This is a genomic window from Marinomonas sp. SBI8L, assembly GCF_001624705.1.
GTDB lineage: Bacteria > Pseudomonadota > Gammaproteobacteria > Pseudomonadales > Marinomonadaceae > Marinomonas.
In genome coordinates, this window is sequence record NZ_JSEO01000002.1 from 346,028 (window position 1) to 403,698 (window position 57,671).

At 38.6% G+C, this 57,671-nt stretch carries 35 protein-coding genes and 2 pseudogenes (2 of these 37 running past the window's edge); 22 read left to right on the forward strand and 15 right to left on the reverse strand.

Going from position 1 to position 57,671, the window contains the following annotated elements:
• The 5 genes from OA91_RS03640 to modC all read left to right on the forward strand — a co-directional run.
• Nucleotides 1-1,171, forward strand: the 3' portion of a protein-coding gene (locus tag OA91_RS03640) for a hypothetical protein (RefSeq protein ID WP_063337197.1). It extends 533 nt beyond the left edge of the window; the window shows 1,171 of its 1,704 coding nt (coding positions 534-1,704); its start codon lies beyond the left edge, outside the window; the stop codon is at nucleotides 1,169-1,171.
• 46 nt (nucleotides 1,172-1,217) lie between these two features.
• Entirely contained in the window at nucleotides 1,218-1,901 is a 684-nt protein-coding gene (locus tag OA91_RS03645) for a polyphosphate polymerase domain-containing protein (protein ID WP_063337198.1), read from the forward strand.
• 162 nt (nucleotides 1,902-2,063) lie between these two features.
• Complete coding sequence (modA, locus tag OA91_RS03650; RefSeq protein ID WP_082827766.1) at nucleotides 2,064-2,852, forward strand: molybdate ABC transporter substrate-binding protein; 789 nt, start codon at nucleotides 2,064-2,066, stop codon at nucleotides 2,850-2,852.
• 23 nt (nucleotides 2,853-2,875) lie between these two features.
• Complete coding sequence (gene modB, locus OA91_RS03655; protein WP_082827767.1) at nucleotides 2,876-3,592, forward strand: molybdate ABC transporter permease subunit; 717 nt, start codon at nucleotides 2,876-2,878, stop codon at nucleotides 3,590-3,592.
• A 1-nt stretch (nucleotide 3,593) separates the two neighbouring features.
• Complete coding sequence (modC, locus tag OA91_RS03660) at nucleotides 3,594-4,748, forward strand: molybdenum ABC transporter ATP-binding protein (protein WP_063337199.1); 1,155 nt, start codon at nucleotides 3,594-3,596, stop codon at nucleotides 4,746-4,748.
• 86 nt (nucleotides 4,749-4,834) lie between these two features.
• Here modC and OA91_RS03665 read toward each other — a convergent pair whose 3' ends face one another.
• Nucleotides 4,835-7,987 (reverse strand): efflux RND transporter permease subunit, encoded by a 3,153-nt coding sequence (locus tag OA91_RS03665; protein ID WP_063337200.1) that lies wholly within the window; start codon nucleotides 7,985-7,987, stop codon nucleotides 4,835-4,837.
• An 8-nt stretch (nucleotides 7,988-7,995) separates the two neighbouring features.
• A complete protein-coding gene (locus OA91_RS03670; RefSeq protein ID WP_063337201.1) occupies nucleotides 7,996-9,105 on the reverse strand; it encodes an efflux RND transporter periplasmic adaptor subunit in 1,110 nt (369 codons plus the stop codon).
• A 318-nt stretch (nucleotides 9,106-9,423) separates the two neighbouring features.
• Between OA91_RS03670 and OA91_RS24830 the strand changes: the two are divergent.
• From OA91_RS24830 to OA91_RS03690, 6 genes and pseudogenes are all read left to right on the forward strand, one after another.
• A pseudogene (locus OA91_RS24830) lies at nucleotides 9,424-10,302 on the forward strand (ATP-binding cassette domain-containing protein); the annotation flags it as partial.
• Between the two features lie 141 nt (nucleotides 10,303-10,443).
• A pseudogene (locus OA91_RS24835) lies at nucleotides 10,444-10,758 on the forward strand (ATP-binding cassette domain-containing protein); the annotation flags it as partial.
• Nucleotides 10,759-10,860: 102 nt separating this feature from the next.
• Nucleotides 10,861-11,328, forward strand: a complete 468-nt coding sequence (locus OA91_RS24840; protein WP_442919121.1) for a hypothetical protein — start codon at nucleotides 10,861-10,863, stop codon at nucleotides 11,326-11,328.
• A gap of 3 nt (nucleotides 11,329-11,331) precedes the next feature.
• Nucleotides 11,332-11,931 (forward strand): DUF2760 domain-containing protein, encoded by a 600-nt coding sequence (locus tag OA91_RS03680; RefSeq protein WP_046017402.1) that lies wholly within the window; start codon nucleotides 11,332-11,334, stop codon nucleotides 11,929-11,931.
• A gap of 4 nt (nucleotides 11,932-11,935) precedes the next feature.
• Nucleotides 11,936-13,705 carry an Hsp70 family protein gene (locus OA91_RS03685; RefSeq protein ID WP_063337203.1) on the forward strand — a complete coding sequence of 590 codons (1,770 nt, stop codon included), beginning with the start codon at nucleotides 11,936-11,938 and terminating at the stop codon, nucleotides 13,703-13,705.
• Nucleotides 13,705-16,428: a hsp70 family protein gene (locus tag OA91_RS03690; protein ID WP_063337204.1), complete on the forward strand. Its 2,724-nt coding sequence runs from the start codon at nucleotides 13,705-13,707 to the stop codon at nucleotides 16,426-16,428. Before OA91_RS03685 ends, OA91_RS03690 begins: the two co-directional genes overlap by 1 nt.
• A 48-nt stretch (nucleotides 16,429-16,476) precedes the next feature.
• On the opposite strand, the gene OA91_RS03695 is transcribed toward OA91_RS03690, so the two are convergent.
• Nucleotides 16,477-16,968, reverse strand: coding sequence for a putative 4-hydroxy-4-methyl-2-oxoglutarate aldolase (locus OA91_RS03695; RefSeq protein WP_046017405.1), 492 nt, complete (start codon nucleotides 16,966-16,968; stop codon nucleotides 16,477-16,479).
• 109 nt (nucleotides 16,969-17,077) lie between these two features.
• Entirely contained in the window at nucleotides 17,078-17,614 is a 537-nt protein-coding gene (locus OA91_RS03700) for a hypothetical protein (RefSeq protein WP_063337205.1), read from the reverse strand.
• A 39-nt stretch (nucleotides 17,615-17,653) separates the two neighbouring features.
• Here OA91_RS03700 and OA91_RS03705 point away from each other — a divergent pair, with 39 nt between their 5' ends.
• Nucleotides 17,654-18,799, forward strand: a complete 1,146-nt coding sequence (locus tag OA91_RS03705) for a M14 family metallopeptidase (protein WP_082827769.1) — start codon at nucleotides 17,654-17,656, stop codon at nucleotides 18,797-18,799.
• Nucleotides 18,800-18,868: 69 nt separating this feature from the next.
• On the opposite strand, the gene trmJ is transcribed toward OA91_RS03705, so the two are convergent.
• The gene (gene trmJ, locus OA91_RS03710; protein ID WP_063337206.1) at nucleotides 18,869-19,612 is read right to left on the reverse strand and encodes a tRNA (cytosine(32)/uridine(32)-2'-O)-methyltransferase TrmJ; all 744 of its coding nucleotides are present in this window, start codon (nucleotides 19,610-19,612) and stop codon (nucleotides 18,869-18,871) included.
• Nucleotides 19,613-19,654: 42 nt separating this feature from the next.
• Nucleotides 19,655-20,947, reverse strand: coding sequence for a J domain-containing protein (locus tag OA91_RS03715; RefSeq protein WP_063337207.1), 1,293 nt, complete (start codon nucleotides 20,945-20,947; stop codon nucleotides 19,655-19,657).
• A 143-nt stretch (nucleotides 20,948-21,090) separates the two neighbouring features.
• Here OA91_RS03715 and moaC point away from each other — a divergent pair, with 143 nt between their 5' ends.
• From moaC to OA91_RS03730, 3 genes are read left to right on the forward strand one after another with little or no spacing between them, the layout of a single operon-like run.
• Nucleotides 21,091-21,573, forward strand: coding sequence for a cyclic pyranopterin monophosphate synthase MoaC (moaC, locus tag OA91_RS03720; RefSeq protein ID WP_046017409.1), 483 nt, complete (start codon nucleotides 21,091-21,093; stop codon nucleotides 21,571-21,573).
• A complete protein-coding gene (locus OA91_RS03725; RefSeq protein WP_046017410.1) occupies nucleotides 21,566-21,823 on the forward strand; it encodes a MoaD/ThiS family protein in 258 nt (85 codons plus the stop codon). The genes moaC and OA91_RS03725 overlap by 8 nt, the downstream gene beginning before the upstream one ends.
• The gene (locus OA91_RS03730; RefSeq protein WP_063337208.1) at nucleotides 21,824-22,291 is read left to right on the forward strand and encodes a molybdenum cofactor biosynthesis protein MoaE; all 468 of its coding nucleotides are present in this window, start codon (nucleotides 21,824-21,826) and stop codon (nucleotides 22,289-22,291) included.
• Nucleotides 22,292-22,327: 36 nt separating this feature from the next.
• On the opposite strand, the gene OA91_RS03735 is transcribed toward OA91_RS03730, so the two are convergent.
• Nucleotides 22,328-23,575, reverse strand: a complete 1,248-nt coding sequence (locus OA91_RS03735) for a tyrosine-type recombinase/integrase (RefSeq protein WP_046017412.1) — start codon at nucleotides 23,573-23,575, stop codon at nucleotides 22,328-22,330.
• 218 nt (nucleotides 23,576-23,793) lie between these two features.
• On the opposite strand from OA91_RS03735, the gene OA91_RS03740 reads away from it, so the two are divergent.
• On the forward strand, nucleotides 23,794-26,775 hold the full coding sequence (locus OA91_RS03740; protein WP_063337209.1) for an HD domain-containing phosphohydrolase: 2,982 nt from the start codon (nucleotides 23,794-23,796) through the stop codon (nucleotides 26,773-26,775).
• A 36-nt stretch (nucleotides 26,776-26,811) separates the two neighbouring features.
• Here OA91_RS03740 and OA91_RS03745 read toward each other — a convergent pair whose 3' ends face one another.
• Nucleotides 26,812-28,071, reverse strand: a complete 1,260-nt coding sequence (locus OA91_RS03745) for a hypothetical protein (protein ID WP_063337210.1) — start codon at nucleotides 28,069-28,071, stop codon at nucleotides 26,812-26,814.
• Nucleotides 28,072-28,225: 154 nt separating this feature from the next.
• Between OA91_RS03745 and OA91_RS03750 the strand changes: the two genes are divergently transcribed.
• Together OA91_RS03750 and OA91_RS03755 are read left to right on the forward strand one after the other, a co-directional pair.
• The gene (locus OA91_RS03750; RefSeq protein WP_063337211.1) at nucleotides 28,226-28,900 is read left to right on the forward strand and encodes a methylamine utilization protein; all 675 of its coding nucleotides are present in this window, start codon (nucleotides 28,226-28,228) and stop codon (nucleotides 28,898-28,900) included.
• 8 nt (nucleotides 28,901-28,908) lie between these two features.
• The gene (locus OA91_RS03755) at nucleotides 28,909-31,245 is read left to right on the forward strand and encodes a bifunctional diguanylate cyclase/phosphodiesterase (RefSeq protein WP_063337212.1); all 2,337 of its coding nucleotides are present in this window, start codon (nucleotides 28,909-28,911) and stop codon (nucleotides 31,243-31,245) included.
• Nucleotides 31,246-31,271: 26 nt separating this feature from the next.
• Here the strand turns inward: OA91_RS03755 and OA91_RS03760 are convergent, their stop codons facing one another.
• The 5 genes from OA91_RS03760 to OA91_RS03780 all read right to left on the reverse strand — a co-directional run bounded on the left by OA91_RS03760 (nucleotide 31,272) and on the right by OA91_RS03780 (nucleotide 36,995).
• The gene (locus tag OA91_RS03760) at nucleotides 31,272-31,781 is read right to left on the reverse strand and encodes a sugar O-acetyltransferase (RefSeq protein WP_063337213.1); all 510 of its coding nucleotides are present in this window, start codon (nucleotides 31,779-31,781) and stop codon (nucleotides 31,272-31,274) included.
• Between the two features lie 1,119 nt (nucleotides 31,782-32,900).
• The gene (locus tag OA91_RS03765; RefSeq protein ID WP_063337214.1) at nucleotides 32,901-33,695 is read right to left on the reverse strand and encodes a hypothetical protein; all 795 of its coding nucleotides are present in this window, start codon (nucleotides 33,693-33,695) and stop codon (nucleotides 32,901-32,903) included.
• A gap of 265 nt (nucleotides 33,696-33,960) precedes the next feature.
• Entirely contained in the window at nucleotides 33,961-34,941 is a 981-nt protein-coding gene (locus tag OA91_RS03770; RefSeq protein WP_046017904.1) for a TauD/TfdA family dioxygenase, read from the reverse strand.
• Between the two features lie 186 nt (nucleotides 34,942-35,127).
• Nucleotides 35,128-36,249, reverse strand: coding sequence for a Gfo/Idh/MocA family protein (locus tag OA91_RS03775; protein WP_063337215.1), 1,122 nt, complete (start codon nucleotides 36,247-36,249; stop codon nucleotides 35,128-35,130).
• Between the two features lie 26 nt (nucleotides 36,250-36,275).
• Nucleotides 36,276-36,995, reverse strand: a complete 720-nt coding sequence (locus tag OA91_RS03780) for a GntR family transcriptional regulator (protein WP_046017906.1) — start codon at nucleotides 36,993-36,995, stop codon at nucleotides 36,276-36,278.
• Between the two features lie 302 nt (nucleotides 36,996-37,297).
• On the opposite strand from OA91_RS03780, the gene OA91_RS03785 reads away from it, so the two are divergent.
• The 4 genes from OA91_RS03785 to OA91_RS03800 are packed head-to-tail and all read left to right on the forward strand — an operon-like array spanning nucleotide 37,298 to nucleotide 41,225.
• Nucleotides 37,298-38,200, forward strand: coding sequence for an aldo/keto reductase (locus OA91_RS03785; RefSeq protein ID WP_046017907.1), 903 nt, complete (start codon nucleotides 37,298-37,300; stop codon nucleotides 38,198-38,200).
• 34 nt (nucleotides 38,201-38,234) lie between these two features.
• Nucleotides 38,235-38,771 carry a TRAP transporter small permease gene (locus tag OA91_RS03790; RefSeq protein ID WP_046017908.1) on the forward strand — a complete coding sequence of 179 codons (537 nt, stop codon included), beginning with the start codon at nucleotides 38,235-38,237 and terminating at the stop codon, nucleotides 38,769-38,771.
• Nucleotides 38,772-38,816: 45 nt separating this feature from the next.
• Nucleotides 38,817-40,109, forward strand: coding sequence for a TRAP transporter large permease (locus tag OA91_RS03795; protein WP_046017909.1), 1,293 nt, complete (start codon nucleotides 38,817-38,819; stop codon nucleotides 40,107-40,109).
• A 45-nt stretch (nucleotides 40,110-40,154) separates the two neighbouring features.
• Nucleotides 40,155-41,225: a TRAP transporter substrate-binding protein gene (locus tag OA91_RS03800; RefSeq protein ID WP_063337216.1), complete on the forward strand. Its 1,071-nt coding sequence runs from the start codon at nucleotides 40,155-40,157 to the stop codon at nucleotides 41,223-41,225.
• A 61-nt stretch (nucleotides 41,226-41,286) separates the two neighbouring features.
• Here OA91_RS03800 and OA91_RS03805 read toward each other — a convergent pair whose 3' ends face one another.
• Together OA91_RS03805 and OA91_RS03810 are read right to left on the reverse strand one after the other, a co-directional pair.
• A complete protein-coding gene (locus OA91_RS03805; protein ID WP_063337217.1) occupies nucleotides 41,287-50,580 on the reverse strand; it encodes a non-ribosomal peptide synthetase in 9,294 nt (3,097 codons plus the stop codon).
• 30 nt (nucleotides 50,581-50,610) lie between these two features.
• Nucleotides 50,611-57,671 carry the 3' portion of a non-ribosomal peptide synthetase gene (locus OA91_RS03810; protein ID WP_063337218.1) on the reverse strand. 4,933 nt of this gene lie beyond the right edge of the window, so the window shows 7,061 of its 11,994 coding nt (coding positions 4,934-11,994); its start codon lies beyond the right edge, outside the window — the gene reads right to left on this strand; the stop codon is at nucleotides 50,611-50,613.

Below are 57,671 nucleotides of genomic sequence, written 5' to 3' on the forward strand. Positions count from 1 at the left end.
TTCACCACAAATGAACCCAGTTAAAGTTGTAGTAAACGGAGTTAATTGGGGCGTCATGTTAATGGAAGAAACTTTCGGCCAAGACTTATTAAGTTTTAATAATAGAAAGCATGGCTTAGTGGTGAGGTTAGATATATTAAAAGAAATGACTGATAGTCAGGGAGGTATCACGCGTACTTTTCAACCCAGAGCAATACAACGTACAAGTATCTTAAGAGACCCAGAATTAAACAAACACAGAATGGTTGCCTTATCGCTGATAAGTGATTTTTTTGAAGGAAAAAGGCTAGCCAGTGATGTATTTGATTATGAAAAGTTAGGTCAATATTTAGCAACAATTGATGTTTGGTCTGCTTGGCATGCACTGAGTTGGAATAATTGGCGCAGGTATTACAACCCAATAACAGCAAAGTTAGAACCTATACAAAGTGATGTGGCAGTTACTCCAGCGAAGCACTATTGGTTAACGCAAGCTGTGAGCAAGGAGTTTCCTGTCGCTAAAAAAATGTTATCAGATGCAAAAGTAAAAGCAGCCTATGATAATGCTTTAGCAGTGATGCTAAATCAATTAAATACCGGTGAGATGCAATCGTATCTAAAAGAAAAGCAATCAGCTCGATTAAGTAAACTCCATTATGGTATGCCATTAATTAATGACTTTGACTTTGAGATTATGCACAAGCAAACGCATTGCCTGACATCAGGATATGAGCAAGGTGAATGTAAACGTATTTCTAAACTAGACACTCAACTTCACTTACATCTAACCCATTTTAGAGCAGTAAAGAATTGGGATTTAGCATCTAGATTTAGTTCTACAAAAAACAAGAAAGAACCGAGTTATTTAGATCTCGTAAATACCTCCCTGGAAGACCTACACATTCACGCCATTGAAGGGATTAATCATTTAGAGTTTAAAGAAGAATTGGAAATTGATGGGCTAGAACTGCCTCTGGTATTAAAGCCTAATGAACAGAGGCAAATAAGGATATCAAGTCACATTACCGATTTGATTTTACATGCGGCGGTTACTTCTAAAAAAATTGTGCCATTTTATTTTAAACGAGATCTAGATCCACTAGCACCTATTCCAAGAACACCAATAAACCAAGAAAGAATAAGTGAAAAAACTTTAGAGTTTGATAACAATATTTCGATTGTTAATCGCTAGTTTATTTAATCAATCAATTAGATTAATGAAAAGAAGGATATAGGTTATGGATACTAAGGATTTAAGGTTTGAAGTAAAAATTCCTGTACCACTCAATCAGCTCGAAGAGATGCTTATATGGCTTCGAATACACCCTTTGATGTTCAGGAATCGATACAAAGATAGGTACATTAATAGTCTTTATTTAGATAATCCAAGCATGTCTATATACGAAGAAAACTTAAGTGGGGTAAGTAGACGAAGAAAAGTAAGAATACGTTGGTATAAAGCACTCAATAATACCAAGAAAGCCTGTTTAGAGTTTAAGCATAGATTATCTGGAAAAGGTTATAAGCTAGCTTTTCCTATTGATTTTGATATTTTAAATTCAATTATGAGCTGGAGAGAGCATATCCAAGGAAGCTATTCACAACTAAAAGAGCTAGATAAGCAAAGTTGGGGGAACGAGCTCTCACCCATACTTATTTGCCGTTATCATCGACAATACTTTGAGAGCGCTTGCAGTTTAGTCAGAGCGACAATAGACAGTAAAATCCATGTTTATGATCAACGTAACCAACATAAACCAAATATTGAAAAGGACGTTTCCCTTGGTGAGTATGTATTGCTTGAACTCAAAGCAAGTCACGGATATGAAAAAGAACTCTCAGCTTTAATCGCAACATGTCCCCTAAGGCCATCAAGACATTCTAAGTATGTTTTAGGAGTTCGAACGCTTTTTTGGCGCTGATTGAGAATAGGATGATTAATGTTTAAGCAAATACGATCAGGTTTTGTTTGAAAGTGACCTAAACTGCATAGGATTTTTTGTACCAAGCCAAGCTCAGCTATTGAATCCTGCTCAACCTTGTTATTATTAAGCCTCTATAAATTAATCAATTAGAGGTCAGGCTTGCTTAAGATCAAGTATAAATTACAAGGTCTATGTGTCTTTTTACTTAGTGCCTGTGCGCAAGCTGAAACAGTTTATATATCAGCAGCCGCATCACTTGCACCAAGCTTAACAATAATTGAAAGCTTGTATAAAGAATTATACCCAAATGATAATCTGGTACTAAATTATGCCTCTTCCTCTGTGCTAGCTAGACAAATACAGTACGGTGCACCAGCTGATATATATTTATCTGCTAATGAAAAGTGGATTAACTATTTAAGTGAGAAAAATAAAATTGAGGGAGAGAGCATTACTCCCTTCATTGACAATCAACTGGTTATCGCCAAAACTGGCCAAAAAACTCATTCTGCTTTAACTCAAAGCTGTTTTGATCAAGCTTCAACTAAAAGTACCTTTCAAAATATTTATAAGCAAAATAAGAAAATTGTCGTTGCCGATTTAGCTCATGTGCCTTTAGGTATTTATACAAAACAGACTCTTAATGCTTTAGTTGATGTATCTGACTATCAGAGTCTGTTAATTCCAAGTGCGAACGCGAGGTCAGCCTTAGCTTTTATTGAACAAGGGCAAGCAGAATTTGCCTTCCTATATTACTCAGATGCGATAAATTCAAAAAAAGTAGAGCTTGTCTGCATAATTCCTAGCGATTTTCATGATCCAATAAGCTATTACTTAGCAAAAGTTGTGACAAAAAATAGTAATAAAGCCAAACAGAATGTTTATAACTTCTTGCAAAGTGAAGTAGTGAAAAATATCTTGGTAAAACAGGGATTTTTAGAGCATTAATAATAAGTAGGAATTACACCTTAATGATGGACATGATTCATAACCTTGCTCTAAGTGAGTTCGAAATAACAGCCTTATGGTTAAGTTTAAAAGTGTCAGGCATTGCCACTTTATTGACTTTACCTTTTGCAATTTTTATTGGTTTTACTTTGTCTAGGCGTGATTTTCTTGGTAAATCCCTACTTGAAGCCGTAATCTATTTACCGCTGGTTTTACCCCCAGTGGTTATTGGTTATTTATTACTGATTAGTTTTTCAAATCAATCTTATTTTGGACGCTTTTTGTTTGACTATCTTGGTTTGGAGTTTGCTTTTCGTTGGCAAGGTGCTGCATTAGCCGTTTCCGTTGTCTCTTTACCTTTAATGGTTCGAAGTATTCGTTTAGCTTTTGATTTAATCGATACTAAAATCGAACAAGCAGCCCTTACGCTTGGCGCTTCTCCATTTAGAATATTTCTAAGTATTAGTCTCCCTTTAGCTCTGCCAGGAATAGTCTCTGGCGCAGTTCTAGGCATGGCACGTGGTTTAGGGGAGTTTGGAGCAACAATTACTTTTGCTGCTAATATCCCTGGTCAGACACAAACCTTACCACTTGCCATGTACAGCTTCATTCAAACCCCAGGCGCAGAATTTATGGCCGCAAGACTCTGTGTCATAGCGATTGTTATTGCCATTATTGCGTTACTCATTTCAGAGTTTTTAACGCGCCAAATGAAAAAGAAATTAGTGGGGCAAAGCTAGCATGTCTTATCTTAATGTGAAAATTAGAAAACGATTTGGGAATACATCATTAGCTTTTAACTTCGAGTTACCAAAAACTGGTGTAACCATGATTTACGGCCCATCAGGGGCGGGTAAAACCAGCCTAATTAATATGATTTCAGGTTTAACCTCACCGGATATGGGGAAAGTTAAATTTGGTGATGAGGTGATGTTTGATAGTCATGCTCAAATTAATGTAAAACCAAATAAGCGACAAATTGGCTATGTTTTTCAAGATGCTCGTTTATTCCCACACCTTAACGTTAAGCAAAACCTGTTCTACGCTTCAAAGGCTGAAAATAATGATGAAGCCAAGTCGCTAATCAAATTGTTAGCGTTAAATACGTTATTGAAGCGAATGCCAAACACACTTTCTGGTGGCGAGAAGCAACGTGTCGCAATAGGTAGAGCGCTTTTATCTAAACCAAAGTTACTGTTACTCGATGAGCCGCTAGCGTCTTTAGATCAATCAAAAAAGAAAGAGCTTCTTGGTTATTTTAAACGCTTAGTAAAGCAGCTAAATATTCCAATTATTATGGTTAGTCATGATGAAAATGAAGCTATGGCATTAGCTGATAACCTTATTATGATTGATAAAGGTAAAGTAGTTAATTATGGCCCATTAGAAACGGTTTGGAATGAGCAAAATCAGATAGGTACTACCGCAATCAAGCACAGCATGGCCTATAGTGCACTTCATAAATTTGACCACCTTGATTATGCAATGTCTCAAGTTGAGTTTATTCACGAGAAATCGGGTAATCTTACTGGCTCATTCTTATGGATGAAGGCCCAAGGTATGGGTAATGGCCAAGCAAGAAGTGAAACTAAAAACTTACGTCATAAATCCAATGTAAATCTTGATAATAAGTTCCGCCTATTAATTGATGCACAAGATGTTTCCATTGCTCTGGATAATACCTCTCCTTCAAGCATTCGTAATAGAATTGTTTGTCGTATTGTGTCATGTCAGGAAGTAGGCCGTGAGCAATCTTTACTGGTAAATCTTGCTGATGCGAACGGTGTTATTTTTATGGCAAAAATCAGTAACTGGGCATGGCGTGAAATGAAGCTAAAAATGGGCATGAAAGTTGTTGCTCAAATTAAATCCACCAGCCTAATACCTATATATTAACTATTAACATCTTAGACTCACAGTATCTTGATAATAAGAGCAATAAAAAAGGCATCCTAAGATGCCTTTTTTATTATTGAGATGATTTAAGCTTGTGGTGCTAAATCGTCATTTGATTCAGCTGCTAACGCTTTAAGCAGTTTTCTTTCTTTACGACGATAACCTAGTACTAACAAGCAAGGTGTTAATAACAAAGTTAATGGCGTAGCGAAAAGTAGGCCACCTGCAATTGCAGTTGATAACTGAGTCCACATTTGTGATGACGGCGCACCAATACTAATGCTTTGGTTCATCAGATCCACATTAAGCTGGAACACCATAGGCATAAGTCCGAGTATGGTTGTGGCTGTCGTCAGTAATACTGGTCTTAGCCTTTGAGCGCCCGTTCGAACAGCAGCTTCAACAACCATCATCCCTTGTGCTCTGAGACCATTAAAAGTGTCTATGAGTACGATGTTGTTATTTACCACAATGCCAGCCAGTGCAATAACGCCAACACCACTCATAACAATACCAAATGGTTCTCCCTTAGCCATAAGGCCGATGAACACTCCCATAGTAGAGAATATGACTGCACTTAGTATTAACAAACACTGGAAGAAGTTATTAAACTGTGTGACTAGAATGATCGCCATAATGAAAAAGGCAACTGCAAATGCTTTCATCAAAAATAGCATTGATTCATTTTGATCTTCAGTATTACCTCTAAATTGATAATCAATTTCAGAAGGTATACCAGACGCTTTCATCTCAGCGGCAATGGCTTTAATAACTTGATCAACAACGAGTCCATCTTTTACATCGGCACTGATGTTAACCACTTTCTTGCCATCCACACGGTTAATCAGACCCTGTTTTGGTGCCGCATGTCTGTTAATGAAATTACTAACAGGAATAGGGCCAACATTTGATGGAATCATGATGTTATCAAGTTGTTCTAGGCTACGCTGATTTATTGGGTAGCGTAAAACGATATCAATTTCATCATCTGCACCTTCTGGCAAGAAGTCAGATAAAGTAATTCCATTAGTAACAAGCTTAATAGCATTACCTAAGGCAGCAACACTAACATCAAAACGTTGCGCTTGAGCACGGTCAATATCAATTTGCCATTCAATACCAGGTAGTGATCTATCATCATTAACGGTAACTATTTCACTTCGTTGACCAAGCTCTTCTACTAAACGATCAGCAGTTAGGTTTAATAACTCACTGAAATCAGATGAAAGCTCAAGTTCAATATCAGTGCCTGACTGAGGACCGTCTTGTTTTACTTCAGCTTCAACAATAATTCCCGGAATCTGATCAGTCTCTTCACGAATCTTGGAAAGAATCGCTGAAGCAGGTATGCGTGAATGCCAATCTATAAACTCAAGTGACAAGGTACCTATACTATCCGGTGATGCTTGGTTACCTGGCGAAGCGGTTGTCGTAGTAACAATACTCTTAAGATCAGGATGACCTATGATAATGTTTTCTACTTGTCTAACGATTTCGTCTTTCTCATCAAGAGATAGGTCGCCACGAGCACGAATTTCAAGATTAGCTACATCTGGCTCGCTTTCAGGAAAGAATTCTATGCCCTTACCAAACTGGCCATAAGAAAACATGACAGATATTAATAGAGTGATACAAAACAACAGAACAAGCCAAGGTGACTTAACTAGACTAGATAGCAAACTTGCATACCAGCCAGTTACGCCTTTAAGTTGTGTTAAATCTCCAGATTCTGTTAATTGTAATGTTCGCTCGGTTGCAGGAGTATAAGTTCCTTTTTTACCAATTATTGAGCCGATTGTTGGTATAACAACCAAAGCCATAATCAAAGAAGAGGATAGGGTAGCAATTACCGTAATCGGCATGTAACCCATAAACTCACCAACAATTCCTGGCCAAAATAACAAGGGCATAAATACTGCCAGCGTCGTTGCCGTAGATGCTGTAATTGGCCAAGCCATACGTTGCGCAGCTTCAGAGTAGGCTTGTTGTTTTGAGGCACCTTCCGCCAATTTTCGGTCAGCATATTCCGTAACAACTATAGCGCCATCTACCAACATACCGACACTTAATATTAGGCCGAATAGCACCACCATATTCATGGTATAACCTTGAATATGTAAGAATAGAATCCCCATTAAAAATGCGCCTGGGATAGCTATACCAACAAGGAAAGAGGTTCTTAAACCTAAGAAAGTCACAATCACTATCATTACCAATAAGGTAGCGAAAATGACGTTATTAAATAAGTCATTCAAAGACTGAAGTATACTGACAGATTCATCTTGAGTAAGGCTATACTCAATACCTTCTGGCCACTTTTTACTTTCTTCTTCTATGACTTCTTTTACTGCGGCAATCATATTGACGGTGTTGCCACCAACACGTTTAGATACACCTAAGGTGATGCTACTTTTACCATCTAATCTTGCATAGCTAGTGGCATCTTTATAGGTCATTTGACCTGTGGCAACATCTTTTAATAATACAACTTTGTCACCATCTACCTTCATAGGAAGGTTAAAAATGTCATCTTGAGTTTTAAGAAGACCTGGTACTTTTAAGGAAAAACGACCTGAACCTGTATCCAAAGTACCAGCTGCAACAAGCTGGTTACTGTCATTAAAAGTATTAACAACATCAGATAGACTGAGATTATAAGTTTCTAATGCATCAGGGCTGATTATGATTTCCGCTAGCTCTTCTCTATCACCACTTATTTCAGCTTCTAAAACACCTGGCGCAGCTTCGATGTCATCTTGTAAATCATTGGCGATACGACTTAATATTCCAAATTCGACATCACCATGTAAATTAACTGTTAATACAGGGAAAGTAGATAGGTTTATTTCATTTACAGTTGGTTCATCTGCATCATCAGGTAAATCTGCTTTAGCAGTATCAACCTTGTCCTTCACATCAACCAAAGCTTGGTCTATATCTGTATTACTATCAAACTCAAGCGTAATTGATGCATGGCCTTCAGAGGCTGTTGAAGAAATTTTATCTAAGCCTTCAACGCTTTTAAGCTCCTTTTCCATAGGATGAACTAAAAGGCTATCAGAGTCTTCTGGTGAAATCCCATCCAATGAAATTGATACGTAAATTGTGGGTATTGTGATGTCTGGCGTTTCTTCTTTTGCAATACTTAAATACGAAGACACACCTAATGCTATTAATAAAATAAAGAACATTAATACTGTTCTTGAACGCGACAATGCCGCATTTATTATACTAACCATGTTACTTCCTATTGATTTTTATAATATGCGTCAACAATGTCGCCAGCCTTAGTAAAGCCTTGGCCAACTGTAATCAGATTAATATTCTGAGGTAAGCCACTTACCCAAACTTGATCTCGGTCTGATTTAAGTATTTCAACAGGTGATACGACCACTTCATTATCTATGTTGAGTGTTTTAACGGCGGTATGACCATTGTCGTCAAGGGTAAGTAACGCTGCCGAAAAAGCATGAGCCATACGATTTGGCAAAGCCAGATCAACATGGGCAGTAATACCAGCAGGTATTTTACTATCTTGGTTAGGGACTTTTATCTCAACTGCAATGGATCGAGTTTCACTAGAGGCTATTGAACTCACATAACTTACTGTTCCTTCAACCACATCACCTGTACTCAATTCAATATTGGCATTTAAACCTTGCTGAATACTGTTGATTTTTTTCTGAGGAACATTGATCTCGATTGTAAGTGGGTTGATTGAGATAAAGTCGCCTACTGTGGCATTGTTTTGTACCAGTTGCCCCAGTTCAACATCTAGTGTATTTAGAACGCCAGAGAAGGGGGCAACAAGTACGGCATTTTCAAGATCAATCTCTAATGAACGAAGCGTTGCTTTCGCTGATGCTAGGTCCGCTTTAGCTGTCGCAACATTGACCGCAGATGAGTATTTTTGCTGTTTTAGCTTAACTGCACCATCTAACTCAAGTTGGCGTTGTGCAATTAATGCTTTTGCTTCAGCAATATCGGCTTTCAAAGCGCGAGTATCTATAGATAAAATTGCTTTGCCTTTTTTTACATAGTCGCCTTTATTAACAAGGATTTGGCGAATTTTACCGGCTGCACCTGAAGTAAGTTGGATCTCTTTACTTGGCTGAGTCGTACCGGAAAGAGTCATCTTATCTTCCATAATCTGAGCACTAATGACTTGCGCTTGAACCTTTTTCTTTAGTTGGTTCTCATTAGATACTTTCTGCTCTACGGTTGACGGTTTAGCTAGCGTACTCGAATCTTGAGCTTGTGCTTGCGTTATTCCGTTACCACCAACAGCCATCCAAACAACAGCTGCACCTAACACGGTGATTGCGGTTATCGGTCCAGCTTTACTTTTTAGATCCATCAGGGACTCCATATAACAAACTTAAATTTACAATCGAACTAATATTCAATATTTTGGCATAAGCTTATTGTGACAGGGAATGAACTGACATACTTCATAAAAACCCATACAAATGTGCAAGAAATATGAACATTTGACTTTATCAACTAAATTCAAATTTTCAAACTTGTTTGTTTTCTACTCAGTAATGAAAAAACGATTAGTTACAAATGCTTATTTCAATTTGCAGAGACAAAATGAACTGGATTCGCTAAACGTTTTCACTCTTAACTGATAGAATGCGCGCCATTATCATTTTATTTTCTAGTGAAAAAACATATGAGCTTATTATCTCTTGAACAAGTGAGTGTTGCTTTTGGGCATAATCCTCTCTTGGCAGCAATCAGCGTTTCAGCAGAAGCGGGTGAAAGAATTGCAATTATTGGTCGAAATGGCGCTGGTAAATCTACCTTTTTAAAAGTTGTCGCTGGCGAAATTATCCCTGATGAAGGGGTTGTACGGATTGAAGGCGGTATTAAAATTGCGCAACTTCCCCAAGAGCTTCCTCAAGCTGATGACAAATTAGTCAAAGAAGTTGTAAGCGAAGGTAGACCAGACGCGAATAATCTATTAAGTCGTTACTACGCTTTATTAGAAGACCTAGATAATGATCACGCTAACGAATTAAGTGATATACAGCACAAACTCGATGATATCCAAGGCTGGGATCTCGAACAAAAAGTAAATCAAATGATTCAGCGACTTCAGCTCCCAGGCGACAAAAAAATGGCTGAACTTTCAGGTGGTTGGCGTCGTCGCGTTATTCTTGCTCAAGCTTTGCTAGCGGAGCCTGATATTTTATTACTCGATGAGCCGACTAACCATTTGGATGTACCCACTATTGAGTGGATGGAAAAGCAGTTACAGCAATTCCGCGGCTTAATACTCTTTATTACTCACGATAGACGCTTTCTTGAGCAACTTGCTAATCGCATTATTGAGTTAGATAGAGGCAATCTTATTTCCTTTAATGGCAAGTTAAGTGGTTTTTTAGACTTTAAAGCAAAAATGCTTGAAGAAGAGGAAAGGGCCAACGCTTTATTTGATAAGCGACTCGCGGAAGAAGAAGTATGGATAAGGCAAGGAATCAAAGCAAGACGTACCCGTAATGAAGGTCGTGTTCGTGCTTTAAAAGCATTACGTGTTGAACGTTCTGAGCGCATTAACCGCCAAGGTAATGCCAACATGAAAATTGAAAGCACTGATAAGTCAGGCAAATTGGTTGCTGAGTTCACACAGGTTGCACATAGATTTGAAGACAAAGTTATTCTAAAACCGATGGATCTCATGGTTACCCGTGGGGACAGAATTGGTCTTATTGGCCCAAATGGTTGTGGTAAAAGTACCTTCTTGAAAATCTTGTTAGGTCAAATTACGCCTAATGAAGGTCATGTTAGACAAGGTACAAAATTGAATGTTGCCTATTTTGATCAACTTAGGGAGCAGCTTGATCCAGAAAAAACCGTTGCAGAAAACGTTGGTGAAGGCAAAGACACTGTCGAAATTAATGGTCGTGATAAACACATTATCGGCTATTTGAGCGATTTTCTTTTCCCGCCGGAGAGAGCAAGAACACCTGTTAAAGCTTTATCAGGTGGAGAAAGGAACCGTGTCCTATTGGCCAAGCTTTTTACTAAGCCAGCTAATCTCTTGATTATGGATGAGCCAACCAATGACTTGGATGTAGAAACATTAGAGCTACTTGAAGAACTTCTTATGAATTACCAAGGTACATTACTTTTGGTTTCACACGACAGGGCTTTCTTAGACAATGTGGTAACCAGTGTTATTGCCTTTGAAGGTGAAGGTGTTGTTAGAGAGTATGTGGGGGGTTATCAAGATTGGATTCGTCAAGGTGGTCGTTTTGTTGTTGAACCAGAAACACCTGAAGAAGTTAAAGCTTTAAAACCGCAAGAAAAAGTAAAGACAACAGAAGCTAAAAAGCCTAAAAGCAAGAGCAAATTAAGCTATAAAATGCAGCGTGAGCTTGATGCTATGCCTGACACAATTGCTAAAATTGAAGCAGAACTTGACGCGATAGTTGCGGTGACAAGTGCTGATGATTTTTATAGTCAGGACCAAGATGTGGTTCAGGCTGAATTAAATAAAATGACAGAAATTGAAGCCCAGCTAGAACAACAAATGGACAGATGGGTTGAATTAGAAGAACTGCAAAACGGATAAATTATGACTAAAAAAGTAAAACCTATGGCATTTGCACCACGCTTCTTTGGCGCATTTGGCCAATTTTTTAAATATCTTTCATCGTCTGATTATGCTGCTCGTTGTCAAATTGTCGCGAGTGATGAAAAATTTGCTTTTGAAGTACCTGAGAAAATTGTTAAAGAAGTCGTTGTTGAAACAGTGACTGAGATTAAAGAAGTAGAAGCACCAAGACTTGAAACCGTGTCTGTAGATGGCGCGTATCAATTATTACAACTGATGCAACAAGAAGCTCGTCTAATTGATTTTATTCAAGAAGATATTAGTGGTTATACCGATGCTGAAGTTGGAGCTGCGAGCCGTGTCATACATCAAGGTTGTGCCAAAGTGTTATCACAAAACTTTGAAATTGCAGCAGTATCACCTCAAGAAGAAAATGCACGAGTTCAAGTGCCTGAAGGGTACAACAATAGAGAATATAAGCTTGAAGGACGTGTAGAAGGTGAAGGTCCTTTTAATGGCACTTTAATACACCCTGGTTGGAAAGTTGTTAAACAGACCTTACCTAAGGTTATGGATACAAAAGATATGAATATCCTAGCGCCAGCAGAGGTAGAGGTTTAATAAGATGTCTAATACTCAATATTTTGTTGGTATCGATTTAGGTACAACACACTCTGCTATTTATTATGCTAAAGCTGGTTCTGAAGAAAGCGTATTAACTCAACTTCAAATTCCACAACTTGTTGCACCAGGGCAAGTTGCAGATAGAGACTTGTTACCCTCTTTTATATATCAAGCGCATGCTAATGAAATGTTAGCAAGCGATATGCAGTTACCTTGGGGTAAATCTGAATTTGTAGTTGGTGAATTAGCGCGTGATATGGGGGCAAAATCATCTGGGCGTTTAATCCAAAGTGCTAAAAGTTGGTTATGTCATAATACGGTTTCTTCACAAGAAGCCATATTACCTATAGATGCTATCGATGAAGTTGAAAAGTTCTCGCCTGCTAAAGTAACTCAAATTTTAATTGAGCACCTAGTTTCAACTTGGAATCATACGTTTCCTGAAGCCTTACTGAGTGAGCAAGATGTTGTTATCACAGTACCTGCATCGTTTGACCCTGCTGCACGCGCAAGTACAGAAAGTGCCGCTCAAGCATCAGGGATAAATGCAAGATTAATAGAAGAGCCGTTAGCTGCCTTTTATGCTTGGTTATCCAGTGCAGGAAAATGGCAGGATAAGATCCAGTTAGATGATCAAATTTTAGTTGTAGATGTCGGTGGTGGTACAACTGATTTATCACTTATCCAAGCTGTCGATAATGAAGGTGAAATGCGACTGGATAGGGTTGCCGTTGGCCGACATATATTACTAGGTGGCGATAATATGGATATGGCCATTACTTATGTGGCTGCTGGACAAATTGCTGCAACAGGTACCAATCTAGAAGCTTGGCAAATCTCAGCGTTAACACAAGCCGCTAGGCAAGCCAAAGAAAGACTTTTAAGCAATCAAGAACTGGCGGAAGTTGAGCTTGTTGTTCCTAGTCGTGGTAAGAGTTTATTTGCTAATAAAGTGCAAACTAGCATCAAGCGTGAAACTGCGTTGGCAAGTTTAATTGAAGGTTTTTTCCCTATAGTTAATTATGGTGAGCAAGCTCAATCAACAGCAAGGTCGGGCATAGCTAAACTAAACTTAGAATATGAAGCAGATCCAGCCATTAGTCGCCATATCAGTGAGTTTTTAGCCAAACATCAAGCAAAGCCAAATAAAGTTCTACTTAATGGCGGTGTATTTAAAGCGGATATTATTAAGCAAAGAGTTGAAGCTCTTTTAAACAATCTGCTTGCTGATAAAGTGCAAAATATTGAAATACTGACTTCCAATGATGCCAATTACTTAGACAATGCTGTTGCTAAAGGCGCTTGTTATTATGCCTTAGTCCAAGCTGATGGTGGTATTAAGGTTAAAAGTGGCTTAGCAGCAAACTATTATGTTGGCGTTGAAAGTCCGATGCCTGCCATTCCAGGCATGGCCCCACCGGTAGATGCTGTTTGTATTGCACCTTTTGGTTTAGATGAAGGTTCTGATGAGCAAATGCTAAGTAGCGAGTTCGCACTTGTTGTTGGTCAGAGTGTTGATTTCAGGTTCTTTCAATCTAAAACAGCTGATGTGGCAGAGTTAGGTGAAACAGTAAACGCATTCTCATTAATGAGTTTGAATGAGCTGGGTAAAATTCAGGCTAGATTAGATGCTGGGCACTACCAAGAAGGTGATATGGTCAGAGTCATTCTTTCATCTCGTATCACAGAACTTGGTGTTTTGTTACTTGAGGCTCATGACACTCAATCAGATTTGTCTTGGACACTGGAATACCAAGTAAGGGATGCTTAATGTCAAAGTTTAAGTATTTTGTTGGCATCGATCTCGGTACAACTAATTCGGTTGTATCTTATAGAGATGCTAACGATGCCGTTGATAACAATCATTTGCTATCAATTCCGCAGTTTATGTCTGATGCCAGCATAAGGGAGTTTACTCATCTCCCTAGTGCTATCTATATATTAGCGAAAGATGAACAGGGGCAGTTAAGTCAAACTTTACCTTGGTCTCAAGCCGATAAAACAGATAATTTTGTACTAGGGATGGGCGCATTAGAGCTTGGAAAAAGACGCGCAAATCAATTAGTACAAAGCGCAAAAAGTTGGCTTAGTCATAGACAAGTTGATCGTCGTGAAAAGATACTACCTTGGGGCAGTGATTGTGAATCCAAACTTTCTCCGCTGGAAGCGACAGCATTAATACTTAAACATTTGCATCAAACTTGGAATCATAAGTTTAAAGATGCGCCACTATCAGAACAGCAGGTTGCTTTAACCCTACCAGCGTCTTTTGATGAAGAGGCCAGAGCTTTCACTCTTGAGGCTGCAAAAAAGGCAGGCTTAGATAACCTTTATCTTATCGAAGAGCCACAAGCAGCTTGTTACCACTGGATCAGCAAACCAGAACAACTAGACCAGCTTAGTAATAAAAAGATGTTATTAGTGGTTGATATTGGCGGTGGTACGACAGATTTTAGCTTGGTAAAAATTCAAAATCTTAACAATAAAGTATCCTTGCACCGTGTTGCGGTTGGTAATCACCTTTTACTTGGTGGCGATAACTTAGATCAGGCGCTGGCTTATCAGTTAGATCCTCAAAAAATTTCCGCTTTGTCTGCTTCAAGACTCGCTGCTTTGGTGCAACAAACGCGTCAAGCTAAAGAAGTGCTACTTTCGTTAGATGCGCCTGAGACTTTAACTTTGACTGTATTGGGTGGTGGCAGCAAACTCATAGGTGGCTCCCAGAAGTTTACCGTTGAAAGAAACACTTTAATCAGCCAGATCGATAACGGCTTTTTCCCTTACGTTAAGCTAGTCGATAAGGTAAACCAAGCTAGTTATGGTGTGCATACATTAGGTTTACCTTATGAGAAAGATGCCGCTATTACACGACATCTAGCTGAGTTTTTAAGCATGCATACTAATGACATCCAAGCCGCCTGTGGTGCTGGCATTCTTGTTCCTGACGCAATACTTTTTAATGGTGGTTTATTTAACAGTGATAAGCTGAAAAACCGTTTGATTGATCAGCTCACTCAATGGCGAGGTGCTGAGCTGTTTGAATGTAGTGATTTAGAACCTAACGATGCTGTCGCAAAAGGGGCCTGTGTCTATGTAGCTGGTCTAACTTCATCTGAGTCAGGCGTTGCTCGGATTGAAAGTGGCGTAGCACATACACTTTATTTAGCTTTGCAAGGAGGTAAGTTTTTAACTCTTCTACCAAAAGGACAGGCTAAAAGCCAATGGGTTGAACTAGAACAAGAATTTCGGGTAACACTAGGCCAAGATGTACAATTTCCACTGTACCGTGGTGACGATAGCCTAATAAATGCACCAGGGGATCTATTAGATAACGATGATGACGTTATGTTTATCTCAGATCTTGAGGCACACTTATCATCTGATAATGAACAGCAAGTAGCAGTTAAAGTCAGAGCCCAATTGACTGAAATAGGGGTGCTTGCTGTTGAATTAAATGCGGTCAATTCTCAAGACACTTGGTCTTTGGATTTTACAACATTCAATAAGAGTGAAGACTCAGCTAAAAATACCTCATCGAATGATGATTTAATGCATAAAAATCTGGGCTTAGCTGAAGAGCTATTAACCCAATGTTTTTCAAAGCTTGGTCAAAAGCAAGATGTAAAAGCCATCAAATCTCTTAAAACAGAAATAGATAAACTTTTGGGTCCTAGAGATGACTGGAACCTTGTTACAAGCAGGCGTTTAGTCGATAAGTTGTGGAGTCTTAGGTCTGGTCGGCAGAAAAGTCCTAGCCATGAAAGGCAATGGTATCAATTAACGGGTTTTTGTATGAGACCTGGCTATGGCGCTGAAAATGATCATGAGAGAGTAAAACAACTGTATACATTAACTCAACAAGCGCCAAAGCATGATGATTCTATGGTTTGGGGTCAATACTGGACTCTATGGCGACGAATTTCCGCTGGACTGGATGAGAAAGAGCAAGGCCTTTTACATAAGAAATTTGCCGAGTACTACTCTCCAAGTGGTCAAAGATCTAGAGATAAAGTAAAGCAGTTAACAAGTCGCTCAGGGGATGACTTAATTAGAATGATAGGTAGCTTAGAGAGATTACCGCTTGAGATTAAAATTAACAGTATCGACTGGCTTAAGAAACGATTAACTAAGTCTTCCGAACCTGATACAGCATGGTGGACCATAGGTCGCTTAGCAAGTCAGCAATTGATTTTGTCCGATGTCATTGAACCCATACCTTTAGACAAGGTAAAGCCTTTACTGGAAACTTGCCTTAAAGAAGACTGGAAGAAGAGAAAACAAGCCGGTCTTGCTGGTGTTCTAATGACTCAAATTAATTCTAATCAAGATAAAGAAATAGAAGTATTAAAGCAGAAGGTCATTAAAAAACTTAAAAAAGACAAATGTCCAAATCACTGGATATCAAGATTAGAAGAAAAAGAGCTGCTTGATAAAGATGCATTAAACCGGTTTATAGGTGATTCTTTACCGATTGGCTTGAGTTTAATGGATTAAATATAAAAAAACGGCCAATAATCATTGGCCGTTTTTTGCTTTACAGGATTAAAGAAAATCTAATGCCAATGGCTGCTTTGCAAGTGCAATTCCGTTTAGGTCGGAATATAGATAATCACCATCTTCAAATCTTAAGCCCGCAAAGGCTACATTAACACCAACTTCACCAACACCTTTACGAGTCGATCTTAATGGTGTTGCCGCTAGGGCTTTAACACCTAAATTAATCGTTGCTTGGGTTGCAACATCACGAACAGCACCATTAATGATAACGCCTTCCCAACCATTATTTGCAGCAAGCTCTGCCAACATATCGCCTAGCAAAGCTACACGTTTACTGGCACCACCATCAACCACCATGACTTTCCCCGTGCCGTCTGTAGCGACTAGCTCTTTAACTCGGGAATTATCTTCAAAGCATTTAACTGTGACGACTTCACCGTAAAAAATCGTTTTCTTACCATAAGTATTAAAAATGGGATCAGCAATGAGTAGGTGATCTGGGTATTGGTCTGTTAAGTCAGGCAATAAATCGAGCATGAGAATTCCTTAAACATGATAATTGAGAGCTAAAAACTGTAATTTAACTAACAATAACAGTCTTTTAGCTCATCGCCAGTCATCATGACTAATGCTCAACATTTATCTTTTAAATGTCAGTATCATGTTCTGATAGGTCATCTTGTTCTGCTTCAGGCAAATCAATCAAAGATTTACTATGTGCGATTCTAAGCAAAATAGCGATTTGCTCATCTGGTGGCAGTAATTCAACGGCTTGTGACAAATCTAATAAGGTAAGTTCATAATGCAGATCAACATCTCTATCACTAAACCACCTGTGGGCTGAAACTACTTCAAAGCTTGGGTCCATCCCTTTTGCATCAAAAGTTGCTTCAACCATAGAGCCAACTAGATCCGTGTCTAATGCTAGTACAAAGTCAGTATCAAATTCTGCAGTCCATTCAGCTAAAATATCGCTGGCTTCATAGCCAAATTCATATAATTGGTTTTCATCAATATCACATAAGTTAGACTCGATATTGGCGTGATGTAGCCAGTCATCATCAGGAATAATGAGAACTTCTTTAATCTGTAGATCAGGTGTCGACCAAGTAAATAGCAAAGGAAAGCTAGCTTCGTCTGCAGAATTAGCGACACAGGTAAGGAATATAGGTAAACTTGTCATATCAATGAATTACATACCAAAATTTAGAGAGTGGTTAGGATGAGCAGCCGAATTAAAGTCAGCAGTGCCTTCGATGGCGGAAACATTAGTCTGATTGAAGCCAACGAGCCGGACAATATTAGAGTAAATATACCAAAAGATACAAACTCTAATTTCTTGCAGTGGTTTTATTTTCGTTTACAAGGGGTAATGGATGAAAACTGTACCATTAGGTTTGAAAATGCGCATGAAGCTGCATATGCCGATGGCTGGTACGATTATCAAGCCGTTGCTTCATACGATAGAGAATATTGGTTCAGAGTGCCCACAGAGTATAAAGATGGGGAGTTAATCATTCAGCACACGCCTGAGAAGGATAGTGTGTATTACGCTTACTTTGCGCCATATTCGTACGAAAGACATCTAGACATGCTTGCTTGGTCTAGCTCAAATGATGATTGTATCAATCATGATTTAGGCACTACAGCAGAAGGCCGTGATATTAGTTTGTTAGAAATTGGCCGTAATCAAGCAAGCGCTAAGAACATCTGGATAATTGGCCGACAACATCCAGGTGAAACCATGGCTCAATGGTTTATAGAGGGCTTATTAGAGCGTTTGTTTGATGAATCTCACCCTATTTCAAGGGCATTATTAAACCAGTGTCGTTTTTATATAGTGCCTAATATGAACCCTGATGGTGGTGTTCATGGTAACTTGCGAGTGAACTCTAAAGGCGTCAACTTGAATAGGGAGTGGATGCAACCTTCTGAAGAGCTAAGCCCTGAAGTATTAGCGGTACAAACTAAAATGGCTGAAGTAGGTGTTGATTTATTTCTAGATATTCATGGAGATGAAGAGCTTCCTGTTAACTTTATCGACGGATGTAGTCAAATACCTTCTTTCGATCAACGTATGGCAAATATGGAGTCATTATTCAATGGCACCTTGTTAGCCGTAAGCCCTGACTTTCAAACTAAACAAGGTTATGAAAACAATCATTTTGGTGAAGACACATTAAAAGTGGCTGCGAAGTGGGTAGGAGAAACCTATAAATGTTTGTCGCTAACACTTGAAATGCCATTTAAGGATAATGAGTTATTACCAGACCCAGAGGTTGGCTGGTCACCTGAGCGCTCTAAAATTTTAGGGGCCGATGTGCTTTATCCGATTTACCAAGTGGTTAACAGTCCTGAAATGAAATAGATACCTTTTAGGTAATTTGTAAATATAAAAAAGCCCTAACGATTGTTAGGGCTTTTCTTTTGAAACCTACTAGTCATCCTGTTTAAATGATCGAGCTTTTTCAGTCTCTCTTTGTACTGCTGCAAGCACACCTCGTAATATACCTAACTCACTCTTTTCTGGCCTTGAGCGATTAAAGAAGCGCTGCAGTTTCTCTAGTACTTTACCCGGGTGGTTTTTAATCACAAAGTTAATATCATAAAGCGTTTCTTCAAGGTGGGTATGGAAGAGGTCCATGTCACCTTTACGTGGATATTCAGCGACTTCAACTTTACCTTTATCGGCTCTGTTTTGGCTTGCCATCCAAATTTCATAGGCAACGATCTGAACGGCTTGTGAAATATTCAATACAGGATATTCGTCATTGGCATCGATATACACCTGACGGTGACATTGTGCTATCTCTTCATTAAGTAAGCCTGTTTTCTCACGACCAAAAACAATTGCAATTGGTTGATTTGTTGCTTCAATAACAGCCGATTCTGCACATTCTCTTGCGTTCATAATAGGTAGCTGAAACGTTCTATGACGAGCACTAGTACCTATAACTAAACTACAGTCTGAAATCGCTTCTTCAAAAGTAGATACTATGGTGGCGTTTTCTAAAAGGTCGACAGCGCCAGCCGCTCGGCTAGTTGCTTCTTCAGAAGGGTAATCATTTGGATCAACCAGATACAAGTTTGATAAGCCCATATTTTTCATTGCTCTGGCAATAGCGCCAACATTACCTGGGTGGAAAGTATTAATTAAAACGATTCGAATATTACTTAGCATATGGTGTTTTCTATCTTTAAGTGTTTCTAATTAAGGGCGTTATTATAAGGCCAAAGTGAGGGATAACTCTGTGCTGGCAAAATCAACCTGATCCATCACGATGGTACTGGTTTGATTAAATAAGAACTGCTTACAGGCGCCATGATACAAGGATCCAGTATGTAATACCAAGCGATAACGACCTCTTGGAATATAGTTTGCTGCAAAAGACTGTCCAGCCCTTAAATAAAGCGTAAATGGCGCTAAACCATCATAGGATTCAAAGCTCAGCATACTGTGACTATTTAGCTTATTAAGTAGACGTAAACGGCTATGGCCATTAGGCTCAACGTCACTGATAAGCTTGCCATGTACTGGCGCAACACCGGGATTACCAAGGCATGTTGTTTGATTTGCAGCGTCAATCGAGCCAAAGCCCAAGTCAGACTCTTTCACCCATCCAGCCTGATCCTGATAGCGAATAGCTAACCAACCAGGTTTTGAATTATTTGTGACTTGAACATCTTCCAAAGGTGTAATACTGGCCATTTCTTGTGCTTGCATATCAGGCGTTGCAAATAAGCCAGTTAGACCAAAAGTATAGTTTGTACCAATCCTAAACTGAGGGTAAAGCCCAGCTATAAAAGGAATTTGTTTTTTTACATCAAATTGATTATCTTGCTGCTCTTTACTGGCTTGCCAATATAGCGTGCTATAAACCCCCATAGCAAAAACAACTAAATAGGACACAGAAATAAAGACCTTTTTAAAAACAGAAGAGGTATCCTCATTTACCTGTTCCGGTTTAATATCATTTTGCTGAAATGACTGTTCGAAAGTGCGGTAAATATTTGGATCAATGATTGATTCGGTTTGAGTTTGCTGTGTGTCAGATTCATCGGCAAAAGCAGTATTAGAAAATGTATTCAGATTGGCTTTTGCCGCTTGCTCGTAAACTTTTTTAGCGTTTTTCTCATTAATTTTACTGCGAGCACTTCTAAGGGCGGCTTCTTTGGCTCTTTCACTGGACGCTGCTTTGCGTCTCATTTCATCATAAGCACGTTGGCTTTCTTTGATGTAAGCTTTTTGAAGGTCATCATTATCTGAATGAGTCTGGTTAGCTTTATCCGCAGTAAACTCATATTTATGCCAATCTTGAACTATGGCGCCTTGTCTCATGGACGACAAAACACTCTGATAAGCATCTTGTAATCGTTGGAAATGTTCTGTCGTATCTATATTTGGATTCTTATCAGGATGATAAAGACGAGCTAATCGTCGATACGATGCCTTAGCATCTTGCTCTGTCGCATCAGAATCCAGTTCTAATAAGTGATAATCGTCTAATAAACTCATTTTGAAATTAAAATTTTTCCAAAAAGCTGTTCACAGGAGCCTTGCAGTGGCATTCTACGTTTTTCAAAATTGTTGAATTTGCCTTCTGATTGAAAGCAGACGATATTATGCCTGATTTACTATAATGTACAAAGGAAAGCTTAATGACTGATAGGCTGACTCACCTAGATCAATCTGGCCATGCCCATATGGTTGATGTTTCAGATAAAGATATTTCACACCGCAGCGCTACTGCTCAAGCCATCATAGAAATGCTACCAAGTACTCTAACTAAAGTGGTTGAAGGTGGATTACCAAAAGGCGATGTAATCGCAACAGCTCGTATAGCGGGTATACAAGCCTGTAAAAAAACCGCTGATTTGATCCCACTTTGTCACCCTTTGATGCTTACAAAGGTCAGCGTGGAAATAAATGTTATTTCAGACACTCAATTAGAAGTACTGTGCACATGTAAATTAAGTGGAAAAACGGGTGTGGAAATGGAAGCGTTAACAGGTGCCACAGTTACAGCATTAACCTTATATGATATGTGTAAGGCAGTAGATAAAGGAATTATCATTAAAGAAGTCGCTCTATTAGAGAAATCAGGTGGTAAGAGTGGCGATTGGAGCAAATCAAATGCATAAATTGGATGTCGTATTCTTTGCCTCATTAAGAGAATCATTAGGTAAAGAAAAAGTTACTATCGAACTAGACAAAGTAACCAGTATCGAAGAAATAAAGCAGGCTGTTGCGAGCTTGCTAGATAACCCTGATCCTTTATTTGAGGAAGGAATTCAAGCGTCTATTGATTATAATTTTGCTCGTGATAGTAGCAAGGTTGACCCAGAGAGCGTGAAAGAGGTTGCTTTCTTCCCACCGGTAACAGGGGGATAAATGATTAAAGTACAAAAAGCCGATTTTGATGTGGCAAGTTTGTATCAAGCATTATGTGACAATAACCAAACAGGTGCCGTTGCCATGTTTGTCGGCCGTGTTCGTGATTTTGGTGACAAATCTAATCAAACTGATTCAAATAAAGAAGAAACGCTTTTTGAATTAGAGCATTACCCAGGTATGACAGAACACAACTTGCAGCAAATTGTCGATGAGGCTCACAGCCGCTGGGACTTACATGAGGTTCAAGTGGTACATAGAGTAGGTGAACTTAAAGTTCAGGATCAAATTGTATTTGTTGGTGTGAGTAGTTCCCACAGAGCAGAAGCCTTTCAAGCCTGTGATTTTGTAATGGATTACCTCAAAAGTAGAGCCGCTTTCTGGAAGAAAGAGACTCAATCAGGTAAAAGTCAGTGGGTTTGTGCAAAAGAAAGTGATGAAAAGAGCCTAGAAAGGTGGTCTAACTAGGCGAATGATAAAAATCCGACTTAAAAGCCCTTATGATTATTTTGGTCTAAGGGCTTTTTTCTTACCGCTTGCATGCCTTTCTCTGTATTCCGTATCTATATATCTATCCGTCGTTGCCATACTTGCGTGCCCTGCATCTTCTCTTACATGCTCTTTAGGGCGAGTTTTTACATCTTCTGATATGCCTGTATGGCGTAACCAGTGAACAGTAGCAACACGAAGGTCTTCAGCATCGGATTTCATGCCATCTTCAACCATTCTTTGATATGCCGCATCAAAACAGAATTGGACGATATTTCTAATCTGACGAGTGCTAGTCATCGCTCCTTGGCCTCGGTTTTTCGGTATGAGGGCGGTTTGTTCGGCGATTGTCGGTAATAATGGCAATTGTCTGAACTCACGATAACGCTTTAGAGCTGATAACATTTCATCTGATACAGCAACTAACCTTTCTTTATTCCCTTTAGAAAGCACCTTAAGCCACCAGTTTCCATCACTGTCCTTAATGAAGTCTCCCATAACAGGAGCTGACCTTTCATCGGCAACGAGTTCAGAAATACGTAAGTACATGCCTAATAGTGCATTCATGATGAATAGGGTTCTTTCATGCATATTGGCATCTTCTTCAGCCAGTAATTCTGCCGTCTCAATTACATAGTCCCACTGTAAGTTAGAAATACGACGAACTTGTCGTCTGGTAACTTCTTTTTTTACAAACTTACTTTTTTGCCTAATCAAAGCAACTGGATTTTGTTGTACGGCATCTTCTTGGATTAGAAAACCGTAAAAAGAAGAGAGGATAGAGAAAGTAGCTCTAATCGCTGCTTGCGAGAGGTTATGAGACTTAAGTTCTGGTGCTTCGCCGCTTCTAAATTTAATTTTACTTACATGTGCAACAAAAGGGCGCCACTCATTATTCGCCACTCTTCCACCTTGCTTGTTCTTAAATCTCGCCACGTTCTTGACGCCAATCCAGTCATGAGGCGGAGAAATACAGAAATGAATAAACTCTTCTATCTCGTCACGGCGTAAATGGGTTGTAGGACTTTGCTTAACTAACCAAGACCAAAGTAGTAGTCTCTCAACTTCACGTCGATATGAGTTGAAGGTTGCTTGAGAACCGTTATAGCTATAAATAAAACATAGGGCTAATTGCAGGTCACGACGATAGTCGGCTTTATCTAATTGAGGCCAGTTATTAGCAAGTTGATCCTTAATCGCTTCGAACTGGGTAAAAGGATTAGGTAAGTGCTCAAGGTTATCGATTAAAGCGGTAGAAGACATAGATACTTTTTACAAACGAGAAGATAACGCTATATTAGCTTATTAATTTATCCATTAATAACCCATTGAGACATTTCACTTACAGAATAAAAACTAATTGAAACAAACAAATAAAATTAACTGCTTCGCTTCTGTATTTTCCTATCTATACTAGTTTCTATTAATTGAAAACTGGTGCTCGACCGGTTTTAAAAAACAGGTTTGGAAAGGAAATCCACATGCCACTATTAGGATATAGTTACCGTTTTTATATTTCGCTCGCGTTTACCTTATTAATCATACTGGTAGGTGCTACGTTTTCATCAATTTTCTACTATCAAACTAAAGACATTATCACTGATCTAACCAGTAATGCATTTGGCTTTACGGTAGAGGAAACCGCGCTTAAAACGTCTGGGCTATTTGAAAATGCAGAGTCACTTGTGTCTGTTATTGCTAGCCATGAAATTACTAATACAACGAATAAGGCTGAAAGAAAACCTCATTTCAACTTCCTGTTAAGCAGCTTTTCAAAAACCAAGAATATTACATCTGCATATATTGCTTTTAATGATGGTGATTTTTATCTAGTGAGACGCTTACCCAGTAAAAATAAGCGGTCGTCATTTTTTAATGCGCCTGATGAAACCCGTTATGTCATACAAGTCTCGGAGAAAAACCTTGATACAAATTCAGGCGAGTATCGTTATTACGATGAATCTTTATCTTTAATCTCAGTACAATCAGACATTACTTATGGTCAATTTGATCCCAGAACGCGTCATTGGTATCAGATGGCTATGGCTAGACATCAGGCAATCACAGCGGATCCCTATGTTTTTTTCACAACAAAGGAGATTGGCACCACCATTGCTCAAAGGTCTCCCTCTTCTAGAGCGGTTATCGCTGCCGATATTAGCCTGACAAAATTGACACAATTTCTGACAGATTTTAAAACAACAGAAAACACCAAGGTGGCATTATTAACCCGAGGAGCAGGAATGATTGCTTCCGTTGATAATACAATTAATGGTCATCTCACCAAATTAACGCCAAACACACCAATTCGCCTGCCATTATTGGATGATAAGGTTCTTAAAGATGTATTGATGAACCGTGAAAAGCATCAACAAAAAAACAGTCTTGTAGAAATAGATAGTCAAGGTCAAAACTGGCTGTCTATGGTAAGAAATATAGAGCTGCCCAATAATATTCAGTACACGCTTGTGATTGCGATACCAACATCTGAGTTGCTAAGTGAAGCTACAATTATGTTGATCAAAAGCGCTATTTGGCTAACAACCTTACTCGTTATTTTCTTGCTCTTAACAAATAAACTAGCTTCGAAAATGACTAAATCCATTTACTATTTAGTGAAGCAGACTAACCAAATTCGAGATTTTAACTTCAAGCGTAAATTTGATTTTAAATCTAACGTGAAAGAAGTGAATATGCTCGGTAGTGCCATGAACCAAATGAATGCCACTATTACAGAGTTTATTGAGATGAATAAACTTTTAGCCGAGGAAGATGATTTTAGTAAGCTGCAAAGTGTCTTATTGGATAAAACGATTAATATCTGTGAAGCCAAAGCGGGTGTTCTATATCTAATCGATGAAGATGAAAGTAATTTGCTTTTGCCCCAAGTCACCATGATTAACAATAAACAATTCAAACAACATACTTTGATTCCATTGAGAATTAATGAACTCCCTGAACAGATACAAGAAGGTGTAATCGACCAAAGCCTAGTTAAGTTGGATTTCAAAGATAAAGACTATGTCGCTTTTACACACAACTCAGGCTTAGAAAGTGTTATTTCACACCTTGAAGATAAAATACAAAATTTGGTTTTGGTGCCACTCTTCAATCGACAAAATAGTTTGATAGGTTGCCTGACTTTATTGATGGAAACAGAGCTAAATACCCATCATAAAGCTTTTATTCAGGCTATCTCTAGTAATGCGGCATTATCTATTGAAACGAGGCAGCTTATTCAATCGCAAGATGAACTTTTCGAATCATTTATTATGCTACTTGCCAGTGCGATAGATGGTAAAAGTAGTTACACAGCTGAGCATTGCAAACGCGTACCTGAAATCATGAAGCTGTTAGCACAAGCAGCCCATACAACAGATACAGGCCCGTATGCTGAATTTGAATTAACCAAGAGTAGCAAACAAGCGATTCATGTTGCGGCTTGGTTGCATGATTGTGGCAAGATAACCACGCCAGAATATGTCATAGACAAAGCGACTAAGCTTGAAACAATTTACGATAGATTGCATGAAGTTAGAATGCGCTTTGAATTAATTAAAAAAGAAACTGAATTAGCATTTTGTAAGCGTGAGCTTAATGGTGAGGACCCAATTGCCTTAGCAACTGGACTTAAAAAAGAGCTGAAAATTTTAGATGAAGAGTTCTTGCTTGTTGCAGCTTGTAATCAAGGTGACATTGTCATGGATGACTGGACGACTAATCAGTTAAACAAAATCGCCAAACGTAAATGGACAAGAACTTTGAATGATAGAGTGGGCTTATCTCATCTCGAATTAGCGAGAAAACTCAGATCTGGCACAACACCAAACCTGCCTGTTCAAGAATTATTATTGGCAGATAAGGAGGAACACAAGATCTTAAGGGATGAAGGGGACACTAGTGATAACTATCACAAGCTTGGCTTTAATATGAAACAACCTGAGTTGTTATATAACCGTGGTGAGCTCTATTCACTTATGGTCAAACGTGGCACTTTAAATGAAGAAGAAAGATATAAAATCAATGAGCACATAATTCAATCAAGTTTGATGATGGACAAGTTAAACTTTCCAAAACATTTGAAAAATGTACCAGAAATTGCCTGTGGTCATCATGAAAAGATGGATGGATCCGGTTACCCGAAAGGGCTTACAGCAGATGAAATGTCGCCATTAGCAAAAATGATGGCAATTGCAGATATTTTTGAAGCGCTAACATCAGACGATAGGCCATATAAAAAACCAAACACCTTGTCTCAATCTCTTGAGATCATGTCGAGAATGAGAGATCAAAAGCATATAGATGCTGAACTATTTGACCTATTTGTTGAAAACGGTGTTTATAAGGAATATGCAGTAAAATATTTGGATGAAAAACAAATTGATAGCATTCAACCGGAAAAATTTCTTAGTGAAAAAGGTAAAATTCACTATTTTAATATCGCCAGCCGCTATACAAGTTAGTTAATTTAGAAATGGAAGAGCCCGATAGGGCTCTTTTTACCAACGATACATAGCGGTCAATTGATAAACAGTGTCTTTGGTGTATGCGTTTTGGTTTAAATCTATTCGGTTGGCTTGAAAAGAGTTTAAACCCGTTACTTCAAACCTAAGGTTTAGCTCTGGCTTAATCTGGTTAGCTAAGGATAAAGTGATAGCTTCACCATGGCCATTATTGTTATCCCCAGCAAGCTGATCTTTATCTATCGTTTCATAGTTATCATAACGAATACTAAGCTTATAGTTTTCAATATCGTGACTAACTAAGCCAAACCATGCTCGGTAGTCAACATTGATTGCATTATCACCCATGATGGTGTTTCCTAGTAACCACTGGGCTAAGAATTGAGTGTCTTTAGCAATAGGATAAAAAAGAGAGAGGGTGTCAAAACGCGTATCCCAAGCATATTGCTGATGCTTAACCACAAGCGGATCGCCATTATTATCATAATGGTAAAGTCTTATTTCTGCACCGCTTCTATGCTTAATATGACCACCAAAATAATGACCAATACGATCGTCCAACTCATAATATGGGTTTACCCAATTAGGTTGTCTAACCAAAGCGCCTGATTGGAGGCTAGGGTAGTTAGAAAAATATACTCTGTCGCCAACATTTGTTTGTGCTGAGTGTAGAGAAAAACCTCGCCAGCTGATAATACTACCAATAGCATCGTTACCTACAAAAAGCCCACCAACACCTTTAAGGGAATACTTAGATCGAAATGCTCTTCCAGGTCGCGTAATAGACCATTCTAACCCAGACACCTTTAACTCTTCAGCAAACCAAGAGTTAATAGCGGAGAAGTTATTACTATAAGTGCTAGTCCAAGCCGTATCATTGTTTTCTAATGACATTGATGGATAAAAGCTGCCGAATCGAAAATTATGACGATATTTTGAGCTGGTTATTGGGCGATAATTTGCCCAGAACTCTGTAACACCAAGTGCGGATTCTGTATTTTCTGACACTTGACCATGAACTTTATAACTAAAGTTGGAGTCAGTAGCTATATCAAGACTAAAAACACTGTCAGCAATAGATATTCCAGATAAAGAATCTAGTTGGCCTGAATCTCTGTCATACCAAGCATTTGCCTGAGTGTCAGAAGCACCTAGGGTAAGGCCACCTTTAATTTCAAGATTCGTATATGGGGTCAATTGCGCTGCGTAAACTTGATCTATACTCATAAAGGTTAATGAGTATGCTAGACACTTTTTAACGCTAGTTAGCTTGGTACTTTTACTATGATTGTTCAAATTAACTTCTTTATTTAAGTATGTTTTTTATCATTATAAGCAGTGCATTAAAATACACACAAACTATCTGTATACTAGTGATATTACTGACAAAACTTTCTATTAATTTACAGCGTTATAATAACGCCTTTAACGCCAAAGGAATATTAGATTCATGTTCAATCTAGCACAGAAGGGACAAAAATTATTGTTAACTGGCCTTTTGGTTACGACTTCGCTAAATGTCTATTCATCTGATTTAAGTTTGGTAATGACAACGAAACAAGGCAGCTTACTAAGAGATGCTGTTGTTGAGCTCAAACCAATCGAAGAAAACCTAGCTTACAACACATTAGCAGCGAGTCATGGCAAAGGTTTAGATCTAGTTTCTATCAGTCAAAAAGACAAAACTTTTATTCCATTTGTAAGTGTGGTCCCGACTGGAACGCCGATAGATTTTCCTAACATGGATAAAACCCGTCACCATGTTTACTCCTTTTCACCAGCTAAAACCTTTCAATTACAGCTATACATAGGCAAACCTGAAACACCAATAGTATTTGATAAAGCAGGCGTTGTTGCGCTGGGATGTAATATCCATGACTTTATGGAGTCCTATGTATATGTCGCTGATGGTCCATTTGCTGAAAATAGTAATTTAGAAGGTGTGATCAGATTTAAAGGTGTACCTGACGGTAAATATGAAATGTCTTTTTGGCATCCTTGGCAGGACAGTGAAGAAGCAAGTCAGATAATTACGGTCGCTGGTAAAGATCTCACTATCCAGCAAAGTATGGATGTTTATGAAGAAGAATATCCAACAAATGAAGGCATAAACGACAATTATTAAGGGATAATATGTTTAAAAGTTTCCGCTCACAATTAATTGCCTTGCTTGTATTTTTCCTAGCAATGATACAGTTAATTTCAGGAACAGCCATTCTTGATACCATCAAGCGTGACAGTATTAATCAAGCGATTAAGCGTATTGATGTCGCTAAAAATGTCTTTCAATTAACTTTAGATAATAGAAACAAACACCTTGGTGTTGGTGTGAGTTTATTAGCATCAGACTTTGGCTTTAAAACAGCCGTGGCAACGCGAGATGAAGCCACAATAAGATCTTCACTTGAAAATAACGCACAAAGAGTAAGTGCAGATTTTGGTATATTGCTCTCAAGTGATGGACAAACCATCAATTCTACGTTCGATATGGCTTATAACAGTGACTTTACACAACTTATAAAGCGTAACCGTAGAAGCCGAACTATCAATGGCATCATAGAAGTTGACCATAAGCCTTATCAATTAGTACTTGTTCCAGTTAGAGCCCCAAATATCGTTGCTTGGGTTGGCATGGCATTTCAAATGGGTAATGAATTAGCCAACGAAATTAAGGGCATCACAGGTCTAGAAGTAAGTTTTGCAACATTAAAAGGTATTCATAATGTTGAAAAGCATGACAGCCACACAAGTACGTTAAATGTTACCGCTATTGATTCAATTCTAAATAAGTTCAAAGGGGATGATGTTGACGATAACACTACGTTATTTTCAGATGATGAGAACTTTTTAACCTCAAGGGTGAAGCTAGACCTTGATAATCACTGGGCTTTCTTGCATTTACCTTATAGTTCTTGGATTCAAAATATCAATGAAGTTACCAACCGTCTAATCATTATTTTCTCAGTAATTTTATGTCTATCTATTCTCTTAAGTTGGTTTAGTGCACGTCGCTTACTAAAACCAATTCAAGTGCTCGTTTCTAAAGCTAAAAAAATAGGTCGTGGTGAGCATGTAGAAATTGAACATCAAGCAGGTGAATTTGGCGTTCTTTCAAAAACCTTATCAGGTATGCAGGTTCGGATTGCAAAAAGGGAAGAAGAGCTCTCTTTTCAAGCCTCTCACGATAGTCTAACTGGCCTGAAGAACCGAAATGCAGTGGAGATTTTTCTCACAGAGAATTTAAATACCAGTTTGGGTGGCGTACTGCTTATTAATATTCGCCATTTTAAAGACATTAATAGCATGATGGGCTTTGAAACGGGCGATACATTACTTTGCCAATTTGGACAAAGAATAGATGGTCTAATTACTAATAGTGATGTTGTTGCAAGACTAGCGGGAGATGAGTTTTTAGTTGTATTCAACAGTCAGCTTGATGAAATGACCCTGACTAAAATGCAGCAGGCACTGCAAGAAGAGTTTGATATATCGGGCTCTAAAATATGCTTACAGCTTTGTATGGGCGCTTTATTCTTTGCTGATCAGGATGACCTGAGCGTTAATGGCGTCATGCGACGAGTTGATATTGCAGCTGATGAAGCCAAGCAAAGCGAAAACGGCATAGCGATTTATGAGCAAGGGCAAGACGAAAGCCATAGACGTACCTTATCACTTATTCGTGATCTACCTAATTCATTAGAAACTAACCAGCTTTTTATTGTTTACCAGCCAAAAGTTAATATACAAAAGAGAAAGTGTTATGCCGCAGAGGCGCTAATACGCTGGATTCATCCTACCTTAGGCTTTATTTCCCCTGCAGAGTTTATCCCTCTATTAGAGAGATCTGGCAACATCCAGCTGGTAACTAAGTGGGTAATTGAGCAAGTATGCATGCAGCAATCTCATTGGCAAACGCAAGATATGCAAGTTCAAGTTGCGATCAATTTATCAGCGTTGGACTTACTTGATTTGAGTCTACCTGGTTTTATAAAAGGCATGATGGAAAAGTATCATGTTAACCCTCAGCAACTTGCTTTTGAGGTGACTGAAAGCTCTGTGATGAAGGATACCAAGACCGTCATCCATGTACTAAACGCACTGAAAAGAATGGGCTTCAAACTGTCTATTGATGACTTTGGAACAGGACAATCCTCTTTAGCTTACTTAAGAGATTTACCGGTTGATGAAGTAAAAATTGACAGGTCATTCGTACATGATGTGGGTACGAATGAATCTAATGCCTTAATAGTTAATACAACCATTCAACTTTCACATAGCTTTGGATTCTCAGTGACAGCCGAAGGTATGGAGAATGTAGAAGGTTTATCTATCTTAGAGGATTATGGCTGTGAAACCATTCAGGGTTATTACTTTTCTAAGCCATTAAAACCAGATGAGTTCCTAAACTGGCAATCCAGTTTCAGTTACTCATCCGATGAATGGTGGCATGAAAATACAATGGAAAAATAGGGCGTTTGTGTTCAATTTATACCAAGCTAGTAGTAAACAGCCCCTTCAGAAATATCTTTAGTCACAACCGCATTGGCGCCGATAATGGCGCCTTTGCCAATTTTAACACCCGGTAATATCTTCACTCCACCTCCAACCCATACATCATCACCGATTTCTATCGGTTTGGCTGAACAAGCGCCTGTGCGTCTAAGCTCAGCTTCTTTAGGATGGTCGACAGTATATAGGTGGGTTCCTGGGCCTATTAAAACGTTATTTCCGATAATAATAGGTGCGGCATCTAGAAATACGCATTGAAAATTGACATAGACATTTTTCCCCAGACTGATGTTTACGCCATAGTCACACTGAAACCCAGGCTCCAAAATGACAGAGTCAAAGGAAGCAAATAGTCGGGTTATATGCTTCATATTGCCTTTACTAGGATGCGCGTTGAATTTGGCGCAAGCTAAACGAGCTGATTCTCGTAACTGCCTTAATTCAAGGTCCAAAGTGTTGAAAGCATGGCCAAGACGCATTTTTTCTAGTTCAGTCATAAAGCAGCTCATCGAGATAAAATAAAATCGAAAGGATTATATATTAACGCGTATAAGATAAAATCGGTGATAACAATCTAGATACTATAAATTCAAACTTAGAGACTTAGAGACTTACTTAATTTAAAGCAATAAGATAAATAAAATAATTTATATTCACTAATTATTTTTAAATTTACTTTATATCATTACAGATCAATGAATTAAAAATTCATAATCCTGAGAACACAGAACACAGAACACAGAACACAGAACACAGAACACAGAACACAGAACACAGAACACAGAACACAGAACACAGAACACAGAACACAGAACACAGAACACAGAACACAGGAGAAGTTAAGAAATAAGCCTATAAAGGAGTGTATTTATGAATACTCACTATTTCCGATAATAACATTTATCGGAAATAAATATGATATTCATATGCCCTTAATCCTACTAATAAGTTCTTAGCTGACTTTCACTTAAACCCTGTAATTGTATGGCTTTGAGTAATTAATAAAGCGCTTTCTATCTAACTCTTTGTGATCTGATTTCATTTCTTGTTTGATGCTGGGAATATTTTATTGCGGGAAATAACTATGGGCTCTGAGTTTGTTACTAGATACAAACGCTCACTAAATAAATTTGATAGTGTTTGCTGGTATAAGGCTTTTTACAACTATTGTATCAGTGAGGCTGCTCCAGAATTTTACTAATTAACTAAAGCGCTTTTGGATAAGACACAAATTAATGACAAGGGATTCTACTTATAGATAAATCAGTAATACCGAGGTCTCACTCATGAATTCTAGATAACATGCTAAAAAACTATCTCTAGTTCATTCTAAGAATGCACGCTTAACGATACAGCTAACGCCATTACCTCATTTGAAGCTCAAATTATCACTGCTTACACTTGAGTTATATAAGCGACTAGATAGTTAAAATTACATAGAAGTTATATTGGGCATGTTAGCCCCCATGATATGTTAGAAAAGTTGATTGAGGATTTCTACATGATCACCCTGCCCATTATTTTTATTGTTAATAAGCTAGCGTGAATTGAAGTGTTTAAAGTATGTTTTCTCTAATCTTGTCTTATTTATCTGCAAAGATGTCACACATTTAAAGTTACTGTAATGTGGAATAACGGTACATACTTTCTTTAGCAACGTCACCTCTACGCAACTTAATTTTCTCCCATAATGCATCAGCTAAATCTGGATACCTATCGACAAACCTATTGCTGAGCACTAAAAAATAATCCTTTGTTTTAAGTGGCACGGTTGAACGCTTTATTCCTGAAAATTCTGCACTATCAAGTAATGGGGTCACTTTTACATCTTGTAAGGCAGCACCTACGACTTGAGGACGCTTAGTAAGCATTAATAACGCCTTATACGCAGAATCAGGCTGTTGAACTTTTTGTCCTATCTTTTCAAGGTCGCCAATGATGGAATCGCCATGCTCAGCAACAATAAAGCCCTTTGCCCCAGTTAAATTCGTGCCATCCCAGTCTAATTTGGCTTCTGTTAGTGAATAGAGCCAATAACTAAGGGTTGCGAGCCTTTTTGAACTATCAAGCTTGCCTTCTTGTGTCAGAGGATAGCGAGCTATTTTGGCTCTCTCGGCTTTATAGGAAAACATGAAAGCACCATCAATCTGGCCATGTTTAAGTAGATGCATTACTCGCACATTAGGGTATCGTTTATACACAATCTTGATGTTAAGTTCTTGAGCGGCAGCATTAATAATATCCAAAGCAATACCGGGTGGCTCCATTATGTCTACCCCCGTACCCATTTGGTATGGCGGAGATGGATTAATTTGATATGACAAGGTTAGTTCAATGGGCTCTGATGACTGGCTGATTGCAGGAAACATCAAAAAAACAAAGAGCCAAAAATTAATCTTCTGCGTATTCATTGCGACAACTTTCTACTTTTAGAGTTATATGTATAGAGTAACCCCTTACATTTTAGCCTTACTAGATTACAGCAAAAATACTCCCTGTACTGAACAATTGTAATATATAGGCATTCTAAAAGTGTATTCTGATAAGATTGAGTGGAATAAATGAAACTAAATATTTCAGTATGATCACCCTGCTCATTATCTGCTTGATAATGAGCTAAGATGAATTCGAATTTTGATCGAGGAAGTTGATGTATGAATTGACTTAAATGTCAGTCTACTTAAATGAAATTGACGCTAAAATACGGCGATCACCTTCAAATGGCTGTCTAGCATGTAATACTGTGTGGTTATTAACCCAAAGTACATCACCATTTTGCCACTTAAAGTTTACACATTTATCATCCATCTGCTCAACTAAAGCATCGATGGTAGCTTCATCCATAAGCTCACCTTTGCCTGTTTCTACTGCTGTTTTACCTGTGTTACGGCTATCATTCCAACCTGTATATACAGCAACAACAGAATTGAAAAAGACTTTTTGCTGAGTTTCTTCATCAAATCGAATTGCAGATAAGGTATTAGTTTGAGTACGAAGGTCGCCATTATCTAGCCACTCCCAACTCATGCCAGCTTCTTTCATTTTTTCTTCTGCATCATCTTTGGTAGTGACTTGGAATGTATCTTTCCAAGAGCGACCAATAGCGGAGGTATTGTCTGTAACTTCAGGCATCACTCTGACATAACGAACACCATCCTTTTCAATTTTAGATGCGAAATCCGCATTCAACTCGAATAAGGATTTACAAATTTCACCTGAGTGAAGAATCGATGTTGCTCCACCTTTAGGTGATGCTGTTTCACAATAAAAGAAAATATAACCAGGTGGTGTCGGTACCTGCGCCATTTCATGGTGGAAAGGAATTTTTTCAGTTGCAGGTGATTCATTCGCTGTGACAATACGTGATGCTGTAACTTGTTCACGTGGCGCTGCGCCGCCAACATAAGGCATATTTTTATAGTCAGTTTGATCTAACATCTTTTCAAATTCAGCGGCACTATCAAGTGGAAAGCCACGTAGCAACACTGCACCATGCTTGATCAGGTATTCATGTAATTCTGCTTTATTTTCACTAATCCAGTTTAAAAATTCAGCTTTAGTCGCATTCTTTTGCGTCTCACTAGGTGTAACCATTAAAGGAAAATCTAAACCATTTACTTGTTTTTGTTCTGCTAGTTTACCTATGACTACACTCATTTTATCTCCTAAATCTAAATTATTATTGTTAGCTTAGTTATCTGAAACTATGCGAATCAATCATGTATCAATACTTAAAACTCTAATCTTTATATTTATAAAAGTAAATCAATAGTGAATGAATTGTCGTTAAATTTATACAATATACATTCAAACTATTGATTTAATTTAGAATTTTTTTAGAGGTTATTTTATGAAGGAATAGCCATTTTCTGTGATATTTACAGCTTGGCCTGTCATTGCTGAGTGTTGAGCCGCTAGACCAACAACAACGGCTTTAAGCCCATCTTCGATACTAACTTCAACACTTTTTTCTTGAGTAATAGCCTCATAAAAGCCTAAATGTTGATAAAAAGTAGAGCCGTTATGGTCGCCTGCTGCAAGTAAAGTGTCATCCACTGGAATATCAGACTCAGTTGGTCCTTTTGGATCCCTTGGACTTAAAACGACTTTAGGGATTGGTGCTTCACCGAGCGTTTCAACAGGCCAGAAACGACCTGGGCCTGGCACAAAGCATTCAATTTTAGCCTTTTCGCCAACTGCGCAAATTTCTTCCTGATATCGTGACCCTTCAGCAAACATATTCAGATCTAAACTAGCACGTTTTCCATTTTCAAAATCAACGACAACAAATGCATTATCAATGATATCTGGTTGCTCACCATCATAACTTTCGTCTAGATGATTTACATCTTGTCCTGTTGAGGCATAAACACGCTTAACTTCGGACTCTGCCAACAAACGCATCAAATCGAAAAAATGACAGCATTTCTCAACCAAGGTACCCCCGGTTTTATGATTAAATCGATTCCAATCTTGTACCTTTTCAAGAAAAGGGAACCTATGCTCTCTGATACTCAGCATTTTCATATCGCCAATTTCATTAAGTTGCTTTCTTAACTGAGCAACAGGGGGCATATAGCGATATTCCATAGCAACCCAAACAGGTGAAGGGTGCTTATGAGCAGCCTCTTGTATTGCTTTTACTTGATCTAATTGAGTGATGACTGGTTTTTCAATCAAGATTGGAAGTTTAGTGTGTTCAAAAAGATAAAGAAGTTGTTCTGCATGCTGAAAATTAGGTGTCGCAACAACTATGGCACCTAATTCTGGTTCACCTTGAAGCATAAGTTCTAGTGAATCGTAAAAAGCAACATCAGGCACTATTTGCGTACATTTAATTCGCATATCAAGGTCTGGCTCTACAATTGCAACCACTTTAGCACCTTCAATAAGGGCTATATTGTTAAGATGCTCTTGACCCATCATGCCGCAACCAAGCATGCCATAACGTACGCTATTGCTCATTTTCTTTACCTCATTTTTTTGTTGTATTAACGCCAACGAGCAAAGTATCGACACTTACTTGGGTCAAACCAGGTTAAAGAGTATTCCTCAATTTTATCCTCGTTTGACCAGCCTCTTCTTTGCACCCTTGGCAGTATTTGGTCTTTATCTAATTGAAGCCCTGCTGCAACCCAATCAGGAATAGGTGCGCAATCAATTTCATCTTCAACTCGGCTTATCCAGAAAGAAAAGTTTTCTCGATAATGTAAATATAAAGATTCGTGTAAATCTTCTAACGTTAATTTCTCTGCGTGTTTATGGCTAAACCAGATTTGTTCGGCTGCCACTAAATCAGTATTTAAATATCGCAGACGCTTAATGCACCAGGTACTTGCATCAATTTGTTCTAACCTTAACTGTTGGTTTACATCCGTGTTTTGATCTTTTTCAACGCTTAAAGTATCGGCACTAGGTGCACCGCCACCGGCTAAAAGCTCTAAATGAAAAAACTGATAAATTGCCCTTCCACCTGGGGCTCTTTTAACATAAGTCCCCGAACCTTGGCGTCTTTCTAATAAACCATCAGTTTCTAATTTAGCGAGTGCTTTTCTTAGCGTGCCTACAGCAACGCCAAGCTTGACAGCTAATTCAGCTTCAACTGGAAGCCTCTCACCAGCCTGCCAATGACCTGCTGCAATTTCACGGTGTAATAACTCTCCGATTTGAATGTATAGCGGCAATTTCTTTTTTGTTTTTTTATCTTTCACACACTCACTCCATATACTTATTTATCAGCCTATTTTACAGACTCAAACGACATTAGAAAGTACGCACTTAATGCAATCGCAACAATTGATAAATCGTAATAAGTAAGCTGTATATATTAGAAAGTGTTTAAAAAGCTAAAATTAAACAAAATTCATTCACTATTGATTTACATCATTAGAATACACTGATAGTGTAAATATACAAGTTGTGTCGATTTAGATTTTTGAACTGAATTGACGCTCATTTTCTAGAGCAAAAATAATCACTTCATTTATAAAGCGGTTATAGGGTGAGTTAAAAAATGAAAAAAATAAAAATGGGTCAATCCGATATTGAATTAAGCCGTTTAGTGTATGGCGCATGGCGACTAGATGATGCTGAAGATACATCAAGCGCACATGTTAGAGAGAAAATTGACCTGTGTTTATCTCAAGGTATTACTAGTTTTGATCATGCTGACATCTATGGCGACTACCGTTGTGAAGCTATTTTCGGCAATGCTATAAAAAACGATAACTCTCTTCGTAAAGATATACAGCTTATTTCTAAGTGTGATATTGCTCTTTTATCGGATAAATTTCCTGACCGCCGAGTTAAGTTTTACGACACCAGCGCACAATATATAACTACAAGTGTAGAACAGAGTCTTAGTAACCTATCAACAGATTATTTGGATCTTTTATTGATCCATCGCCCTGATCCATTTATGGATGCAGCTGAAACAGCATCCGCTTTAGATGCATTAGTTGATAGCGGTAAAGTACGTGGTGTTGGTGTTTCTAACTTTGGTCCATGGGATTGGAAGCTGATTCAAAAGCATATGAAGCATCCACTTTTAACCAACCAAGTTGAAATGAGTTTGCTTAACCGTGAAAGCTTTGTAGATGGCACTCTTGCTGCGATGCAAACAGATGAGATCACACCAATGGCATGGTCACCACTTGCTGGCGGACAGTTATTTAAAGATTCTGCTGCAACCCAGCGCTTAGCGCCTATCTTTAAACGTATCTGTGATGCTCAAAACACCAGCATTGATCATGTTGCCTTAGCATGGCTGTTAGCTCATCCAGCTAATATTTTACCTGTTGTTGGCACTAACAATCCTGAGCGTATTAAGCATTTATCAGATGCTTTAAACCTAGATATCGATCGTGAAACTTGGTTCGAGTTATGGACTGCCGCTGAAGGCCAAGAAGTGCCATAAAACTAAGGATTCACATTCTTTAATGGGAGGCAAAATGATCGTACTAATGTCTTTGGTAAAATATCTCAGCAGTTTCAACCTTATGCTACATAAGGTTGGACGAAATATCGCATGGGTACTGGTTGCCCTAATGATAAGCGTAATACTGCTACAAGTATTCTTTCGCTATGTTCTTAACAACGCACTTCCTTGGCCAGAAGAAGCCGCTAGAGCCCTCATGATTTGGATGATGGCTGTCGTCGCTGGTGAGGCTTATAGAAAAGGAAGTTTTGTTGCTATAGATATGCTGATTCTTGCCCTCCCAGATAAGATTGCAAGCTTTTTAAAGCTTGCTCTCTATCTATTGGCAGGATTGGTTCTTTTCAAACTTTTCACCTTAGGAATAGATTTTTTTGAGCGAGGATTCAGATCCAGAGCGGCTTCTATTCATATTTCTCGTGCCTGGATTTATTTAGCTATGCCAGTGTGCTTTTTTACCATGCTGTTATCCAACATTGAATTAGTGTTACGCGAAATTGGCTGCCTATTAGGTAAGGCAGATGAATACGCTTTGAATTTTAAAGAAAAGTAATTAATACCCTTACTTTCTAAAAATAATAAAAACGAGAGAAAATTAATGTTAGCTCTATTTTTACCCCTGTTTTTAGTCTTCTTGTTAATCGGCATGCCTGTCTTCTTTGCCATGTTAACGGCGCCTGGCATCATGCTATACGCAACTGGCATGGAAAGAGATGTATCCTTACTTTTTCGTAACATCTACAACGGTATTGATTCATTTCCTTTAATGGCAATCCCTTTCTTTATGCTAGCTGGCGAGATAATGAATCGTGGCGGCATCACGCTTAACCTTGTTCAATTCTCGCAATCTTTTATAGGTCATGTTCGTGGTGGCCTTGCACATGTAAATATTCTTTCAAGTATGCTTTTTGCAGGTCTTTCAGGATCGGCAGTAGCAGACACTTCCGCCATTGGTTCCATGATGATTCCGGCAATGGAGAAGAATGGCTACAAACGTAAGTTTGCAGCGGCAATTACGGCGGCCTCTTCTGTAATAGGCCCAATCATACCGCCATCAGGCATCATGATTATCTATGCATATACTATGGAAGTATCAGTCGCTGCCTTATTTGCGGCTGGTATTGTGCCTGGTATTTTAGTTGGTGTGTCATTAATGCTTATGGTCGCTTTGATGGCTAAAAAGTATGACTTCCCCATAGCCGGTCCTAAATCCACATGGAAAGAAAGAGGCAAAGCCACTAAAGGAGCAATACTGCCATTATTTGCTCCTGTCATTATCCTTGGTGGCATCATTGGCGGTATTTTTACGCCAACGGAAGCGTCTGCAGTTGCCACCTTCTACGCTCTAATTATCAGTGTTTGGGTGATGAAAACCGTTAAGCTTTCTGACCTACCTGATATCTTTATCAAAGGTGCTCAAGCTTCAGCGGTTGTACTACTTCTCGTCGGTTCTGCTATCGCCTTTAAAACCGTCGTTAGCCTTTCTCACAGTGCTGAGATTCTAGCTGAATGGGTATTAGCGATCAGCGATAACCCACTTATGCTGCTTTTCTTGATAAACATACTCTTGTTCGTTGTCGGTATGTTTTTAGATGCAGGCCCTGCCATCATTATTCTTGGTCCTATTTTAGGTCCTATTTTTATTAATCTTGGTATAGATCCTGTTCATTTCGCCATCATCATGTCAGTCAACTTAACGGTTGGTCTTGCTACACCACCCATGGGGCTTGTTTTATTTGTGGCCTCTAGTGTCTCTGGTGAGCGAATCGAATCAATTTCAAAGGCAATTCTACCCTTCTTAGCGGTTGAGATTGTCGTGATATTTCTTATTACCTTTTTCCCATCTTTATCTATGACGGTTCCCAGATTATTGGGGCTGGTGTCAGGATAAGTAATTAGCTAAATCATTAAATAATAAAAAAACGAGGACGAATTCATGTTTCTAAAAACAAAAATAAGCAGAATGATAGGTACTGCAGTACTTGCTACCAGTGTGCTATTAGGCGCTCAAGCTCAAGCTGCTGATTTTAACCTTCGTGCTGTCGCAAACTCGAATGAAAATGATGAAGATTATGATGGTCTAGTTGTTTTCAAAGACTTTGTAGAATCACATTCAAATGGCCGTATTAATGTAGATCTATATATAGGTACACAGCTTTGCGGTAATGGTGTTGAGTGTCTTGAAGCGCTTGAATACGGTTCTGTTGATGTTTACATTTCAACCTCTGGCGGAGCATCTGCCATGTACCCTTACGTTCAGGTGCTAGACCTACCTTATCTATTAAGAGACGACAGAATTGCTGAAACAGTTTTTGAAGGTGACTTTACCCGTGAGTTGCGTAAGCAGATCCTTAAAGATTCAGGTGATACTGTCCGTCTGATGACAATCGGTAATACTGGTGGCTGGCGTAACTTTGCGAATACCAAGCGTACGGTCAAATCACCAGATGATTTGGAAGGCTTGAAAATTCGTACCGTGGTATCAGATTTACCTCAAGAGTTAGTAAGATCATTAGGTGCTAGTCCTACTCCAATTCCATGGCCAGAACTTTTCACTTCATTCCAAACAGGTGTTGTTGAAGGCTCTAAGAATGGCATCACAGACATCATGGGTATGAAGTTCACAGAAGCAGGTCTTAAGCACGTCACTCTCGACGGACACGCTTATATGTCTGCGCTTTGGTATATGAGTAATGAATCTTTCATGGATATGCCTGAAGATCTACGTAAAGTTGTTGTTGACGGTTTCAGTGCGCTTCAGCAAGCAACGTTTGCTTCACCAAAACGTAAATCAATCCAAGCTTATCAGGACTTTGCTAAAGCCGGTGGCGAGCTTTATGTTCCAACACCAGCTGAAAAAGCTGAGTTCAAGAAATCAGCTGAGCCTGTTTATGACTGGTTCAAGGGTAATATAAAAGATGGCGAGAAGTGGTTTAACCTCCTTGCTAAATCTGCAGCTGATGCAGAAAAACAAGTCGATAACGCTTATGCAAATGACTTGAACTAATAGTATTGCTCTTACTCCATTTAAGAGGCCTACGGGCCTCTTTTTTTGGATTACTTTAAAGCTAATGTTTAGCTAATATTTGCTCTACCATCACTTCTACATTGCCCTGTTCCATGATCGAATAATGATCGGCATTTACTTCATAAAAACGAACATCGCTTAAAATACTTGCCCATGTACTTTTAACGTTTTCAATCTCAAGTATGTCATTTCTATTCGCAATAAATATCTGTGTTTTTAAATTGATTTTAGTAACAGGTTCAAAGCTCAACATGGCCTTTTGATTCTTATTACAACTCAAAATAACATTTTGGAAAAATGAATGAACCTCCTGATTTAAAGTCGCATTAATCTGGCTAGAACCTTTACCCAATATAGCTTCAATCACATTTGATACACCTAATTCATCAGAACCACTTTTGATCGATATAGGGTTAAGGCTATCTTTTAAATGTGGATATTGCTGTTTCAGTTCTTCAATAAATACATTTTGCCCAGTTGCTTCTTCTTTATGACTCAAATTCTGTTTAAGGCTAGGCGGGTCTATGAATATCAAGTCTAAATTTTCCAATAACGCACTTTCTTCCAGCTCTAGTAGACGTATTATTTCCCAAGCAATCAGTGCCCCAAAAGACCAAGCAATAATGCGCTTTGGCACATTCTTTTTAATGCTACCAAGATAAGCCGCTGCTAAGGTTTCAACACTGGTAAGAGTTTGTGAGTTATCATGAAATAAAGGATCCTTGACACCTAACGTCTCATCGGTGTCAGGCAATGCTTTTATCAAGGCTCTATAACCCCCTAACTCACCACCAATTGGGTGAATCAGCATGTTTTTAGCGCCATTTCCAGCTTTAAGTATCTGACTATAATCCAGTTTTTGGATCTCTGATTCAGATACTTCATCATTACTTATGAGTTTGGTTAAACGGGCGATAGTGACATCTTGGTTAAGCTCTTTAAGCGAGATTTTTCCAGGGAAGCTGGCTTCTAAAGCATCAAATAAATCTAAAACGGTTAGTGAGTCACCACCTAGATCATAAAAACAAACCGCCTTTGATATGTCATCTTGCCCCAAACAGTCTTTAAAAAGGTTTGTTATTAGACTCTCCAAAGTTTGAGCTTCTTTATTTTCTACTGCTCTTTGCGGAATGAGTTTATTGTCATTTATCTCTTTAAAAAATGCCGTTTTATCATGATCCCTTAAAGGAGAAATTAGATACTGACTTGAGCCCTGCTCAAGAGTAGATGAAAACAAGCTAACCCCCTGTTCAGCCGTTATTGCAAAATCGTTTCTCTCAACCTCGCTAGCCATACCTGTTCCTTGCCAAGTAGGCCAGTTCACACTGATAAACTCTGTATCTGGGAAAATCTGGTTCTGATGTTTTGCTAATAAATCTAAAAAATGGTTTGAAGCACAATAATCCGTTTGACCCGCTATTGCATTCACAGAAGACATTGATGAAAAGTACATTACCTTTTTAGGCTTAAGAGACAATAAGGTTTTTTCAACGTTAATTGCGCCAAGTACTTTGGCTGACATTTTATCTATCGTCTTTTCTGTATCTAAAAGGCGCATCATGCCACTACCACTTTCACCCGCTAGGTGAATCAGTGCGTAAACCTCACCAAAACTTGCTTGAATTTGCTGCTTAACCCATTTCATCGACATAAGATCAGTGATATCACACTTGAGTCTGTTTACCGCTAACTTTGTATCTAACGTATTACCCATTGAAGAGCGGCTCAAACAAATAAGCTTATTATTTGAATCCTGACTTAGGTGTTTTATCAAGGCTTCGCCTATGCCTCCAGTCCCTGTGAGTACATAAACTTTGTCTTTTCTCCCCTTTTTATCGAGGGCCTTAAGGTAAGTCGTTTTATCAGATTCGGATAATAAATTGGGTGGATTTATAGACCTTTGATAATGCTTTTGCCACAAAAAATGCCCTCTGATTGCATAATGGCCGGATGATAGGTTTTCTAATTTAAGTAATGCATTAAGAACGAGTTGTTCTGAAGTAGGTAGCATGTCCAACACCGTGTATTTCAAATTTTCAAACTCAATTGGGCAGGTTTGTAATAAGCCAAGCAATAATGCACTGGTTGGATTTAAGCTTTCATCTCCTAATATTTGAGCACTGCCTTGAACAAGATTAATGATTTTGATTGTCTGCTTAGAATGATTAATCAATTTGCTCTGAATAAGATTAATCAGATCATTCCAATCATTAAAAATTTGTTTAAACCCAAATGGAGCTAAATCTAGGTCATTAGAAAACCCTTGAGACGCTGTTGATGAGTAAGACGCTAGCTGATTAAAATTTAGCAAGGTAACATCTTTTAAAGTTTCTAGATCAAGCTTTTCAAGGGTTTTAACAAAGTCATCTAGATTAGAAAAGTAACTAACCTGGGTGAACACAGAGAGTTTCTCTGCTAGCTTTTTCCCCTGTTGGTTTGGGTTATCAATAAGGACATAGTGCTTATTAAAAGATGCATTGTTCCCTTCAAGGCTTTCCCCCCTCAACCAGTTTTCCTGTAGAAACCAATCAGTTTCAGGCAACTGTTTAAAGCTAGTAAGCGCCTTACTTTTTGCCCTCTCTAATGGCTCAATATTTAACAAAAAAGTATTTAACGAAGAAGCATTTAATGAAGAGGTATCATCAGTCTTGTCATGGTTGAATAAATCACTCGCGTAAGAGCGTTTATTGAATTCGATTTTTGGCGGTTTAAGCTCATTTCTCGAATCCGAGTTCGGTGATTGCCCCATAATAAGGTGAGCATTTGTGCCACCAATACCAAAACTGCTAATACCGGCATATGGCTTTGACATATCTTGGTCAAGCATGTGAGGGCTTATTTCAAATCCAGCTTTAATGAAGTCGATTTTAGTATTTAGCGTATTTACATGAAGACTGGCGGGTATTTTTTTATGATAAAGAGATAAGGCTGTCCGAATAAAACCTGCAACGCCTGCTGCTGCGCCCAAATGCCCCATTTGGCTTTTTAAAGAGCCTAAGTAGCGTTTATTTTGGTGATCGACAGTTTCAGTCTGTTCTTGTTTTTCTGATTTAAGAGCCTGTGAAAGCGCACTGACTTCTATCGGATCACCAAGCAAAGTGCCTGTACCGTGCGCCTCTATATAACCGACTTCAAAAGGTTCGATCTCAGCTCTTTTAAGTGCCGTTTTAATCACCTCAATTTGCCCTGAAAGTGAAGGCGCAAAGTAACTCACTTTATCACTGCCATCATTATTAATCGCACTCGATTTTATGGTGGCATAAATCGTGTTTTGATCCTGTATAGCCTGCTCTAATGGTTTAAGCACAACGGCTGCCACACCATTTGCAGGGACAGTACCGTCAGCATCATCGCTAAATGGTCGGCATAATCCTGTTTTCGATAAAATCATGCCCTCGCGATATGGATAGCCCGATAATAAATTTAGGTCTATGTTTACACCGCCAGCAAGGCAAACCTGACTATCACCATTTAACAGTTGCTGACAGGCTTGATGGATCGCAACGAGCGAACTTGAACAGGCAGTTTGAACAGAGATAGCAGGGCCTTTAAGATTGAGATGATAAGCAAGGCGTGTCGCAATAAAGTCTTTTTCATTTAGCAGGGATATGTGAAATTTATCTAGATGTTTATTTTCAAGCTTAGATAGAATCTTAGTTTGGTAATCGCTATCACCTTGACTAAATACAACGCCAACCTTATTCGAGCCGTCACCTGTAATACCAGCATCAGCTAATGCTTGAGCCGAAGTCATAAGAGCATGTCTATGCTGAGGGTCCATTAGCTTGGCATCATTAATTGATATGCCAAAATAGTGAGGATCAAAATCAAACACATCTTGGATGCTAGATACGCTATTCACCCAGTGAGTATCTGAGCGACCTCCTTTCTCATCTTGAGTTTTTATCGCGCAGGTAGCGTTTTTAATCAGTTGCCAGAAAGTTTGTAAATTATTGGCTTGTGGCAAATTGACCGCCATTCCTATTACAGCAATTTTTTGAATGCCATTATTAGCTTTAGCACTTACGGTTGTTTGTTTTTCAATTATGTTTTCAGCAACTAAACCAAGATCGTTACTTAAAGGGTCTTGATCAATGTCATTTTTATTAAGTTTTTCGGCTAACTGATTTAAATTTGGTGTATCCAATAAGGTCATGAGACTTAGATCAAAAGAAGCAATTTGAGCGTTAGTTAACGCATGATGAAACTTCATCATGAGAATCGAGTTCATACCTGCTTCGAAAAAATGCTGCTCTTGGTCGATTTGGTAACCGAGAATGGGGGTTAAGATTTCATGTAGTTGGCTAACTAAAGCTTCTTTGCTTCTATTTGGCTCATTGCTTTTATTTAGTTCACTGCATTTATCTAGCTCTGTATTTTTATCTAAGCTGGACGTCTGATTAGTCTTACTCTGACTTGCGTTACTCGTCTTTTTACCATCTTTGAAATTTGGAATTGGCAAGCTGTGTCTGTCTACTTTACCATTCAAGGTTAACGGAAATTCATCCATTACTATTATGTATGAGGGTTGCATATAACGAGGTAAATTATCCATTAGCATTCTGGATAATTCGGTTCTCAACGTTTTCGAACCGCGCGAAGTGATTAATTCAGCCTCTTGATTATTTTCAATTGGTACTGGGGGGACTCGAACTACATAAGCTAAAAGCTCACTACCCGCATTTTCATTTTCAATGCTGGTTACCAGAGCTTGAGATACGCTTTCATGGCCTAAAAGGCAGGTCTCAATCTCTCCGGTTTCAATTCGAAAACCGTTTACTTTGATCTGAAAATCTTTACGTCCAACAAGTTCAATATTGCCATCAGCACCACGTCTGGCTAAATCGCCTGACTGATACATTGTTTGAAAAGGCGATGTACTAGATATAAAAGGATCTGATGTGAATTTAATATGGGTCAGCGCTTGGTTATTTAGATAGCCTCTGCCAACATTTGCACCACTAATATAAAGCTCACCCACTTCACCTCTCGCAACCATCTTTTTCGATTCATCAAGAATATAGAGACGATTGTTCTCCAATGCTTTACCAATATGGATATTATCTTGCTCTTTTGTCATTTCAGCAGCAGAGCAATAGACAGACGTTTCAGATGGACCATACAAATTGAATAGACGCGCTTCATTCACTATAAGAGCGTTTTTCAATGGTGATGATAGATGATCACCTCCTGTCAGCATTTTTAACCCTTTGGAGGGTTTCCAACCGATATCAACCAACAACTGCCAAGTTGCAGGTGTTGCTTGCATTAGACTTACGCCATAGTGCTTTTGCCTATTAGATAAAAGCTGAGGCGTATGCGCTTCTTCCCAAGTTAACAACGCGAGTTTTGCGCCACAAATTAAAGGCAAATAAATTTCAGTAACATGGATATCGAAGCTGGGTGCGGTGAGGTTCATAAAGGTATCTTGATCTGAGATATCTAGCATGTGCCTCATGGATAAGAGTAAATTGGTGATATTAGCCTGAGTCACCATGACACCTTTTGGTTCACCAGTAGAGCCTGAGGTATAGATAATATAGGCAAGCTCATTAATTGCATCATTCGTTCTTGCCGGGTTAGATGGGGCTTCTTCTTTTACTAATGCCCCATGGTTAGCATCATCAAGCGGAATCAGTGTTAAGGCTTCACTCAAATTCTGTAAGTTTTCAATATTGCCTAAAACCGTTTTTACTCCAGCAATATTGAGCATGCTCATTAATCTTTTGCTAGGGTTTCTAGAATCCAGGGGTAAATAACAAGCGCCTATTTTTGCAATGGCTAGAATCGCCAAACAGCTCGTTGGAGACCAAGCTGAAGCAAGCCCTAAAATATCTCCCTGTTGATAACCTAAACGCTTAAGGTAATGAGCCAATTGATTTGCTTTTAAATTTAACGCTTTGTAAGTAAGACCTCTATCTTCACCATTCTCTTTCCAAACTAATGCCGTTGAATCAGGTGTCCTAGCAACTTGCTGTTCAAACATATCGATAAAAGAAAGTGAAAGATCAAACCCTAAGTCACTATGTGTTTTTTCAAAATTAAGAGATCCCTCGAAATCAAAAGATGAGCGGCTTTTCGGTAAGCTGATATCTGTCGGCTGGTAATCTGTTAAACAATCCAACTCCATAATAAATCTATCTAGTATGGCTTTGGCTTTTGTCTGATTAATACAAGAGATTTGATATTCAAGGCACAATTCAGCACTTTCATGACTTTTAATTAGATATAAAGAGATAGGGAATTTAGCATCACCAGCAAATCCAGTTACCGCCTGAATCGTTTGATCTGCTAGCTTAAAATTATTCAAATCCGTATTTTCAAGTACAAATAAAGCCTCAAACAAAGACGGCTTATTGCCAAGAGACTGACTTAACTCACTAATTTGCTGAAAGTCTAAATTCTGGTGCGACAAGGTATCGATAACGAGATCTTGTACATAATTAACAAAGTCTGACTGTCCTTCTCTGGAGCTCTCCTTTAAATGGAAAATACTCGTATTAGCGAACATGCCGACGATCGATTCATCTTCTAAAGATTGACGATTAGCGATTGGAGAGCCAATGGGAATATTTTTGTTATCAAAGATTTTGGCAAGCACTAAGTAATAGGCACCTAAAAATAGGCTAAACAAAGTTACATTATGCGTTTTAACAAAGTGTTCGATAGATTCCCATCTGGCTGAATCAATAGACGAATGAAGCTGAGCTCCATTTTTGCTATCACGTAAAGAAGTCGGAAATAACAAATTTTTATTTGAATAGGCTTTGAGTTGAGTGAGCCAGAAATTCTCGTCATCAAGGTGACTTTGATTTCCAGCTTTATTACTATCCTGACTATATTGTCCGTAGTTCGTGTTAAGTGCGTTTAAAGTGTTGGTTTCTTGTTTTAAACCACTTTGATATAACTGGTTGAGCTCATCAAGAATAAGATTAAGACTCCAACCATCAATGATTAAATGATGAAAGTTAAAACTGAGAATCTGTTTTGCTTGATGATTATCTGGATCAGATATTTTAAAAAGACAAACTTTGGCTAAAGGGCCCCTTTCTAGATCAAAAGGGGTTTTCATAAATCGCTCTAGTTCAGTATCTACTTCTGCTTGTTTTATCTCACAAACCTTAAGAGGCATAACTAAACACGTTTCAGAGACCATCAATTGATTATTATTTAACTGAAACTGACTTGTTAAGCCTGTATGGCGAGCAAGCAATTGTGACCATGCCCATTCTAATACAGAAACAGATAAACCCTTTTCCAGAAAGAAATGATAAGGCGCATAATAAGCCTTAGAATCTGGCTCCATTTGTTGTAAGAAAAACAAACGTAATTGCTGCTTTGTTGCCACATAGTGTTTGATGTTTGTTGATGGGCTCGCGGTATTTCCTTCTAACTCTTTTGATAATTCTGGTAACTGCTCAACCTTAGCGATTAGGTCATAAATAGTCTCAGTTTCTAGTATCTCCCTTACACTCAGTTTTATCGATAAGGCACGTTTTACAGTGGAGGAAAGGTGCATAGCTTTTAAAGAATCACCGCCGCTTTGAATAAAACCTTTTTCTAAGGAAAGTTCAGACTGATTGAGCACTTCGAGCAATAAATCAACACAGATATTACCTCTTATTGGCGCTATCTGAGCTAACGTGCTTCTTAGCTCATTTAAGCTTTCTTTCTCTTTATTAAAGCTTGTCACTGATGTTTGGCTGGATGCGAGTTCAGATAGCTCTGATCTTGCTAGTGCTAGTGCCTTTCTATCTAATTTACCATTCGCATTTAATGGCAGTTTGGCTAACACAAACAAACGATGTGGCAGCATATAAGTTGGAAGTTGTTCTTTTAGGTAAGCTAGTACCGAATCTTTGTTTAATGAGCGGGTTTCCTTATAGCGACTTTCTTCTGAACTTGTCTCTTCATTAACACCTTGAGCAGTAACGATATAAGTGTAAAGGTCTTTATAGCCAAGTCCCGAATCCACCCCTAAGGTAACCACTTGCTTAATATTAGGGTAGCTTACTAGGTGATTATCTATCTCTGCTGTTTCGACCCTATGACCACGTATTTTAACTTGATCGTCTGCACGCCCTAGATATTCAATTTCACCTTTATCATTACGTTTTGCAAGGTCACCGGTTTTATACCAAACATTAGAATCCAGCTCTTTGTTTGCTTTGTAGGCTAATTCAATGAAAACCTTATCCGCCTCACTATTAGCGCTAATATAGCCTTTAGTCAGACTTGGACCTGCAAGGTATAAGTCGCCAACTTCATTCGTATCAGCCAAATCACCTGTATTATTTTGAATAATCGCTTTCGTTTTACCAATGACTTTCCCAATAGGCACAGATGCATTGGTGATATATTCTTCGAGACGACTTTCATCTAACTTATGACATAAGCTGAATGTAGTGCACTCTGTGGGGCCATAGGCGTTATATAATTGGCTTTTACTGGTTTTACCCGCTTGTGCCTGGTAGAAGGCCATGCAACTTTGTGGTGATAAAGCCTCTCCCCCAACTAATAAGTGTTTGATCGAGATTATTTCTTGTGGGTATTTAGCAACCATGAAGTTAAATAACGATGCCGTCATAAAAGCATAATCTAGCTGGCTATGGTGAAGCTTTTGAGCAAAGGTGTCAGTTTCAATTAACTCTGTTTGATTAAAAATAACCAAACAAGCACCATTTAAAAATGCGCCCCATATTTCAAACAACTGAGCATCAAATGTAGGATTAGCCCAACTAGCGACTCTGTCATTAGCTCTGATATCGACATAACCTGGCGTAATCACAAGATTAAGAATGGCATCTTGGTGAATTGGTACACCTTTAGGAATGCCAGTTGTCCCTGAGGTAAAAAATAAGCAAAAACCCTGCTTTAAGTCTCTCGCTGCAAAGCTCGTCGTTTCTTCAGTATGAAATAGTGAGACCTCATTTGTATGGATATCAATACAATTAACGCCTAATTCAGAGGGGATGTTACCCAAGCCAAGCTCTACCTTGGCAAGTGATAGCATGGTTTTTTGTCTAACGATGGGCGCATCAGGGTCAAGGGGGAGATAACAAGCACCACATTTAGTAATCGCCAACAAACTAACACAAAGTGATAAAGATCTAGGTAAATATACTGCAACCTTATCACCCTGCTTAACCCCATTTTTGATTAAATGCTGGGCCATAATGTCAGATAAAGCATCTAACTCACGGTAACTCGTTGCTTTGTCATTGCACTCAATCGCATTATGGTCACCGAACTGAGTAACCCTTTGTTTAAAGATTGAAATGAGTTTGTTGCCGTTATTTTGCTCAAACAAAGGCTTATTATTTTTCTTATCCATGAATAATATCTCTTCAAACAGTCTAATCTATTACGTCAGTTCAGTCTTAATAATGTCAGCTACTTTTAAGATGCTTGGTGCCTGCAACATGGTTGAATGATCACCATCCACCAGCTCAAGTTGAAAATCAGCTTCTGCCTTACCAGCCCAAAACGCGGTCAAAGAATCAATATATGCATCAGATTTGTCACCTGTAGCTATCACTGTAATTGTTCTTGCCTCTGATTTAGCTAAAGACATGGTTTTTAGAGACAGCAAATGGTGATTATAAATTCTGAAATAACGATCTATTTGAGCATCATCGATATGCGGATACATACCGTTATAGGTAACGAGTTTTTGCTTAAATACATCTAGACTAACAGGTGAAATTTGATCTAAAACAGCTTGATCATGTGTCCCTTCACTGTCTAATAAAATGGCAACTGATTTATGGCCAGCGGCGTTTAAAATTCTTGCCATTTCATAGGCGATATAACCGCCATAAGAACAACCCACAAAAACATGTGGTTTTGATGTTAAATGAGAGACTAATGTTAAGTAATACTCTGCCATTGCCTGTACATCAGGTAAAAACACACCATCCGTATCCACACCTTTTGCCTGAATGCCGTACACACCAAATTCATCAGGAAGTACTTTAGCCAAAGACAAATAGCCAAATGCCGTACCACCCCCTAAGTGAGGACAAATAACATTTAACTCTCCTTCCCCTTTTCTAAATTCAATCAACTCATTTCTTACGGCTTCAATATCTGAACCTTGATTTTGCCTAATGATGCCACCTAGGGCTTCAATACTTGGGGCCTTTAGTAATTCAGAAACAGATAGCTTAATCGGCCAAACTTGCTCAATTTTGTGTATAAGTTTGATCGCAGAAATCGAGGTACCACCAATATCAAAAAAATTATCCGTAATGCTAATGTCTTTGGTGGTGAGAATATCTAGCCAAATTTGATACAAGGCCATTTCAATCTCATCCCTTGGACTTGCGGTGTTGACCTGTTTATTGGCTTTTTGTGTTTTCAGCCGTTCAACAATTTTTTTACGATCAAGTTTGCCATTTTGGGTAAGAGGAAGTTCATCATAAAGATGAAACTCACTAGGCAACATATAGCTTGGAAGTTTTAATCTAAGTTCCGCTTTTACCGTCGCTAGCGCTTCATCTTTCTCTGCTTGTGTTTCAATCACGTGTAAGCTTGTGAAAACAGCCGCTAATACAGGCTCTTTTTCACGCTCGATCAGTTCGATACTTGCCTTAGAGATGAGGTCAATCGTCATTAATTGGCTAAGTACTTCTAACCTTTCAATCCTAAAACCCCGTAGCTTTATCTGATCATCTAACCTTGCAACAAACTCAATATCACCATTGGCTAAATATCGAACAAGATCCCCTGTTCGATAAAGTATTTGTGACTGATCGAATGGAGATTCGATAAATTTTGTATGAGTTAAAGCCGCTTGATTCAAATAACCAAGCGCTAACCCTTGGCCACCAAGATAAAGCTCACCCACTTGACCAAAAGGAGTAAGGTCTAAAGACTTTGAAAGAATGTAAGTGCTTGTGTTTGAAATAGGCTTACCAATCGGATACTCATCAGCCTTTTCTTTAATTTCATGAAAGGTACTAAAGGTGGTATTTTCTGTCGGACCATAAACATGTACAAGATGCTTAGGTTTACCTGAATCAAGCATATGGTTAATGGTTTGCTTATTCACTTTTTCGCCACCGAATAACAAGGTGTCCAAGCCTGCAAATATCTTGGGGTTAATGGATATCATCTGATTAACCAGTGCAGTCGTCATAAACATGATATCTATGTTTTCAGATTCAATCTTATTAGAAAGTGCTTGAGCATTCTTGATTACTTCATTGGGTAAGATAACAAGCTGAGCACCATTTAATAAGGCTCCCCAAATTTCGAAAGTAGCCGCATCAAATGAGAAATTGCTTATCTGAGCGATTTTTTTATCTTGGTTAAGCTCGACATAATTAGTTTGTTTAACTAACCGTTTTATCCCAGATTCTGGAATCATGGTGCCTTTAGGCAAGCCAGTTGAGCCAGAAGTGAACATAAGATAAGCAGGTATAGTTTTATTTTTCACATCAAACTTATCTAATTGTGTTTTATCCACATTTTCTTTGGATAACCCAGAGGGTAAGTGGGGAAAAGCGACAAATGTCAGTTCGATATCTGATTGAATGTTGGTCGTATCCTGATCACAAATGATGTGGGAGATACTTGCACTCTCTATCATATGAGTGAGGCGTGATGCAGGATAGCTTGTATCCATAGGCACATAGGTTGCCCGCAATTTCATAACCGCCAGCATGGCAACGACCATTTCGATAGAGCGTTCTGTATGAATGCCTATGTTATCACCAGACTTGGCGCCTTTTGCAATCAAATAATGGGCTAAGGTATTGGCTTTCTCATTTAACGTTTGGTAACTCAGTTTTATTTGATTAAAGCTAATTGCCGTATTGAATGGCGATGATTGAACAATCGCTTCAAAGCATTCAATTAAAGAGCGCTTATCTAGCTTTTGATTGGTTTCTTCACAAGGTGTGACTTGTTTATGCTTATCCTCATGAATAAGCATTTTCACATCATTCAGCTTATTTGCCTGAGACATATGGACAAGAAGTGTCTTGAAGTGATTAAGGATTTGATCCACTTGCCATTGCGCTAAATGCTGATCATTAGACAAAAGCTTAATTTCTATTTCGCCCTCTTCAACGATGACTATCGTTAGAGGATAATTAGTTTGCTCTTCACTCTTTAGGCCGGCAAGCGTTAAGCCATTTTTAGTTGATTTTAAGCCTTGATCAAGTGGATAGTTTTCAAACACAAGCAGTGAATCAAACATTGCTTGATTACCCGTTACGGTTTGTTTCCATATATCCTGCAAAGGAAGATAAGTAAAGCTCTCAGCTTCGACATGTTCCCTGTGTAGCTGTTTCAACCAAGTCTTAATGTCCGCATTTTTATCAAGTGACATAACGACTGGTAAGGTATTAATACAAAGACCTACCATCTTCTCAATATCGTGAACTTGAGAGTGTCGCCCTGAGACGATACTACCGAAAACAATATCATTTGAGTCTGTATAGTTTGACAGTAAAAGCCCCCACGCAGCTTGGAATAAGGAATTAAGTGTACATTGTGCTTCTTGCGCTAGGACTTTTAAGTCGCTAGTTTGGCCGCTATTTAAGTAACACTGACTCTTAATCGCCTTCGCTTTTTCGCTTTGTGTAAGATCATGTGGTTTAGATGAAAGAGACCTTGATGAAATAGGCCTAGTTGAAAGAGGTTTATAGTCAGCAATAGCTTGTAACTTAGATTGCCAAAATTCATTTGCCGTTTGTACATCCTGCTCATCTAACCATTTCACAAAGTTTTGATAGGATGGCGCTTCTTTTAAAGTGATCGCGGTTTCATTCTTTAACGCATGGTAAATGTGATTTAGCTCTGATAACAATATGGGCAGGCACCATCCATCAATAAGAGCATGATGATTTGTCCATATAAGGTGATAGTCACCTAACGCTGTCTTAATGAGACTAAAGCGCATTAAACAAGGTTCTTCATGATTAAAGCCTCTTGTCTTATCTTCAGCTTGAACGCTTTTAAAGCGTGCGGTGTAATCGATAGCCTTGAGATGGCTTAAATCCAATGTACGCCAGTCTAAAGGCGTTTTATTGATAACTACTTGGTACTTGTCACCTGCCGTAGTTGTCATAAATCCTGTTCTAAATATGTCATGACGTTGAATAAGCTGATACCAGGCGAGTTTGAAAATTTCTATATCAAGTTCATGGTAGTGTAAGTCTAATTGAGTAATATAGGCGTCTGACTCAAGCTGGTTCTGATATAAGAGCCCTGCTTGCATACCCGTTAACGGATAGACATTAACGAGATTAGCCTCTTCTTTAGAGATCCTCTTCTGCCAAATATCTAGATCTTCTTGAGTTAAGTTAACCACTGGGAAATCAGAGGGTGTGTATCTGACACTTTTTTGTTCGAGGTTATGTTCAATAATACGAATCAGGTAACCATAAACGCCAGCCTTAAACTGGCGGATATCATTATCTGAGTAAATGCCTGTCTGATAGGCTAATTCAAAGCATAAAACGCCATCAGACACTCTTGCGTTGATTGCCATTTTTTGTGGTGTCATATGATTATAAGCACCATCTTCAAGAGTCACTTTGTGCGGTGTAATCCCTTTCATGGCTGAGTTTTCGTTAAAGCCTTCTTGATCTGAATGAGTTTGACCAAAAAAGTTAAAAAGAACATCTGTCTCTATTATTGCTTGTTTAGGTTTTTCACCCAGCCAATTAAGCACACCATATCCAATGCCTTTGTTTGGCACTTGTTTAAAGCTCTCTTTTACTCGGCAAATAACCGCACCTAAATCTGATGTTTCTAACGCCTTTTGTTTTTGAGCATCAACTTCTATCAACAATGGGAAAGTCGCGCTAAACCATCCCATTGTCTGGCTAAGATCAGGTTCTGCTTTTAAGAGACCATGGCTCATGAGCTGTTTCACTAAACCTGTACTGAGACCTTCACGACCATGGCTTTCTAAAGTGAAAGAGACTGGCCGTTTTTCATCCTCTTTCTGCATTTTTGCCAAGGTCAGACTTATCGCGGTAATTAATAAAGTCTGAGTATCTGTGTGATACGCCTTGTTTGCCTTATTCAATAAATCTTGAGTGTCATTGAGGTTCAATTCAAATTGATCAATTGCTATCTGAGGCCGTTCAGTTTGATTAGACCTGATGTGAGTTTTCGGAATTTGCTTAATTTGATTAGAAACTTTAGCCCAATAGTTGGCTTCATGTTTCTCAAAATATTCCATTGTCACCTTATGGTTTAGCAGTTTCCCCCAATCTTGATAAGACAGGGTTTTAGCGGCCAACAGATTATGGGATGGAATTTTTGCTTGATAAAGCTTAACAAAATCTGAGATGAGAATTTGCCATGACACCGCATCTATCACGAGATGATGAGAAAGGATAAAAAGCTTTGTTTGGTTATCACAATAGAGTCTCACCAGTTTAAAAACAGACCCTTTAGCAATATCTAATGAGTGATTAATCTGATTACAAACTTTATTGAGAGACTCGTTATCCATCTTACTCATATAGGTTTCATAGCAAGCTGAATTTAGATCCTTTTCCACATGGTATGCTGCCTGATTATTATCAAAGCTAAGCCTTAACGCATCATGACGATTGACTAAAATATCAAAACAACGCCTCATCGTCTCAAGGGAAAAATGCTGGTCCACATCAAACAAATAGTACTGATCAAATTGATTCGACTTGTTCGCAGCAAAATGAAAGAACTCGTGCTGTATGGGTAATAAGGCTTGCTTACCTAGACTAGCGCCTTGTTCTGCTTCTAGGCTATTCGAGTTTTTAATATGAGGGATAAGGCTTGCAATACTTGGGTATTCAAATAAGTTTTTTGTACTAAAGTGCAAACCTAATTCGACAGCCCTAGCAACCAGTTGCATTGCGAGTATTGAGTCTCCACCTAAAGCAAAGAAGTTATCATTAAGCCCGATTGATTCCAGTTTGAGCATGTCTTGCCATAAATTGAGTAAAGTCTGCTCTTGTGCTGTTAAATCATTTTCTGAGTATTGTTGGCTAAGTTGTTGGCTAAACTGAAGATGGCTAAGTTTTGGTAAAGCGGCTTTATCTAATTTACCGTTAGCATTCAATGGCCAAGACGATGTTTTTGCCCATAATTTAGGCAACATATAATCTGGCAAGCTAAAGGCTAGGCTTTCATAAATGGCTAAAAGTAATTGAGGATCATCTTGGTAAGTTAATACATAAGCCCCTAACTGTTTTGTGCCTTGGTTTTCAACGAGCACAACCTTAGCCGTTTTTACTCCTTCAACTTTTTGAATTTCAGCTTCTATTTCACCAAGCTCAACCCTAAAACCACGAATTTTTATTTGTTCATCAATCCGAGAAACAAAGACAAGTTGAGCATTTTTATTTGTCTTAACAAGGTCGCCTGTTTTATAAAGCCTGCCAAAATGAGTATCGATAAAACTCACCTGATTTAATTCATCTTGATTAAGATAGCCTCTGGCTAAACCGACCCCAGACAAATAGAGTTCACCAGTAACACCTTGTGGTACAGGATTAAAAAATGAGTCTAATACATAGGCATTTACCCCATTAATACACTGACCTATGGTGTTTGCATCATCACCTGCTTGATAGATATGAAAGCTTGAGCAAACAGAATTTTCCGTTGGGCCGTATTCATTAATTAAACAGGTATGTTCTACATATTTATCAACGACAGACTGTGAAACAGATTCTCCCGAGACAATAATATTTGGAATCAATTTTGACGTATCGTCAGGAGTTAGCTTGTCTAAAAGAATGGGCGGAATATAAGCAACAAGATACTTATCACCTTGGCATAAGAATCGTTTTAACTTAGCCAAATTAAACCTATCTTCTTCACTCACTATCTCAAGATGATGGCCACTGGTTAGAGCGCCCCAGATACTGCCAACAGAGGTATCAAAGGCAAAGTTCGTTAAATATAAAAAGCGTGATGGTGCTTTTAATCCATCTACCTTGGGCTTATCAAGTTTTAGATAAGCAGATTGCGCTTTAACATAATTAACCACTCCTTTGTGCTCGAGCTGCACGCCTTTTGGTTGTCCGGTTGAGCCCGATGTATAGATGATATAAGCAAGATCGGTTGCTGTGGGTTTTATGGCTGATTTAGGGTGAATTTCAGAACTTAAATCAGGAATATATTCAGAATAAGTTGATACATCAAATTCAGGTAAATATAGAAAATCAGCTTTATCACATAAAGACGATAACTCGGTATTGTCACAAATTAATAAACGGCTATCGCTGTCGTTTAAGATGAAAGACAACCTGTTTGCCGGTGTTTTGGTATCAATCGGAAGATAAGCCGCTCCTGTTTTTATTACAGCAAGCATGCTAACAATCATATTCAGGGATCTTTCAAGGCAGATAGCGATAATATCTCCCTGACTATCTCCCAGACAAATGCCTTTATCAATTAAGGCGTTTGCTAACT

Coding starts and splice junctions, on each gene's coding strand:
- OA91_RS24840 (WP_442919121.1), top strand. CDS start 10,861: ATGAATTACCAAGGTACATTACTTTTGGTTTCACACGACAGGGCTTTC.
- OA91_RS03750 (WP_063337211.1), top strand. CDS start 28,226: ATGTTCAATCTAGCACAGAAGGGACAAAAATTATTGTTAACTGGCCTT.
- OA91_RS03645 (WP_063337198.1), top strand. CDS start 1,218: ATGGATACTAAGGATTTAAGGTTTGAAGTAAAAATTCCTGTACCACTC.
- OA91_RS03735 (WP_046017412.1), bottom strand. CDS start 23,575: ATGTCTTCTACCGCTTTAATCGATAACCTTGAGCACTTACCTAATCCT.
- trmJ (WP_063337206.1), bottom strand. CDS start 19,612: ATGCTAAGTAATATTCGAATCGTTTTAATTAATACTTTCCACCCAGGT.
- OA91_RS03740 (WP_063337209.1), top strand. CDS start 23,794: ATGCCACTATTAGGATATAGTTACCGTTTTTATATTTCGCTCGCGTTT.
- OA91_RS03775 (WP_063337215.1), bottom strand. CDS start 36,249: ATGAGCAATAGCGTACGTTATGGCATGCTTGGTTGCGGCATGATGGGT.
- moaC (WP_046017409.1), top strand. CDS start 21,091: ATGACTGATAGGCTGACTCACCTAGATCAATCTGGCCATGCCCATATG.
- OA91_RS03730 (WP_063337208.1), top strand. CDS start 21,824: ATGATTAAAGTACAAAAAGCCGATTTTGATGTGGCAAGTTTGTATCAA.
- OA91_RS03670 (WP_063337201.1), bottom strand. CDS start 9,105: ATGGATCTAAAAAGTAAAGCTGGACCGATAACCGCAATCACCGTGTTA.
- OA91_RS03765 (WP_063337214.1), bottom strand. CDS start 33,695: ATGAATACGCAGAAGATTAATTTTTGGCTCTTTGTTTTTTTGATGTTT.
- OA91_RS03705 (WP_082827769.1), top strand. CDS start 17,654: ATGAGCAGCCGAATTAAAGTCAGCAGTGCCTTCGATGGCGGAAACATT.
- OA91_RS03690 (WP_063337204.1), top strand. CDS start 13,705: ATGTCAAAGTTTAAGTATTTTGTTGGCATCGATCTCGGTACAACTAAT.
- OA91_RS03665 (WP_063337200.1), bottom strand. CDS start 7,987: ATGGTTAGTATAATAAATGCGGCATTGTCGCGTTCAAGAACAGTATTA.
- OA91_RS03790 (WP_046017908.1), top strand. CDS start 38,235: ATGATCGTACTAATGTCTTTGGTAAAATATCTCAGCAGTTTCAACCTT.
- OA91_RS03800 (WP_063337216.1), top strand. CDS start 40,155: ATGTTTCTAAAAACAAAAATAAGCAGAATGATAGGTACTGCAGTACTT.
- modB (WP_082827767.1), top strand. CDS start 2,876: ATGATGGACATGATTCATAACCTTGCTCTAAGTGAGTTCGAAATAACA.
- OA91_RS03715 (WP_063337207.1), bottom strand. CDS start 20,947: ATGAGTTTATTAGACGATTATCACTTATTAGAACTGGATTCTGATGCG.
- modC (WP_063337199.1), top strand. CDS start 3,594: ATGTCTTATCTTAATGTGAAAATTAGAAAACGATTTGGGAATACATCA.
- OA91_RS03700 (WP_063337205.1), bottom strand. CDS start 17,614: ATGACAAGTTTACCTATATTCCTTACCTGTGTCGCTAATTCTGCAGAC.
- OA91_RS03760 (WP_063337213.1), bottom strand. CDS start 31,781: ATGACTGAACTAGAAAAAATGCGTCTTGGCCATGCTTTCAACACTTTG.
- OA91_RS03755 (WP_063337212.1), top strand. CDS start 28,909: ATGTTTAAAAGTTTCCGCTCACAATTAATTGCCTTGCTTGTATTTTTC.
- OA91_RS03685 (WP_063337203.1), top strand. CDS start 11,936: ATGTCTAATACTCAATATTTTGTTGGTATCGATTTAGGTACAACACAC.
- OA91_RS03805 (WP_063337217.1), bottom strand. CDS start 50,580: ATGGATAAGAAAAATAATAAGCCTTTGTTTGAGCAAAATAACGGCAAC.
- OA91_RS03695 (WP_046017405.1), bottom strand. CDS start 16,968: ATGCTCGATTTATTGCCTGACTTAACAGACCAATACCCAGATCACCTA.
- OA91_RS03795 (WP_046017909.1), top strand. CDS start 38,817: ATGTTAGCTCTATTTTTACCCCTGTTTTTAGTCTTCTTGTTAATCGGC.
- OA91_RS03770 (WP_046017904.1), bottom strand. CDS start 34,941: ATGAGTGTAGTCATAGGTAAACTAGCAGAACAAAAACAAGTAAATGGT.
- OA91_RS03785 (WP_046017907.1), top strand. CDS start 37,298: ATGAAAAAAATAAAAATGGGTCAATCCGATATTGAATTAAGCCGTTTA.
- OA91_RS03680 (WP_046017402.1), top strand. CDS start 11,332: ATGACTAAAAAAGTAAAACCTATGGCATTTGCACCACGCTTCTTTGGC.
- OA91_RS03725 (WP_046017410.1), top strand. CDS start 21,566: ATGCATAAATTGGATGTCGTATTCTTTGCCTCATTAAGAGAATCATTA.